57 protein-coding genes, 2 tRNA genes and 1 pseudogene (2 of these 60 only partly in view) are annotated in these 55,335 nt (G+C 62.2%); 22 read left to right on the top strand and 38 right to left on the bottom strand.

Features of this window, described 5'->3' with window-relative positions:
* Window positions 1-462 carry the 5' portion of an FdhF/YdeP family oxidoreductase gene (locus ACMGGN_RS03180; RefSeq protein WP_414156455.1) on the bottom strand. 1,866 nt of this gene lie to the left of the window's left edge, so the window shows 462 of its 2,328 coding nt (coding positions 1-462); the start codon lies at window positions 460-462; the stop codon falls past the left edge of the window.
* A gap of 320 nt (window positions 463-782) precedes the next feature.
* Here ACMGGN_RS03180 and moaA point away from each other — a divergent pair, with 320 nt between their 5' ends.
* Both moaA and ACMGGN_RS03170 read left to right on the top strand, forming a co-directional pair.
* Window positions 783-1,787, top strand: a complete 1,005-nt coding sequence (gene moaA / locus ACMGGN_RS03175; protein ID WP_115274084.1) for a GTP 3',8-cyclase MoaA — start codon at window positions 783-785, stop codon at window positions 1,785-1,787.
* 20 nt (window positions 1,788-1,807) lie between these two features.
* Entirely contained in the window at window positions 1,808-2,707 is a 900-nt protein-coding gene (locus tag ACMGGN_RS03170; protein WP_115274083.1) for a bestrophin family protein, read from the top strand.
* 42 nt (window positions 2,708-2,749) lie between these two features.
* Here ACMGGN_RS03170 and moaB read toward each other — a convergent pair whose 3' ends face one another.
* Window positions 2,750-3,289: a molybdenum cofactor biosynthesis protein B gene (moaB, locus tag ACMGGN_RS03165; protein WP_046788010.1), complete on the bottom strand. Its 540-nt coding sequence runs from the start codon at window positions 3,287-3,289 to the stop codon at window positions 2,750-2,752.
* A gap of 139 nt (window positions 3,290-3,428) precedes the next feature.
* On the opposite strand from moaB, the gene ACMGGN_RS03160 reads away from it, so the two are divergent.
* The gene (locus tag ACMGGN_RS03160; RefSeq protein WP_115274081.1) at window positions 3,429-4,316 is read left to right on the top strand and encodes a LysR family transcriptional regulator; all 888 of its coding nucleotides are present in this window, start codon (window positions 3,429-3,431) and stop codon (window positions 4,314-4,316) included.
* Here ACMGGN_RS03160 and ACMGGN_RS03155 read toward each other — a convergent pair.
* Window positions 4,304-5,086, bottom strand: coding sequence for an AraC family transcriptional regulator (locus tag ACMGGN_RS03155; protein WP_046788008.1), 783 nt, complete (start codon window positions 5,084-5,086; stop codon window positions 4,304-4,306). The two genes, ACMGGN_RS03160 and ACMGGN_RS03155, sit on opposite strands and share 13 nt — an antisense overlap.
* Before the next feature lie 285 nt (window positions 5,087-5,371).
* Between ACMGGN_RS03155 and ACMGGN_RS03150 the strand changes: the two genes are divergently transcribed.
* From ACMGGN_RS03150 to ACMGGN_RS03130, 5 genes are all read left to right on the top strand, one after another.
* Window positions 5,372-6,988, top strand: coding sequence for an APC family permease (locus ACMGGN_RS03150; RefSeq protein WP_125925095.1), 1,617 nt, complete (start codon window positions 5,372-5,374; stop codon window positions 6,986-6,988).
* Between the two features lie 66 nt (window positions 6,989-7,054).
* Complete coding sequence (locus tag ACMGGN_RS03145; protein ID WP_237860625.1) at window positions 7,055-7,981, top strand: 4-hydroxyproline epimerase; 927 nt, start codon at window positions 7,055-7,057, stop codon at window positions 7,979-7,981.
* A gap of 55 nt (window positions 7,982-8,036) precedes the next feature.
* Entirely contained in the window at window positions 8,037-8,984 is a 948-nt protein-coding gene (locus ACMGGN_RS03140) for a dihydrodipicolinate synthase family protein (protein WP_174142322.1), read from the top strand.
* Window positions 8,985-9,038: 54 nt separating this feature from the next.
* On the top strand, window positions 9,039-10,616 hold the full coding sequence (locus ACMGGN_RS03135) for an aldehyde dehydrogenase (NADP(+)) (RefSeq protein WP_174142323.1): 1,578 nt from the start codon (window positions 9,039-9,041) through the stop codon (window positions 10,614-10,616).
* A 3-nt stretch (window positions 10,617-10,619) separates the two neighbouring features.
* Entirely contained in the window at window positions 10,620-11,870 is a 1,251-nt protein-coding gene (locus tag ACMGGN_RS03130; RefSeq protein ID WP_115274076.1) for an NAD(P)/FAD-dependent oxidoreductase, read from the top strand.
* A gap of 30 nt (window positions 11,871-11,900) precedes the next feature.
* Here ACMGGN_RS03130 and xenA read toward each other — a convergent pair whose 3' ends face one another.
* A complete protein-coding gene (xenA, locus tag ACMGGN_RS03125; RefSeq protein ID WP_046788002.1) occupies window positions 11,901-12,992 on the bottom strand; it encodes a xenobiotic reductase XenA in 1,092 nt (363 codons plus the stop codon).
* Between the two features lie 49 nt (window positions 12,993-13,041).
* On the opposite strand from xenA, the gene ACMGGN_RS03120 reads away from it, so the two are divergent.
* A complete protein-coding gene (locus ACMGGN_RS03120) occupies window positions 13,042-13,377 on the top strand; it encodes an ArsR/SmtB family transcription factor (protein WP_012315737.1) in 336 nt (111 codons plus the stop codon).
* A gap of 81 nt (window positions 13,378-13,458) precedes the next feature.
* On the opposite strand, the gene mqo is transcribed toward ACMGGN_RS03120, so the two are convergent.
* From mqo to ACMGGN_RS03100, 4 genes are all read right to left on the bottom strand, one after another.
* Entirely contained in the window at window positions 13,459-15,096 is a 1,638-nt protein-coding gene (mqo, locus tag ACMGGN_RS03115; protein WP_046788001.1) for a malate dehydrogenase (quinone), read from the bottom strand.
* Between the two features lie 328 nt (window positions 15,097-15,424).
* Entirely contained in the window at window positions 15,425-15,616 is a 192-nt protein-coding gene (locus ACMGGN_RS03110) for a DUF4223 family protein (RefSeq protein ID WP_008097338.1), read from the bottom strand.
* A gap of 220 nt (window positions 15,617-15,836) precedes the next feature.
* Window positions 15,837-16,565, bottom strand: coding sequence for an SDR family oxidoreductase (locus tag ACMGGN_RS03105; protein WP_046788000.1), 729 nt, complete (start codon window positions 16,563-16,565; stop codon window positions 15,837-15,839).
* Window positions 16,566-16,735: 170 nt separating this feature from the next.
* Complete coding sequence (locus ACMGGN_RS03100) at window positions 16,736-17,734, bottom strand: LacI family DNA-binding transcriptional regulator (protein ID WP_046787999.1); 999 nt, start codon at window positions 17,732-17,734, stop codon at window positions 16,736-16,738.
* A 236-nt stretch (window positions 17,735-17,970) separates the two neighbouring features.
* On the opposite strand from ACMGGN_RS03100, the gene ACMGGN_RS03095 reads away from it, so the two are divergent.
* The 4 genes from ACMGGN_RS03095 (at window position 17,971) to ACMGGN_RS03080 (ending at window position 22,692) form a co-directional block, all read left to right on the top strand.
* A complete protein-coding gene (locus tag ACMGGN_RS03095) occupies window positions 17,971-19,554 on the top strand; it encodes an FGGY-family carbohydrate kinase (protein WP_251961755.1) in 1,584 nt (527 codons plus the stop codon).
* A 24-nt stretch (window positions 19,555-19,578) separates the two neighbouring features.
* Window positions 19,579-20,538 carry a transaldolase gene (tal, locus tag ACMGGN_RS03090; RefSeq protein ID WP_414156454.1) on the top strand — a complete coding sequence of 320 codons (960 nt, stop codon included), beginning with the start codon at window positions 19,579-19,581 and terminating at the stop codon, window positions 20,536-20,538.
* A gap of 423 nt (window positions 20,539-20,961) precedes the next feature.
* Window positions 20,962-21,225 (top strand): hypothetical protein, encoded by a 264-nt coding sequence (locus ACMGGN_RS03085; RefSeq protein WP_119687632.1) that lies wholly within the window; start codon window positions 20,962-20,964, stop codon window positions 21,223-21,225.
* A 270-nt stretch (window positions 21,226-21,495) separates the two neighbouring features.
* The gene (locus tag ACMGGN_RS03080; protein ID WP_119687633.1) at window positions 21,496-22,692 is read left to right on the top strand and encodes an IS256 family transposase; all 1,197 of its coding nucleotides are present in this window, start codon (window positions 21,496-21,498) and stop codon (window positions 22,690-22,692) included.
* Window positions 22,693-23,159: 467 nt separating this feature from the next.
* Here the strand turns inward: ACMGGN_RS03080 and ACMGGN_RS03075 are convergent, their stop codons facing one another.
* Window positions 23,160-23,366 (bottom strand): hypothetical protein, encoded by a 207-nt coding sequence (locus ACMGGN_RS03075; protein WP_119687634.1) that lies wholly within the window; start codon window positions 23,364-23,366, stop codon window positions 23,160-23,162.
* 554 nt (window positions 23,367-23,920) lie between these two features.
* On the opposite strand from ACMGGN_RS03075, the gene ACMGGN_RS03070 reads away from it, so the two are divergent.
* Window positions 23,921-24,184, top strand: coding sequence for a hypothetical protein (locus ACMGGN_RS03070; RefSeq protein WP_323614609.1), 264 nt, complete (start codon window positions 23,921-23,923; stop codon window positions 24,182-24,184).
* A 189-nt stretch (window positions 24,185-24,373) separates the two neighbouring features.
* On the opposite strand, the gene ACMGGN_RS03065 is transcribed toward ACMGGN_RS03070, so the two are convergent.
* The 5 genes from ACMGGN_RS03065 to dapA all read right to left on the bottom strand — a co-directional run bounded on the left by ACMGGN_RS03065 (window position 24,374) and on the right by dapA (window position 28,069).
* Window positions 24,374-24,463: transfer RNA gene (locus ACMGGN_RS03065), tRNA-Ser, on the bottom strand.
* Between the two features lie 91 nt (window positions 24,464-24,554).
* The gene (purC, locus tag ACMGGN_RS03060) at window positions 24,555-25,265 is read right to left on the bottom strand and encodes a phosphoribosylaminoimidazolesuccinocarboxamide synthase (RefSeq protein WP_012315794.1); all 711 of its coding nucleotides are present in this window, start codon (window positions 25,263-25,265) and stop codon (window positions 24,555-24,557) included.
* 30 nt (window positions 25,266-25,295) lie between these two features.
* The gene (locus ACMGGN_RS03055; RefSeq protein WP_161872647.1) at window positions 25,296-26,054 is read right to left on the bottom strand and encodes an MBL fold metallo-hydrolase; all 759 of its coding nucleotides are present in this window, start codon (window positions 26,052-26,054) and stop codon (window positions 25,296-25,298) included.
* Window positions 26,055-27,173: an outer membrane protein assembly factor BamC gene (gene bamC / locus ACMGGN_RS03050; protein WP_237860638.1), complete on the bottom strand. Its 1,119-nt coding sequence runs from the start codon at window positions 27,171-27,173 to the stop codon at window positions 26,055-26,057.
* Window positions 27,174-27,190: 17 nt separating this feature from the next.
* The gene (gene dapA, locus ACMGGN_RS03045) at window positions 27,191-28,069 is read right to left on the bottom strand and encodes a 4-hydroxy-tetrahydrodipicolinate synthase (RefSeq protein ID WP_012315797.1); all 879 of its coding nucleotides are present in this window, start codon (window positions 28,067-28,069) and stop codon (window positions 27,191-27,193) included.
* Window positions 28,070-28,329: 260 nt separating this feature from the next.
* On the opposite strand from dapA, the gene ACMGGN_RS03040 reads away from it, so the two are divergent.
* Both ACMGGN_RS03040 and ACMGGN_RS03035 read left to right on the top strand, forming a co-directional pair.
* Window positions 28,330-28,890 (top strand): glycine cleavage system protein R, encoded by a 561-nt coding sequence (locus ACMGGN_RS03040; RefSeq protein WP_008097509.1) that lies wholly within the window; start codon window positions 28,330-28,332, stop codon window positions 28,888-28,890.
* An 11-nt stretch (window positions 28,891-28,901) separates the two neighbouring features.
* Complete coding sequence (locus ACMGGN_RS03035; RefSeq protein ID WP_039605383.1) at window positions 28,902-29,375, top strand: peroxiredoxin; 474 nt, start codon at window positions 28,902-28,904, stop codon at window positions 29,373-29,375.
* Window positions 29,376-29,489: 114 nt separating this feature from the next.
* Here ACMGGN_RS03035 and ACMGGN_RS03030 read toward each other — a convergent pair whose 3' ends face one another.
* On the bottom strand, window positions 29,490-30,560 hold the full coding sequence (locus tag ACMGGN_RS03030; protein ID WP_046787985.1) for an AI-2E family transporter: 1,071 nt from the start codon (window positions 30,558-30,560) through the stop codon (window positions 29,490-29,492).
* 20 nt (window positions 30,561-30,580) lie between these two features.
* The gene (locus ACMGGN_RS03025; protein ID WP_012315801.1) at window positions 30,581-30,820 is read right to left on the bottom strand and encodes a sulfurtransferase TusA family protein; all 240 of its coding nucleotides are present in this window, start codon (window positions 30,818-30,820) and stop codon (window positions 30,581-30,583) included.
* Window positions 30,821-30,939: 119 nt separating this feature from the next.
* Here ACMGGN_RS03025 and ACMGGN_RS03020 point away from each other — a divergent pair, with 119 nt between their 5' ends.
* Window positions 30,940-32,376, top strand: a complete 1,437-nt coding sequence (locus ACMGGN_RS03020) for a M48 family metalloprotease (RefSeq protein WP_012315802.1) — start codon at window positions 30,940-30,942, stop codon at window positions 32,374-32,376.
* Window positions 32,377-32,472: 96 nt separating this feature from the next.
* Here ACMGGN_RS03020 and nadA read toward each other — a convergent pair whose 3' ends face one another.
* Window positions 32,473-33,531 (bottom strand): quinolinate synthase NadA, encoded by a 1,059-nt coding sequence (gene nadA, locus ACMGGN_RS03015; protein WP_119687636.1) that lies wholly within the window; start codon window positions 33,529-33,531, stop codon window positions 32,473-32,475.
* 298 nt (window positions 33,532-33,829) lie between these two features.
* Complete coding sequence (locus tag ACMGGN_RS03010; RefSeq protein ID WP_174142327.1) at window positions 33,830-35,338, bottom strand: YdgA family protein; 1,509 nt, start codon at window positions 35,336-35,338, stop codon at window positions 33,830-33,832.
* Window positions 35,339-35,886: 548 nt separating this feature from the next.
* Between ACMGGN_RS03010 and ACMGGN_RS03005 the strand changes: the two genes are divergently transcribed.
* The 4 genes and pseudogenes from ACMGGN_RS03005 (at window position 35,887) to ACMGGN_RS02990 (ending at window position 40,406) form a co-directional block, all read left to right on the top strand.
* A complete protein-coding gene (locus ACMGGN_RS03005; protein ID WP_046787983.1) occupies window positions 35,887-37,239 on the top strand; it encodes an APC family permease in 1,353 nt (450 codons plus the stop codon).
* A 66-nt stretch (window positions 37,240-37,305) separates the two neighbouring features.
* Window positions 37,306-38,514, top strand: a pseudogene (locus ACMGGN_RS03000) (HAMP domain-containing protein); the annotation flags it as partial.
* 102 nt (window positions 38,515-38,616) lie between these two features.
* Window positions 38,617-39,372, top strand: a complete 756-nt coding sequence (locus ACMGGN_RS02995) for a methyl-accepting chemotaxis protein (protein WP_371928101.1) — start codon at window positions 38,617-38,619, stop codon at window positions 39,370-39,372.
* Between the two features lie 74 nt (window positions 39,373-39,446).
* On the top strand, window positions 39,447-40,406 hold the full coding sequence (locus ACMGGN_RS02990; protein WP_414156453.1) for a cation diffusion facilitator family transporter: 960 nt from the start codon (window positions 39,447-39,449) through the stop codon (window positions 40,404-40,406).
* Between the two features lie 62 nt (window positions 40,407-40,468).
* Here ACMGGN_RS02990 and ACMGGN_RS02985 read toward each other — a convergent pair.
* The 18 genes from ACMGGN_RS02985 to ACMGGN_RS02900 all read right to left on the bottom strand — a co-directional run bounded on the left by ACMGGN_RS02985 (window position 40,469) and on the right by ACMGGN_RS02900 (window position 54,121).
* Window positions 40,469-40,544: transfer RNA gene (locus ACMGGN_RS02985), tRNA-Lys, on the bottom strand.
* Between the two features lie 61 nt (window positions 40,545-40,605).
* Entirely contained in the window at window positions 40,606-41,280 is a 675-nt protein-coding gene (gene queC / locus ACMGGN_RS02980; RefSeq protein ID WP_046787980.1) for a 7-cyano-7-deazaguanine synthase QueC, read from the bottom strand.
* A 16-nt stretch (window positions 41,281-41,296) separates the two neighbouring features.
* Complete coding sequence (queE, locus tag ACMGGN_RS02975; protein ID WP_046788079.1) at window positions 41,297-41,944, bottom strand: 7-carboxy-7-deazaguanine synthase QueE; 648 nt, start codon at window positions 41,942-41,944, stop codon at window positions 41,297-41,299.
* 159 nt (window positions 41,945-42,103) lie between these two features.
* Complete coding sequence (gene ybgF, locus ACMGGN_RS02970) at window positions 42,104-42,919, bottom strand: tol-pal system protein YbgF (protein ID WP_046787979.1); 816 nt, start codon at window positions 42,917-42,919, stop codon at window positions 42,104-42,106.
* 6 nt (window positions 42,920-42,925) lie between these two features.
* The gene (pal, locus tag ACMGGN_RS02965; RefSeq protein ID WP_115274062.1) at window positions 42,926-43,423 is read right to left on the bottom strand and encodes a peptidoglycan-associated lipoprotein Pal; all 498 of its coding nucleotides are present in this window, start codon (window positions 43,421-43,423) and stop codon (window positions 42,926-42,928) included.
* 54 nt (window positions 43,424-43,477) lie between these two features.
* Window positions 43,478-44,749 (bottom strand): Tol-Pal system beta propeller repeat protein TolB, encoded by a 1,272-nt coding sequence (gene tolB / locus ACMGGN_RS02960; protein ID WP_046787978.1) that lies wholly within the window; start codon window positions 44,747-44,749, stop codon window positions 43,478-43,480.
* A gap of 26 nt (window positions 44,750-44,775) precedes the next feature.
* Window positions 44,776-45,852 (bottom strand): cell envelope integrity protein TolA, encoded by a 1,077-nt coding sequence (gene tolA / locus ACMGGN_RS02955; protein WP_414156452.1) that lies wholly within the window; start codon window positions 45,850-45,852, stop codon window positions 44,776-44,778.
* On the bottom strand, window positions 45,852-46,304 hold the full coding sequence (gene tolR / locus ACMGGN_RS02950; RefSeq protein WP_039603824.1) for a protein TolR: 453 nt from the start codon (window positions 46,302-46,304) through the stop codon (window positions 45,852-45,854). Before tolR ends, tolA begins: the two co-directional genes overlap by 1 nt.
* A 14-nt stretch (window positions 46,305-46,318) precedes the next feature.
* On the bottom strand, window positions 46,319-47,014 hold the full coding sequence (gene tolQ / locus ACMGGN_RS02945; RefSeq protein ID WP_010952367.1) for a protein TolQ: 696 nt from the start codon (window positions 47,012-47,014) through the stop codon (window positions 46,319-46,321).
* Window positions 47,015-47,016: 2 nt separating this feature from the next.
* A complete protein-coding gene (gene ybgC, locus ACMGGN_RS02940) occupies window positions 47,017-47,469 on the bottom strand; it encodes a tol-pal system-associated acyl-CoA thioesterase (RefSeq protein WP_012315817.1) in 453 nt (150 codons plus the stop codon).
* Between the two features lie 125 nt (window positions 47,470-47,594).
* Window positions 47,595-48,641 carry a Holliday junction branch migration DNA helicase RuvB gene (ruvB, locus tag ACMGGN_RS02935; protein WP_012315818.1) on the bottom strand — a complete coding sequence of 349 codons (1,047 nt, stop codon included), beginning with the start codon at window positions 48,639-48,641 and terminating at the stop codon, window positions 47,595-47,597.
* A complete protein-coding gene (ruvA, locus tag ACMGGN_RS02930; protein WP_161872650.1) occupies window positions 48,638-49,255 on the bottom strand; it encodes a Holliday junction branch migration protein RuvA in 618 nt (205 codons plus the stop codon). The genes ruvB and ruvA overlap by 4 nt, the downstream gene beginning before the upstream one ends.
* A gap of 109 nt (window positions 49,256-49,364) precedes the next feature.
* The gene (ruvC, locus tag ACMGGN_RS02925) at window positions 49,365-49,889 is read right to left on the bottom strand and encodes a crossover junction endodeoxyribonuclease RuvC (RefSeq protein ID WP_012315820.1); all 525 of its coding nucleotides are present in this window, start codon (window positions 49,887-49,889) and stop codon (window positions 49,365-49,367) included.
* A 195-nt stretch (window positions 49,890-50,084) separates the two neighbouring features.
* Window positions 50,085-50,831 carry a YebC/PmpR family DNA-binding transcriptional regulator gene (locus ACMGGN_RS02920; RefSeq protein WP_012315821.1) on the bottom strand — a complete coding sequence of 249 codons (747 nt, stop codon included), beginning with the start codon at window positions 50,829-50,831 and terminating at the stop codon, window positions 50,085-50,087.
* Window positions 50,832-50,942: 111 nt separating this feature from the next.
* Complete coding sequence (gene aspS, locus ACMGGN_RS02915; protein ID WP_012315822.1) at window positions 50,943-52,718, bottom strand: aspartate--tRNA ligase; 1,776 nt, start codon at window positions 52,716-52,718, stop codon at window positions 50,943-50,945.
* A gap of 95 nt (window positions 52,719-52,813) precedes the next feature.
* Window positions 52,814-53,035, bottom strand: coding sequence for an FmdB family zinc ribbon protein (locus tag ACMGGN_RS02910; RefSeq protein WP_046787975.1), 222 nt, complete (start codon window positions 53,033-53,035; stop codon window positions 52,814-52,816).
* 93 nt (window positions 53,036-53,128) lie between these two features.
* A complete protein-coding gene (locus tag ACMGGN_RS02905) occupies window positions 53,129-53,458 on the bottom strand; it encodes a ribbon-helix-helix domain-containing protein (protein WP_046787974.1) in 330 nt (109 codons plus the stop codon).
* 189 nt (window positions 53,459-53,647) lie between these two features.
* Window positions 53,648-54,121 carry a Dps family protein gene (locus ACMGGN_RS02900; RefSeq protein WP_012315825.1) on the bottom strand — a complete coding sequence of 158 codons (474 nt, stop codon included), beginning with the start codon at window positions 54,119-54,121 and terminating at the stop codon, window positions 53,648-53,650.
* Between the two features lie 282 nt (window positions 54,122-54,403).
* Between ACMGGN_RS02900 and ACMGGN_RS02895 the strand changes: the two genes are divergently transcribed.
* Window positions 54,404-54,997, top strand: a complete 594-nt coding sequence (locus ACMGGN_RS02895) for a cold-shock protein (RefSeq protein WP_161872651.1) — start codon at window positions 54,404-54,406, stop codon at window positions 54,995-54,997.
* Between the two features lie 39 nt (window positions 54,998-55,036).
* Here ACMGGN_RS02895 and ACMGGN_RS02890 read toward each other — a convergent pair whose 3' ends face one another.
* Window positions 55,037-55,243, bottom strand: a complete 207-nt coding sequence (locus ACMGGN_RS02890) for a SlyX family protein (protein ID WP_039602955.1) — start codon at window positions 55,241-55,243, stop codon at window positions 55,037-55,039.
* Between the two features lies 1 nt (window position 55,244).
* A protein-coding gene (locus ACMGGN_RS02885) for an HIT family protein (protein WP_237860880.1) crosses the window boundary here: on the bottom strand, window positions 55,245-55,335 show its end. It continues 329 nt past the right edge of the window; only the last 91 of its 420 coding nucleotides appear in the window; its start codon lies beyond the right edge, outside the window — the gene reads right to left on this strand; the stop codon is at window positions 55,245-55,247.

Here is a 55,335-nt window from a genome sequence, read left to right as displayed (position 1 = left end):
GGAGGTGTAGAACTCGGCCTCATCGGGCGAATCCAGCGCCTGCAAGTGCCGGGCGACCAGGGCAAAGGCCTCTTCCCAAGTGGTTTCGACGTAATGGTCGGTAGCCGCATCGTAGCGCATCGGGTGGGTCAAACGGCCCTGGTATTCGAGCCAGTAGTCGGTCTGCTCGGCCAGCGCGCTGACGCTGTACCTGGCAAAAAACGCGGGGTCGACCGAACGGCCGGTGGCCTCCCAGTTGACCGCCTTGGCGCCGTTCTCGCAGAACTTGACCATGTCGCTTTCCGGCGACTCGCCCCAGGCGCAGCCGGGGCAGTCGAAACCGCCGTTCTGGTTGGTCTTGAGCATGGCCCGCAGGTTCTTGAAGGCGTTGTCACTGCCCAGCCAGCTCTTGGTCACGCTCTTGAGCGCGCCCCAGCCGGCGGCCGGCCCCTTGTAGTCCCTGATATGTTCGTCCTGGCTCATGCGGTCAATCCTCACGCGGGCATCGAAAAGTGCAGCGGATCGTGTCGTCCGGTGCTTGTTTTTCAGCCTATGGAGGCCGACAGGGGGCCGTCCAATCGAAATGTCTTACGGGGTGATAGGCCGTTTCGATGATGGGCTGGTGTTGGCAGCGTTCCCTTCGCGGGTAATCACGCAAACGCGACAATCCGATCAAGGCCTTGGAGTACTGGCCCTGCAGCCGTGATAGATGAGATTGATCAAGCAGTCGGGCAAAGCAATTTGACGGCGAACACCGCAGGTTATAGCGTGGAACCAGTACTCCTCCCCTGCCGAGCGCGAACGTGGAACAGAACAGCCGGGCCCTGATCGACGGCTTCAACCGGAAAATCGACTACCTGCGGATGTCGGTCACGGACCGCTGCGACTTCCGTTGCGTCTACTGCATGGCTGAAGACATGCAGTTCCTGCCGCGCCAGCAGATCCTCAGCCTTGAGGAATTGTTCCAGGTGGCTGAACGCTTCGTCGCCTTAGGCACTCGCAAGATTCGCCTCACCGGCGGCGAGCCGCTGGTCCGCCAGGGCATCGTCGACCTGTGCGGGCGCATTGCCGCCCTGCCCGGCCTGCGTGAACTGTGCATGACCAGCAACGGCTCGCAGCTCCCCCGCCTGTCTCAGCCGCTGTTCGACGCCGGCCTGTCACGCCTGAACATCAGCCTCGACAGCCTCGATGCAGAACGTTTCAAGCAACTGACCCGCACCGGCGACCTGGCCCAGGTGATCGCCGGCATCGACGCGGCCCGCCGCGCGGGTTTTCAGCGCATCAAACTCAACTGCGTGGTGCTCAAGGGGCGCAACGACCATGAGCTGGTCGACCTGGTGCGCTTTGCCATCGACCGCGAACTGGACATCACTTTCATTGAAGAAATGCCGCTGGGCGTGATCAACGAGCATGAACGCGGCGAGTCGTTCTGCTCCAGCGACGAAGTGCGCGCGCGCCTGGCCGAGCAATTCACCCTGATCGAGTCGACCGAGTCGTCCCAGGGCCCGGCGCGTTACTGGCGCCTGGCAGAAGCGGCGAGCACCCGTGTCGGGTTCATCTCGCCGCACAGCCACAACTTCTGCGCCACCTGCAACCGTGTGCGCCTGACCGTCGAAGGCCGGCTGCTGCTGTGCCTGGGCAATGAACATTCGATGGACCTCAAACAGGTGCTGCGTGCCCACCCGGGTGATGCCGAGCGGCTGGAAAAAGCCATCCGCGATTCGCTGCACCTCAAGCCCTACCGCCATCATTTCGAGGTCGGTGGCGATGTGCAGATCCTGCGCTTCATGAACATGACCGGCGGCTGACCGGCCGTCTCTGGACTTCCATGATCGTTCACTCTCGCCCCGATGTGTTGCGCGTGCTGTTCACCCTCAAGGGTTCGATCGTCAAGCGCATTGCCTTGCGCTGCCTGATGGTCACCTTGCTCGCCGCCTTGATCGTGCTGGTCGAACGCCACTTCCCGGCGTTTTTCTACCCCGTCAGCGCCACCCCCTTCACATTGCTTGGCCTGTCGCTGTCGATCTTCATGAGCTTTCGCAACAATGCCTGTTACGACCGTTGGTGGGAGGGGCGCAAGGCCTGGGGGAAGATGATCATCGAGACCCGCTCGTTCATACGTGAGAGCGTGGTGATCGCCGATGAAAAGCTGCGCGCCGAGGTGCTGCACAGCCTGTGCGGCTTTGCCCATGCGCTCAATGCCCGGTTGCGCAATGAGGATGATGTGGCCGCCGCCCGGCCGTGGCTGGCCAACCCCGCTGCGATCCGCCCGCACAATGTCTGCGACGGTATCTTGCAGGAAGTTGGCGCCCGCTGCTCACGCCTGGCCGAGCAGCAGCAGATCAGCGACTGGCGCTACAGCCTGTTGGAACAACGCCTGGTCGGGTTGTCAGAGGTACAGGCCACCTGCGAGCGGATCAAGGGCACACCGCTGCCCTTCCCCTATACCCTGCTGCTGCACCGGACCATCTACATCTTCTGCCTGTTGCTGCCGTTCGCGCTGGCCGAGCCCCTGGGCTGGCTGGCACCGCTGTTTACCACCATTGTGGGGTACACCTTCTTTGGGCTGGATGCGATCGGCAATGAACTGGAAGACCCGTTCGGGCGAGACGAGAACGACCTGCCGACCGATGCCATGGTGCGCACGGTCGAGCGGGATGTGCTGGGGGCCTTGGGCGTGGAGCCGCTGCCACCGGCGCTGCAGCCGGTGGAGCATGTGTTGAGCTGACTGGCCCTATCGCCGGCAAGCTGGCGATAGGGCCGGAACTGATCAACCGCGTGTGTCGCAGGGCGCGATGGGCTTAAGGTGCTTCACAAAATTACAAGGCTGGTGCCGCGCATCCAGCTGCTCCACCAGGATGCCTTCCCACGCCGTGCGGCAGGCACCGGTAGAACCTGGCAGGCAGCACACCAGAGTGCCATTGGCCATGCCGGCCAACGCCCGGCTCTGCACGGTCGAGGTACCGACATCAAGAATGGACAACGCCCGGAACAGCTCGCCGAAACCGTCGATACGCCGATCGAACAGGCACTCCACCGCTTCCGGTGTGCTGTCCCGCCCGGTGAAACCGGTGCCGCCGGTGATCAGCACCACCTGCACCTGCTCATCGGCAATCCAGGTGGCCACCTGGGCGCGGATCTTGTACAGGTCGTCCTTGAGCAGCGCACGCGCCACCAGGCGATGGCCGATCTGCACCGGGCGGCTGGCGAGCAGCTCACCCGAAGTGTCGTTGTCGTAGGTGCGGGTGTCGCTGACCGTCAGTACGGCGATATTGAGCGGTACGAAGACCGCGTCGGATTGAACGCGCACAGTGAAGCTCCTTGTATGGCATGGTCGTTACGCTAGAGACATGACCAGAGCGCGTCCAATCGATATGCCGTACCGCCCGATCAATGACATCTATCGCTGACTTGGTTAAGGTCAGCACAACCAGACCCCAGGCACTCCCATGGACATCAAGCAGCTCAAGTTCCTCATCGCCCTCGACCAGACCCGCCACTTCGGCCAGGCTGCGGCGCTGTGCCATATCACCCAGCCGACCCTGTCCATGCGCCTGCGCAACCTGGAAGACGAACTGGAACTGGTGCTGGTCAAACGCGGCCAGCGCTTCGAGGGCTTCACCGAAGCCGGCGAGCGCATCCTGGCCTGGGCCCGCACCCTGCTCGCCGCCCATGATGGCCTGCAGGCCGAGGCAGCCAGCTGCCGCGGCCAAGTGGTTGGTAGCTTGCGCCTGGGCACCGTGCCGCTGGCCAGCTTCAACCCCATGCAGCTGCTGCTGCCGCTGCGCGAAAAATACCCCGAGCTGCAGTTTCAGCTCAGCTCGCACAGCACCGAGCAGATCATGGATGGCCTGAGCCGCAACCAGCTCGACCTGGGGATCTGCTATCTGGACCAGGTCAACGCCAACTTCTTCGAGGTGATCGAACTGGGCACCACCACCATGGGCCTGCTGCACGATACCCGGCACTTCCAGTTCGAAGCCGACACCCTGCGTTGGGAGGAACTGGGCGAAATCCCTCTGGGCTTGCTGAGCAAGGGGATGCACTACCGTCAGTCGCTCGACCTGAGCTTTCGCAGCCGCAGCCTGGAACCCAATGCCGTGCTGGAAAGCGACTCGAGCTTCCAGTTGGTTCAAGCCATCAACACCGGCGTGTGCTGCGCAATCATGCCGCTCGATTGCGGGCTGGAAGACCTGAGCGAGCACATGCGCATCATCCCGATCACCGACGCCAGCATCCACAGCCCCGTCGGCCTGCTGCTGCGCCGCAGCGAGCCGCGCTCGGCGATTGCCGAACAGTGTTTTGACGAAGCCCGCACACTGTTTCAACCCTCCTGAGCGGCAGTCGCCTGACGGTACTGGCGCGGTGTAAAACCCGTAAGTTGCTTGAACTGCCGGCTGAAAGCACTGTGGTCGGTGTAACCGCACTGCAACGCCACTTCGGTGATCGGCAAGTCGCTGTGCAGCAGCCGATGGGCATGTTCCAGCCGCGCCTTGTGAATCATTTGCCGAGGTGTGAGGTGGAATACCCGCTTGCAGTAGCGCTCCAGTTGCGCGACGGAAATGCCGGCAATGCGGGTCAGTTCACCCAGGCTGATCGGTTGATGAAAGTGCCGCCGAATATGCTCGTCCACCGCGGCCAGGCGCTGGTAGGCGGGGTGCGTGTCTGCCGCTGACTGCAGGTCGACCGAAATGCCTACCAGCCCAATGATCTGGCCGGCACTGTCATGCAGCGGGCGCTTGTGCGTCAGGCACCAGCCCGGTTCACGGCTGCCGTACAGGTGCAGCTCGAGCTGGTCTTCCAGCACCAGGCCATCCTTGAGCACACGACGGTCCTGCTCGGTATAACCGGGGCCCAGTTGCGCCGGGAAGACTTCGGCGCTGGTCTTGCCCAACAGTGGTTGCAGGCGCTTGAGGCCGCAGCGCTGAACCAGGGTGTTGTTGGCCAGCACATAGCGGGCATCCGGATCCTTGATGAAGATCGCGGCGTTGGGGATGGCATCGAGGATCGGCAACAGCAGGGATACCCCGGCGAGCAGTGCCTGAAGGCTGGCGGGGCGGTGCTGGTCCAAGTTCTGGTACAGGGCTGCCAGGGTGGCGTCGGCCATCAGTCAATTCTCTAGTGTCTGCACCGGCGCCATCGCCGGCAAAACTCTCAAACCCTTGTACAGCAGGGCCTCCAGCCTATCCAGCCTGGCGACCGGCGCGCCAGTCTTTTCTGCAATTGTGCCGATTTCGTCATCTGCCCTGCAGAAAACCATCAAGAACCGTGGCCCCGTTCGGTCCACTCTAGTTCCCACGCAAGCCGCCCAAGACCTACAAGAGCGCGGCCCCAAAAGCCGCACCTGGTGACATCAGACCTGCCTATCCAAAACCTACAAAAAGGCGACCCCATGTCAGGCAAATTCAAGAAACAGCTGTCATTGCTGGACCTCACCTTCATCGGCCTCGGCGCCATCTTCGGCTCCGGCTGGCTGTTCGCCGCCAGCCACGTCTCGGCCATTGCCGGGCCGGCCGGCATCCTCTCCTGGTTTCTCGGCGGCTTCGCCGTACTGCTACTGGGCATCGTTTACTGCGAGCTCGGCGCCGCGCTGCCACGCGCCGGGGGTGTGGTGCGCTACCCGGTGTACTCGCACGGCCCACTGCTCGGCTACCTGATGGGTTTCATCACCCTGATCGCCTTCTCCAGCCTGATCGCCATCGAAGTGGTCGCATCACGCCAGTACGCCGCAGCCTGGTTCCCCGGCCTGACCAAGGCCGGCTCCAGCGACCCCACCGTGCTCGGCTGGTTGGTGCAGTTTGCGCTGCTGGGGCTGTTCTTCCTGCTCAACTACCGCAGCGTCAAGACCTTCGCCAAGGCCAACAACCTGGTCAGCGTGTTCAAGTTCATCGTGCCGCTGCTGGTGATCGGTGTGCTGTTCACCTTCTTCAAGCCAGAGAACTTCGAGGTCCAGGGCTTCGCCCCCTTCGGCATGTCCGGTGTGGAAATGGCCGTCTCGGCTGGCGGCATCATCTTCGCTTACCTGGGCCTGACACCAATTATCTCGGTGGCAAGCGAGGTCAAGAACCCACAGCGCACCATACCCATCGCGCTGATCCTCTCCGTGCTGCTGTCCACCGCGATCTATGCCCTGCTGCAACTGGCCTTCCTTGGCAGCGTGCCAACCGAAATGCTGACCAACGGCTGGGCTTCGGTGACCAAGGAACTGGCCCTGCCCTACCGTGACATCGCCTTGGCCCTGGGCGTAGGCTGGCTGGCCTACCTGGTGGTGGCCGATGCGGTGATCTCCCCCAGCGGCTGCGGCAACATCTACATGAACGCCACCCCGCGGGTGATCTATGGCTGGGCCCAGACCGGCACCTTCTTCAAGTATTTCACCCGCATCGACGAGCAATCGGGCATCCCACGCCCGGCGCTGTGGCTGACCTTCGGCCTGTCAGTGTTCTGGACCCTGCCCTTTCCGTCCTGGGAAGCGCTGATCAACGTGGTGTCTGCAGCCCTGGTGCTGAGCTATGCCGTAGCGCCGGTCACCGTCGCTGCCCTGCGCCGCAATGCGCCAGATATGCCACGCCCGTTCCGGGTCAAGGGCATGGGCGTGCTGGGCCCGCTGTCGTTCATCATCGCCGCGCTGATCGTCTACTGGTCCGGCTGGAACACCGTGTCGTGGCTACTGGCCCTGCAGATCGTGATGTTCGTGCTGTACCTGCTGTGCGGCCGCTTCGTGCCGACCCAGCACCTGTCGCTGGCCCAGCAGGTGCGCTCCAGCGCCTGGCTGATCGGCTTTTACGCGGTGACCATCCTGCTTTCCTGGCTGGGCAGTTTCGGCGGCCTGGGCGTGATCGGCCACCCGTTCGATACCGTGGTCGTCGCGGCCTGCGCGCTGGGCATCTACTACTGGGGTGCTGCCACCGGCGTGCCAGCCCACCTGGTGCGCCTGGAAGGCGAAGACGAAAGCGAAACAAGCCACGAGGCCCAGGCCGCCACTCGCCCGGCTGCACTGGCCTCCTGAAGGCTACTGGCCCTGTCGCCGGCACAACCAGCACAAAAGCAGGCTCACTAGAGAATGGACATGCCCATGAAACACGTTCACGTCATCGACTCGCACACCGGCGGCGAACCGACCCGCCTGGTAATGAATGGCTTCCCGCAACTCAATGGCCGCAGCATGGCCGAGCAGCGCGATGAGTTGCGCGAGCTGCACGACCACTGGCGCCGCGCCTGCCTGCTGGAGCCACGCGGCAACGATGTGCTGGTCGGTGCGCTGTACTGCGCCCCGGTGTCGGAAGACGCCACTTGTGGGGTGATCTTTTTCAACAATGCCGGGTACCTGAACATGTGTGGCCACGGCACCATCGGGCTGGTCGCCTCGCTACGGCACCTGGGGCTGATCCAGCCGGGCGTGCACAAAATCGACACGCCGGTCGGCCAGGTCAGCGCCACCCTGCACGAGGACGGCGCGGTCACCGTCGGCAACGTGCCGTCCTATCGCTACCGCCGGCAGGTATCGGTGGACGTGCCAGGCCATGGCGTGGTGCACGGCGACATCGCCTGGGGCGGCAACTGGTTCTTCCTGGTTTCAGAGCACGGCCAGCGCATCGAGCTGGACAACCGCGAAGCTCTCACCGCGTTCACCTGGGCGATGCTCAAGGCCCTGGAGGCCCAAGGCATCACCGGCGAGCACGGCGCCCCCATCGACCATATCGAGCTGTTTGCCGCCGACCCTGATGCCGACAGCCGCAACTTCGTCATGTGCCCCGGCAAGGCCTATGACCGCTCGCCCTGCGGCACCGGCACCAGCGCCAAGCTGGCCTGCCTGGCCGCCGACGGCAAGCTCGCCGAAGGCCAGACCTGGGTCCAGGCCAGCATTACCGGCAGCCAGTTCCACGGCCGCTACGAGCGCGAAGGTGAGCGTATTCGGCCGTTCATCACCGGCCGCGCCTACATGACCGCCGACAGTACCCTGCTGATCGACGAACAAGACCCTTTCGCCTGGGGCATCTGACTGCCCAGGCCATTTTCTTCGCAACCCAGACTGAATACTGCAAGGAGTGATACCCATGAGCGACAATATTTTCACCGGCTGCATGCCTGCCCTGATGACACCCTGCACCGCCGAGCGCAAACCAGACTTCGACGCCCTTGTGCGCAAAGGGCGCGAGCTGATCGAGGCCGGCATGAGCGCCGTGGTCTACTGCGGCTCGATGGGCGACTGGCCGCTGCTGACCGAAGCCGAGCGCCAGGAGGGCGTGGCGCGCCTGGTTGCCGCCGGCATCCCGACCATCGTCGGCACCGGCGCGGTGAACACCCGTGAAGCCGTGGCCCATGCAGCCCATGCCGCCAAGGTCGGCGCCGCCGGCCTGATGGTCATCCCCCGCGTGCTGTCGCGTGGCGCCTCCCTGATCGCCCAAAAGCACCACTTCGCCGCGATCCTGCAAGCGGCGCCGAAGCTGCCTGCAGTGATCTACAACAGCCCCTACTACGGCTTTGCCACCCGTGCCGACCTGTTCTTCGAACTGCGCCGCGACTACCCGAACCTGATCGGTTTCAAGGAGTTCGGTGGTGGTGCCGACCTGCGCTACGCCGCCGAGCACATCACCTCCAAAGACGACGATGTGACCCTGATGGTCGGCGTGGATACCCAGGTAGTCCATGGTTTCGTCAACTGCAACGCCACCGGCGCCATTACCGGCATCGGCAATGCCCTGCCGCGTGAAGTGCTGCAACTGGTGAGCCTGAGCAAGCAAGCGGCCAAGGGTGACGCCAGGGCCCGCCGCCTGGCACGCGAGCTGGAGTCGGCATTGGCGGTGCTGTCGTCGTTCGATGAGGGCTGCGACCTGGTGCTGTATTACAAACACCTGATGGTGCTCAACGGCGACCGCGAATACAGCCTGCACTTCAACGAAACCGATGCGCTCACCGACGCCCAGCGCAACTACGCCGAACAGCAGTACGCGCTGTTCCGCACGTGGTACTCCAGCTGGTCGGCCGAGCAGAACCTGGCCTGAACCCTGGGGCTGCTTGGCAGCCCCGACCCAGAACCCGACTATGAAGGAGGCTCCATGCCCCTGACAGGCAAACTGCTGATCGGCCAACGCCCCGTACCCGGCAGCCGCGAAGCGATCCGCGCCATCGACCCGGCTACCAACCAGCCCCTGGAACCCGCCTATGCCGGCGGTACCGGGGAACACGTGGCCCACGCCTGCGAACTGGCCTGGGCTGCGTTCGACGCCTACCGCGAAACCTCACTGGAGCAACGCGCAATCTTTCTCGAAACCATCGCCCAGCAGATAGAAGCGCTGGGCGATGCCTTGATCGGCCGTGCCGTGGCCGAAAGTGGCCTGCCCAAGGCACGTATCCTGGGCGAACGGGGCCGTACCTGTGGCCAACTGCGCACCTTCGCCCGCGTGGTGCGCAGTGGTGAATGGCTGGATGTGCGCGTCGATGCCGCCCAACCACAGCGCCAGCCCCTGCCGCGCGCCGACCTGCGCCAGCGCCAGGTGGCCTTGGGGCCGGTAGCGGTGTTTGGCGCCAGCAACTTCCCCCTGGCCTTCTCGGTGGCCGGTGGCGACACCGCCTCGGCCCTGGCCGCCGGCTGCCCGGTGGTGGTCAAGGCACACGGCGCGCACCCGGGCACCAGTGAGCTGGTCGGCCAGGCCGTCGCTCGCGCCGTCCAACTGTGTGGCCTGCCAGAGGGCGTCTTCTCGCTGTTGTATGGTGCTGGGCGTGAAGTGGGCATCGCCCTGGTCAGCGACCCGCGGATCAAGGCCGTTGGCTTCACCGGTTCGCGCAGCGGCGGTTTGGCCCTGTGCCACGCGGCTCAGGCGCGCCCGGAACCGATCCCGGTGTATGCCGAGATGAGCTCGATCAACCCGGTGTTCCTGTTCGACGCAGCCTTGCAGGCGCGTGGTGAGGTACTGGCCCAAGGTTTCGTTGCCTCGTTGACCCAGGGCGCCGGGCAGTTCTGCACCAACCCCGGCCTGATAGTCGCCCGCCAAGGCCCGGCACTGCAGCGTTTTATCGCCGCCGCCAGCGAGCAAGTACGCCATGCAGCGGCGCAGACCATGCTGACCCCGGGCATTTTCAATGCCTACGCAGCGGGTGTGGGCGCCATGACCGAAAACAGCAATGCCAAGGTCGCGGCCTGCGGCCAACCCCCGCAAGGCCCGAACCAGTGCCAGGCTCAGCTGTTCGTCACCCAGGCCAGCGCGTTTCTCGCCGACCCGGGCTTGCAGGCCGAGGTGTTTGGCGCCGCTTCGTTGGTGGTGGCCTGCGACAGCGATGAACAAGTGCGCCAGGTGGCCGAGCACCTGGAGGGCCAACTGACCGCGACCCTGCACCTGGACGATGCCGACCTCGACAGCGCCCGCAGCCTGCTGCCGACCCTCGAACGCAAGGCCGGGCGCCTGCTGGTCAATGGCTGGCCGACCGGGGTTGAGGTATGCGATGCGATGGTCCACGGCGGGCCGTTCCCGGCAACGTCCGATGCGCGCAGCACCTCGGTGGGCACTGCTGCGATCCTGCGTTTTCTGCGGCCGGTGTGCTATCAGGACTTCCCCGATGCCTTGCTGCCGCAGGCGCTGAAGCACGCAAACCCGCTGCAGGTGCGGCGCTTGCTCGACGGCAAGCGGGAACACTGAATCATGGCCCACGCCCCCTCCCAGACCGATATCGCTGTGGTCGGCGCCGGCATTGTCGGTGTCGCCTGCGCCCTGCAACTGGCCCGCCAGGGCCGTCGCGTGCTGCTGATCGACCGCCAACCGCCGGGCCACGGCGCCTCCTACGGCAATGCCGGACACCTGGCTACCGAGCAGGTGTTCCCGATTGCCGACCTGTCGATCCTCAAGCGCCTGCCGCGCATGCTGCTGGACCCGATGGGGCCCCTGCGGCTGGACTGGAAGTACCTGCCCAAGGCGTTGCCCTGGTTCACCCGGCTGCTGCTCAACCTGCGCCCGGAGCCGTTCCAGCGCAGCGTGGCCGGCATCCGTGCACTGAACGAAGGCAGCCTGGGCGCCTGGCAGCGTTTGCTCGGCTCCATCGGGCGCAGCGAGCTGTTCAAGGAGGACGGCTCGTTGCTGGTGTTCGAGCGCGCCGAGTCGCGCCCGGCACTGGAGGCGTTGCAGGCACGCATGCAACAGCAGGCGGTGCCGGCTGAATTCTGGTCGGCCGACACGGTGCGCGCCGCTGCGCCAGAGTTGACCTCGTCGATCTTGGGCGGCTTGTTTTTCCCCCGTACCGGGCATTTCATCGACCCTTACCGCGTGGTCATCGAGTTGTTCGAAGCAGCCAAGGCCTGTGGCGTGCGCTTCGTCCAGGCGCAGGTCGATGGCGGACAACTGAATGGCAATGGCGTGCAGCTCAACACCGGCCAAGGTACGTTCCATGCGCGCCAGGTGCTAATCAGTTGCGGCGCGCACTCAGCGCAACTGACCACGGCTCTGACCGGCAAACGAGTCCCTCTGGACACCGAGCGTGGCTATCACCTGATGCTGCCTGGCGAGCAGCAGCGCTTGCCATTCGCCGTCACATCGCTGGAGCGCAAGTTCATCATGACGCCGATGGCCGAGGGCTTGCGCCTGGCTGGCACGGTGGAGTTCGCCGGTCTCGATGCACCGCCAAGCATGCAGCGGGCGTGGCAGTTGCACCGGTTGAGCAAGGGTTTGTTCCAGCGTGAACTGAATGCCGAAGGGGCGACGCCGTGGATGGGCTTGCGGCCTTCGCTGCCGGACTCGCTGCCGGTGATCGACCGGGTGTGTGATGGGCGCGTGCTGCTAGCGTTTGGGCATCAGCACCTGGGGTTGACCCAGGCGGCGGTGACAGCGGAATGGGTGGCGGGGTTGGCTGAACGGGAGCTTCGTGCCGAGTTGAAGGGTTACCGGTTGGATCGGTTTTGAGCCGGGGCCGCTGTGCGGCCCCTCCAGGAATCAGCGATAACGCTCAAGCCAGTGCGCGTAAGGCGCAGGCAAAGTCCACGAGGCTTTATCGACGCCCAGTTCCTTGGCCGCAAAATACGCCCAGTGCGGGTCGGCCAGGTGCGCACGCCCCACCGACACCAGGTCGAGCTGATTGGCCTTCAACGCCCCTTCCGCCAACTGCGGGGTACCGAAGCCCCACGCTGAAGTCACTGGCAAACCTGCCTCACGACGCACACGCTCAGCGATCGGCCCCATGAAGGCAGGGCCCCATGGAATGTTGGTGTCCGGGATGGTGAAGCCGACGCTGACACTGAGCAGGTCCAGGCCACCCGCCTTGAACAGGCGGGCCAACTCGATGGACTCTTCCAGCGTCTGCTCATCACGGCCATCGTATTCCAGCACGCCAAAGCGGGCGGTCAGCGGCAGGTTTTCCGGCCACACCTCGCGCACGGCTGCCAGGGTTTCCAGCAGGAAGCGGCTGCGGTTCTCGAAGCTGCCACCGTAGGCATCGGTGCGCTGGTTGGAGTGCTCGGAGAAGAAGCTCTGCCCCAGGTAGCCGTGAGCGAAGTGCAGTTCGATCCATTCAAAGCCCGCATCACGCGCTCGACGTGCGGCATCGACGAAGTCCTGCTTGACCCGGGCAATGTCGTCCAGGGTCATTTCACGCGGCACTTTCGGCAAGTGGGCGCCGAAGGCGATGGCCGACGGGGCGATGGTGTCCCAGCCTCGCGCGTCATCCGCGGCGATATGGTCGTCACCTTCCCACGGGCGGTTGGCACTGGCCTTGCGCCCCGCGTGGGCGATCTGGATGCCCGGCACCGAGCCTGCAGCCTTGATCGCCTGCACCACCGGCACAAAGGCCTGGGCATGGGCGTCGCTCCAGATACCGGCGCAACCGGGGGTGATACGCCCTTGCGGCGCCACCGCAGTGGCTTCGACCACCAGCAGGCCGGCGCCACCACGGGCCAGGCCGGCGTAATGCACCTGGTGCCAATCGTTGATCATGCCGTCCTCGGCCATGTACTGGCACATCGGCGGAATGGCGATGCGGTTGCGCAAGGTGACGTCTTTGAGGGTATAGGGTTCGAACAGTGCGGACATGGAGAACTCCGGGTTCATCTGAATACGATAGTTCGATCATAATCGAACTATGGCAATTAATGAAACCCCCGTTATCATGACGCCCATGCGAGCCTACAAACATCCCACCCCTGAAGACCTGATCCTCGAGCGCCTGCTGTATGCGCTGAGCGACCCTGTACGCATGGAAATCGTGCGCCACCTGGCGGGCGTGGCGGAAGCCAGCTGTGGCGAGCTGGACGGCGGCCGGCCGAAGTCCAGCATGTCCCATCATTTTCGCGTGTTGCGCGATGCGGGGCTGGTGCAAACGCGCAATGTGGGCACTACCCATATGAACTCACTGCGCAGCGAAATGCTCGATGCACGCTTCCCCGGTTTGCTGGAGTGCATTTTGCGTCAGCGGTGAGCCAGGGTTGGCGGTGGGGCCGGAACAGGCAAAAAAAAACCACGAGGTCACCCCCGTGGCTTTCGATCACAACGCTGACGCTTACAGCGCCATGTCGTTCTCTGGCTTGCTTTCAACCGGCTGGCTAGCACCCGTGCTGGTACCGACGCTCTGGTCGATGACCGGCGGCTTCTCCAGCTGCAGGACTTCAGCGGTGTAGTTCCACTCTTTCTGCGTGGCCGCTGCCGAATCGTTGAGCTTGGTGCCGTAGCTCGGCACGATCTCTTTGATCTTGGCTTGCCATTGCGGGGTGGCGACCTTGTCCTTGAACACGGTTTCCAGCACGTTCAGCATGATCGGCGCGGCGGTCGAGGCGCCTGGCGATGCGCCCAGCAGGCCGGCGATGGTGCGGTCTTGCGAGGCCACCACTTCGGTACCCAGCTTCAGCACGCCGCCCTTGTCTGCGTCACGCTTGATGATCTGCACGCGCTGACCGGCCTGCCACAGCTTCCAGTCTTCCTTCTTGGCGTTCGGGAAGTAGGTGCGCAGCGCTTCGAAGCGGTCGTCGTCCGACAGCATCAGCTGGCCAGCGAGGTACTCGACCAGCGGGTACTGCTCGATGCCGACCTTGGTCATTGGCCACACGTTGTGCATGGTGGTGCTGCTGAGCAGGTCCAGGTACGAACCGTTCTTCAGGAACTTGGTCGAGAAGGTGGCGAATGGCCCGAACAGGATCACGCGCTTGCCGTCCAGCACACGGGTGTCCAGGTGCGGTACCGACATGGGTGGCGCGCCGGTCGAGGCGATGCCATAGGCCTTGGCCATGTGCTGCATGGCGATGGTCGGGTTCTCTGTCACCAGGAACGAACCGCCGACCGGGAAGCCTGCGTATTCCTTGGCTTCAGGAATGCCCGACTTCTGCAGCAGCTTCAACGCGCCGCCGCCGGCACCGATGAACAGGAACTTGGCGTCGGTGGCCGACTCGGTACCGTCCTTCAGGTTCTTGTACTCGACGTGCCAGGAGCCGTCCTCGTTGCGGGTGATGTCCTGGACTTCGCTGGACAGCTTCAGGGTGAAGTTGTCCTGGGTCTTCAGGTGGCCGACGAACTGGCGGGTGATCTCGCCGAAGTTCACGTCAGTGCCCAGTGGCGTCCAGGTCACCGCCAGCTTCTGGTTCGGGTCGCGGCCTTCCATCATCAGCGGGACCCACTTGGCGATCTGCGCGTGGTCCTCGGAGTACTGCATCGAGCGGAACAGCGGGCTTGCCTGCAGCGCGTCATAACGCTTCTTGAGGAACTTGATGTTGTCATCGCCCCACACGAAGCTCATGTGCGGGGTGGTGTTGATGAACGAATGCGGGTTCTTCAGCACGCCCTGACGGACCTGCCACGACCAGAACTGGCGGGAGATCTGGAAGGCTTCGTTGATTTCGATGGCCTTGGTGATGTTGACGTTGCCGTCTTTATCTTCCGGGGTGTAGTTCAGCTCAGCCAGCGCGGAGTGGCCGGTGCCGGCGTTGTTCCAGCCGTTGGAGCTTTCTTCGGCGACGCCATCCAGGCGCTCGACCATCTCCATCGACCAGCTTGGCTCCAGCTCGTGCAGCCACACGGCCAGGGTGGAGCTCATGATGCCGCCGCCGACCAGCAGCACATCGACTTTCTTGGTTTCTGCGGCGTGCGCTTGCATGAAGCTCGCAGCGACAGCCAGACCCAGCAAGGTCTTGCCAGCTTTCTTGAACATTGATCAATTCCAGTCTGTAGAACGGAGGACGGGCCTGTGGCTGGCCCAGGTGCTTCGTGTTCTTGTGCGCAGGCTTTTTGTGATCATTGTTCAGCGGCTTAAAGAACCAGAAAACGACCCAGGCTTTTGTCGTATTGACCGACAGGGCTGAATCGTTTCGCTGATTGTATCTGAAATGCCAGCACAAACAAATTGCGGGCGTACAAGCAAGGCGGCAGGTTGTCCCAGCGGCAGGTTGTCACGCCAGACAAACAAAAGCCCCCAGCCATATGCATGACTGGGGGCTTTGGATCAGGTCACAGGTGACGCGATCAGGGTATCGCCAAGCTTACTGCGGCTGAGGCAGTTTATCGATCGGGCCGCAGCCACCGATGACCTTGGAGATGGAAACCGATGGGTGGAACAGGTAGTCGTACGAGCAGTTTTTCTGCTGGTTGTAAACTTGGCCAGTGCAACCGGACAGCAGGGCAACGCCCGAAACGACAGCAACGGCTACGGTGGCCTTGAACAGCTTTTTCATTACTTCAGTCCTTTAAATAATCATCGGCCATCATTCTGATGGCGGCCGGATGATACAGAACCGGAGTATTGGATCCAAGTCGCATTCGAAGATAGGCCGCCATCCAATCCAGCAGCGGGTTTCGGTAGCGCTTTGAAATAAGACACCACCGCAGACCAACTTACGCTGCAGGCTGCCTCGACAAGATCACGCCTGCAGCGGTTGATGTTGAGTGCATCCGTTACATATCAAATGCCGAAGGCAGCACGATCATGTCCCGAATCGTCACGTTACGCGGGCGCGTGAGCATGTACATGACCGCATCGGCTATGTCGGATGGTTCGATCAGGCTACCGCTAGCCTTGGCCTTTTTCAGGTTTTCTTCCGGCCAATCGGCCAGCAGTGCACTGCTGACCGGGCCAGGCGACACGGCGCCGACACGGATACCATGAGCCTTGACCTGGCGGCGCACCGTCTGCACGAAGCAGTTGACCGCCCACTTGGAGGCCGAGTACACCGGCTCCCAGGGAACCGGAAAATGCCCGGCCACCGAGCCTGTGACCAGAATGTCGCCCGTCCCCCTCTCGATCATGTGCGGCAACACATCATGCACATTCTTGATCACGGCATTGACGTTGAGGTTCAGCATGCGGTCGATCGCCGCCACATCCGCATCAACCAGATCACCGCCCACGTAGCACCCGGCGTTGGCATACAGAATGTCGAGCTGGCCGGCCTTCGCCAGCACACCCGGCAGCAGCGTTGCACAGCGCTCAGGCACCAGCAGGTCGATCACCAACGGCATGGCCGCCTCCCCCAGGCGTTCACACGCGCTGGCCAAGGCGGCTTCATCCCGGTCGATCATGACCACCCTGGCACCGGCTGCCACCATCGCCTCGGCCGATGCCAGGCCTATTCCCGACGCAGCGCCTGTGACCGCTGCCACTTTACCTTCGAGTTGCGTTGCCATTCGCCACCTCCCTGGCCCCCTGACGAACAAAGGGCACTTTGATTATTTTTATGTAGACGTTTACATATCGCTTAACTCGTGTGCGGTCCCAATCTGACGCCAGCTCAGCATTGAATGTCAACGTCTACATTTTTAACCAGATATGTACGTACCCGCCAATGGTTGGCAGGTCAGAGCAGTAGCTGCCCTTCAATGACTTGATCGCGCAGGGGTTGCGAAGGATCGTCGATCTGGCCAAGCAACAGGTTGATCGCGCCAACACCCAACTCGACGCTGCTATGGCTGATGCAAGGGATGGGTTGGCCATAGATCTCGGCATAGTGCACCTGGTCAATGCTGAACAGCGCTATGTCATTGCGGCTCAAGCCAACCTCGCGCATGGCCTGCAGCGCACCCAAGGTCATGAGCGCATTGAGGCCAAAGATGACATCGGGCCACTTGCCACTTTGCAGGTAACTACGCACCACATCACGTGCCGGCGCCTGGGTGTAGTCCCCATGCACGACCTCCAGCACGGTAGGCTCTGGCCACTGCTCCAATGCGCGTCGAATGCCTGCCAGCCGCGCCAGGGAAATCTTCGAGCGTTGCGGCCCCGCCACGACCAGCAGCCGGCGCCGCCCCTGTGCCAACAAGGCGCGCGCGCCCTGATAGCCGCTCTGCTCGTTGTCCAGGTAGACGCCGGCAAACGGCGCACCTGTGAGCTGGCGGTCGATCTGGACGACCGGGATGGCGGCCATCTCCAGCTTGGCCAGATAGCTCGGCTGGTATTGGTCGTCGTCGCTGATCACCGAGAGGATCACCCCTGCGACCTGATAGCTGAGCAGCGTATCGATCGCCCGCGCCTCCAGCTCTGGCGAGCCATCGGTATCGAACAGCATCAAGGTGTAGTCGCGTTTCTTCGCCTCGCGCGTTATCGCCTTGATGATCTCGCCGTAGAACGGGTTTTCCAGGCTTGCCGTGACCAGGCCCAGCAGCCGGCTCTCGCGATTCTTGAGGTTGCGGGCAAAGGCATTGGGCACGTAGTTGAGCTCTTTGGCCACCTTGAGGATGAGCTCCAGCGTCTGTTTCTTGACCTTCTCTGGCTGGTTGAGCGCCCGCGACACCGTGACGGTAGTCATGTTCACGCGTTTGGCGATGTCGGTGATGGTGGCTTTGCCTGGTCTGGTCATGAACGCTCGATGGTGGCTGGCTGCGGGCGCCGTGATTTTCAGCGATTGTACGCCAGGCCACAACCGTGCATGCGTATTGTGGTGACAATCGTGTTGTGCTAGCGTCCCGAAATGTTGACGTTAACATTTGCAACCATGGATTGATCAGCCGCGACTTGAAACTGCCGTCGGATAAAATCGCCAAAAAAATGTTCACGTCTACATAAACCACCACGCCAATAATAAAAGGGACAACAATGGACTACGTGATTGGTGTCGACATCGGCACGCAAAGTACCAAGGCTCTCTTGATGTCAACCGAGGGTGGAATGCTGGCCCAGGCCTGCGTCAGCTACCAGGTCGAGCAACCTCGACCGTTGTGGGCGCAGCAATGGCCGCAGGTGTGGCTGGACGCTGTCTACGAAACGGTCGCGACCAGCATCCGCCGCAGCCAAGTACCAGCCGCCCAGATCAAAGCCATCTGCATCAGCAGCCTCTACGGGGGCTCGGGCATCCCGGTGGACGCCGACATCAACCCCCTTCACCCCTGCCTCATCTGGATGGACCGCCGAGCCATCGCCGAGGCCGAATGGGTGCGCGAAAATGTGGATGTGGAACAGTTGCAGCGCATAACGGGCAACGGTGTCGACAGCTACTACGGCTATACCAAGATGCTGTGGATCAAGCGCAACCAGCCAGAGGTCTGGGCCAAGGCACGCTACCTGCTGCCGCCCAACAGCTTTGTGCAGTACCACCTGACCGGCGAGCTGGCCGTAGACCACAGTTCAGCGGGCAATATCGGCGGCATCTACGACCTCGCAACGCGTGGCTGGTCGCCTCTGATGCTCGATGCCCTGGGCATCGACGCCCACCTGATGCCGCAACGCCTGGTTGCGCCCGGGCAGGTCATTGGCAGCCTGCTACCGGCTGCGGCGCAGCGGCTAGGGCTCCAGCCAGGCACCAAGGTAGTTGCAGGCGGAGTCGATGCAGCGATGGCCACACTGGCCGCAGGGGTCATTGCGCCAGGCAACCATGTCGCGATGCTGGGCACCAGCATGTGCTGGGGCTTCATCAAGCAGCACAGCGCTGCCTGCAAAGGGCTGATCAACATGCCTTACGTCTACGATGCTGGCGCCAACACCTACAGTTTCGGCGGCGCCATTACCGCCGGTGCCGCAATCAGCTGGTTCCGTGAGCAGTTCTGTGCACAGGAAAAGCAGGCCGCTGCCCTGTCACCCGGCGCCGAGGTGCACCAACTGATGGAGCAGGACGCTGCCAAAACGCCCGCCGGTGCAGACGGCCTGTTGTTCCTGCCCTACCTGATGGGCGAGCGCAGCCCCATCTGGGATGCCAAGGCATCGGGGGCCTATATAGGGCTGTCGCTGTTCCACCACAAGGCTCATCTGTACCGCGCAGTACTGGAGGGGCTGGCGTTTGCCTTGCGTCACAACATGCAAATGGGCAACCAGGCAGGGCTGCAGCTCGATCCGCACTTGATCGTGGTAGGGGGTGGCACGGCGTCGAACCTGTGGATGCAGATCATCGCCGATATCACCGGCCACGCCGTGTTCACCATCGAGCAGCAGGTCGAAGCGCCGCTGGGTGGCGCCATGCTCGCGGCACTGGCAATCGGCGCCATCGAGGACGTCGAAGCTATCCGCAACTGGCGCACCCTGCGTCGACGGGCCGACCCCAACCCCGCGAACAAAGCCCTGTATGACCAGATGTTCGTTCATTACTGCGCGGCCTACCACGCCCTGAAACCCATCATGCATGGGCTGGCAGACCAGGCCACGCCCCTGCCCGAGCCATCGCACCCCGCACAGCCCATGGCCGTCTGACATCAACCACCAAAGGGTTCCAGCATGCCAACTTTGCTCAGCCAGTTGGAGCAGTACAGCACAGTGGTCGCCGACACCGGCGACCTTCAGGCCGTTCGCCGCTTCGCCCCTCATGATGCAACCACCAACCCCTCCCTGGTGCTCAAGGCCGTGGTGTCGGGCCACTACGACACATTGCTCGATGACCTCTGCGCCCTGGCGAAAGCTGCCGGCCTGCCGCATGCGCAGGCAATCGATCAACTGTCCGACCAACTGATCGTTGCTTTGGGCTGCGACCTGTTGCAGCACGTGCCCGGCAGGGTATCGAGCGAGGTCGATGCGCGGCTGTCCTTCGATAAACAGGCAAGCCTGGCCAAGGCCAGGCGCCTGGTCGCACTGTACGAGGCGGCGGGCGTTCCACGTGAGCGCTTCCTCATCAAGCTCGCCGCCACCTGGGAGGGGATTCGCGCGGCCAGCGAACTGGAGCGTGAGGGCATCCAGTGCAACTTGACGTTGATCTTCAACCTCGCCCAGGCACTCGCCTGCGCCGAAGCCGGCGCATTCCTGATCTCGCCTTTTGTTGGCCGGGTGCTGGACTGGCATCGCCGCGCTTATCCGGACAAGGAGTACGCGCCGGCGTCGGAGCCTGGGGTTCAATTGGTGGCGGCCAGTTACCGCTTCATGCGACGCCACGGTTACGCGACTTCGGTGATGGGGGCTAGCTTTCGCAACGTCGGTGAAATCGTTGCTTTGGCAGGTTGCGATCGGCTGACGATCAGCCCCGCACTGCTGGAAGAGCTGGCAGTGACCGAGGGCAGCCTGCAGGCCGCGCTCGCCGCCCCCGCCGACCATCAGGCGCCGCCACCGCCACTGAGCGAGGCCGATTTTCGCTGGCAGATGAACGAGGACGCAATGGCAACCGCGCAGCTGGCCGAAGGGATTCGAGGGTTTGCCGCGGACCAGAGCAAACTGGAGGCGCTTATCGCACAACGCTTGTGGGCTTGAGCACGCCCCATCGGGAGGGGAAACGCATAACGATAAGGCCTCTGACAGCTCATCGCTTTCAGGGGCTTTATTGCATCCGTGCCTGGGAAGAATATTCACGCCTGGTGCGTCTAAGGTCCTACAGATTTAACTCCGATTTTTCCCATTCCCTGTAGTCCATTTCCGAATTATATTGCCGGCGCTGCCAACCCATTGCGAGTGCTCGGATTGCGGCCTAGTCTCGGTTCGTCGTTGACACCTCAGCGACCGGCTTTGACAGGCTGACCGATTCAAGGGTCCTTTGCAGCGCTTCATGGCAGCTGTACATGGGGCACCTTCGTGTGCGCCGGGTTCCTTGGGTCACCGGTCTGTCAACCCGTGTATAGCTGCCTCCATTCGTTTGACAGCGTTTAAAGGTAGCTCCACCTGACTCAAGGAGCATTCATGCGCAAGATAGTCCCCGATCCACCGTCCCCCCTCGATCCCTCGTACATGCTGCAGGACACCCTGGTCCAGACCTCGGAATACGTGATCTGCGCCTTGTCCGTAGCCCGCCAGTCCGTGCGACTGACACCGACCTCGCACAACTCGATCGTGATGAGGGCGGTCATCCATGAAATGGAAGTTGCGCATGCGCTGCTGGAATCGGCGCTGATGCAGCTGCACAGGCAAGCGGATTCGCCCACAGAGCCACAGACAATGCACTAGGGCCAGGCGAGACGATGCTTGGGCGGACCTCTTCGCGGACAAACCTGCAAGGGGCCCGGCCAAGCACAGATAAATCTGATAGACGATCCACGTACCGCAGCAAGGATTGGGCCAGGGTTCTCCAAGATCGAGTAGGGTGAGGGGATCGTGTCCCGGGAAGTGGTGTAACTGAACCAGCCGAAGGCGCCCTGCGGGCGAAAGAGGATGGTCATCGTGGTTCTTGGCTAACGTTGAGTTTGCGAAGACCAAACACTCACCAGAGAAACCACGATGACCAAGCCCACTATCGCATTGACCGAGTTGGTTGAGAAAGGGGCAGACGCTGATCTGCTCAAGCAAATGATCCAGTTCGTTGCCCAGCGCATGATGGAGTTCGATGTCGAAGGCCTGTGCGGCGCGGGCTTCGATGTCAAAAGCCCAGACCGGACAAGTAGCCGTAATGGCTACCGTGATCGCCTTTGGCAAACCCGCGCCGGCGACGTTGACCTGAAGATCCCGAAGCTGCGCCAAGGCAGCTACTTTCCTGGCTTCCTCGAACCCCGACGTACCGCCGAGAAGGCCATGGCGGCGGTGATCCAGGAAGCCTACATCCAAGGCGTTTCAACGCGTTCGGTGGACGAGCTGGTCAAGGCCATGGGCATGACCGGTATCTCCAAAAGCCAGGTTTCACGGCTAGCTGGTGAGATCGATGAGCGCGTTCACGCTTTCCTTGATCGCCCGCTTGAAGGCGACTGGCCCTATCTCTGGATCGATGCCACCTACGTCAAGGTGCGGGAGGCCGGGCGCATCGTCTCGGTCGCCGTAATAATCGCCGTGGCCGTGAACACCGACGGTGGCCGCGAAGTCCTGGGCATGCGGGTTGGGCCGTCAGAGGCTGAGCCGTTCTGGACAGACTTCCTGCGCAGCCTCATGCGACGTGGCTTGCGGGGCGTGAAGCTTGTCATCTCCGACGCCCACGAAGGGCTCAAGGCGGCTGTTTCCAAGGTATTCAACGCGACCTGGCAGCGCTGCCGTGTGCATTTCATGCGCAATGCCATGGCCCACGTCGGCAAAGGTCAGCGCACCATGGTAGCGGCGCTGCTGCGCACGGTCTTCGCCCAGGACAGCCGTGCCGAATGCCATCAGCAATGGCGGTTGGTCGCCGATCAACTGCGCGAAAAGTACCCGAAGATCGCGACGCTCATGGACGGCTGTGAGAATGAAGTGCTGGCTCACATGGCGTTTCCCAAGGCACACCGGCAGCAGTTACACAGCACCAACCCGCTTGAACGGCTCAACGCTGAAATCAAACGCCGCACCGATGTCGTGGGGATTTTCCCCAACGATCCGGCCATCACACGGCTGGTAGGCGCGATGCTGCTGGAGCAGAACGACGAGTGGTGCCTGCAAAGACGTTACATGCAGTTGGAGGCCTTCGAAGCGGTCAGCGATAATCCACAAGCCAAGCTGTCAGCTGTGATCAACTAAACGGCGAACTCAATGGCAAGAGCCATGATGAGTTACACCACTTCCTGGGACACGATCTTCAGTCTCGCGACCTACTATGCCCTCTGCTGACTTCTGCACAGTCATTCCAGCACCTCGCGGTGCCGGTAGCCCTGACGGGCAACCGTGCAGATCTCCCCGGGTATTGCGCACCCACTTTCACGCTTATGCCTGTCGGATCTACGTCATGGCGTTCTGTGCAAGTATTGGGCTTCGCAGATTTCGGACTGCTTACCCCGCCATGCCGCCTCGTATCCGCTTCCTGTTCGTCAGGCCAGCGATTTGCCTCGGGCTTCCTTCAGACTCGCAGTCGCCCGCGAAACCCTTGCCTCTAGCTAGCACTTCCCCTTGCCGGGTGTGCGGGGGACTTTCACCCCTGAGTGAGCGCGCCCTGCCGGGCGCACTGAAAAAAAAAAGCCCGCTCGAAGCGGGCATGTTCAATGCGCTAGTCAGTTTGGCTGTACCCCTTTGATCAGCTGAAGACGCATCGGGTAACCCTGACCGGGCTGTACGACAGTTTCGGACTCAACTGTCTGAAGCACTTTGCCGTCAGCGTCCTTGGTGACTGCAATAGTCTTGCTGTACGAGCTCTGAACAACGCAGCCACTCAAAGCAGCGCTGGCAGCAATGACTGACATAAAAATCAGGTGTTTCATGCGGGCTTCTATCCTTAGGAAAATTGCGGCGCACAATATAGCAATGAGCCACCATCCAGAAAAGGGATTCCCGTACCTTTGAAGAAGGGCTCTGATCCGTTCCGGCAGCCCTCCCGCTAGCGGCGGCATGCACCGGCCTTGGTATCGGGATTAAATCGGGCACAACGAAAAAGCCCCTGAAAACTTATCGTTTTCAGGGGCTTTTTCTACCACGGAAGAATATTCACGCCCGGCACGCCTACGGTCCTACACATTCAACTCCGATTTTTCCCATTCCCTGTAGTCCATTTCCGAATTATATTGCCGGCGCTGCTAACCCATTGCGAGCGCTCGGATTGCGGCCTAGTCTCGGTTCGTCGTTGACACCTCAGCGACCGGCTTTGACAGGCTGATAACTTATCCCGCGCGCATTTACAGCCTATGGCGGCTGTACATGGGGCACATTCGTGTGCGCCGAGTTGCTCCGGGATCCTCGGTCTGTCAACCCATGTACAGCTGCCACCCTCTTGTTTGACAGCAAGCTTGCGGTAGCCCCACTGATCCTGGAGATGTGTATGCGCAAGATAGTCCCCGATCCACCCTCCCCCCTCGATCCCTCGTACATGCTGCAGGACACCCTGGTCCAGACCTCGGAATACGTGATCTGCGCCTTGTCCGTAGCCCGCCAGTCCGTGCGACTGACACCGACCTCGCACAACTCGATCGTGATGAGGGCGGTCATCCATGAAATGGAAGTTGCGCATGCGCTGCTGGAATCAGCGCTGATGCAGTTACACAGGCAAGCGGAGTCGCCCACGGAGCCACAGACAGTGCACTAGGGCCGAGCTACGAAAAATCCGGGAGTGCCGCAAAGGTCGGCCTGGCGCTCTGATCCGATCCGGCAGGCCCCGTCGCTAGCGGCGACAGGGCCCGGCCATGCGCCCGGCGATGCTTTGAGGTTTAACTCGGGCACAACGAAAAAGCCCCTGAAAACTTATCGTTTTCAGGGGCTTTATCTACCACATGTATGGCGGAGAGATAGGGATTTGAACCCTAGGTACTGTTGCCAGTACAACGGATTTCGAATCCGTCCCGTTCGACCACTCCGGCATCTCTCCAATGCCGCGCATCATACCAGCGAATTCTGAAAACGCAAACCTTTATTTTCAAAAAAGCGCGTGGTATCAGGCGCTTGCGTGAATGCGCCGCTTACAGCGGCACGCCCAGGCGCTTGGCAACTTCTTCGTAGGCTTCGATCACATCGCCCAGGCCCTGGCGGAAGCGGTCCTTGTCCATCTTCTTGCGGGTTTCTTTGTCCCACAGGCGGCAGCCGTCCGGGCTGAACTCGTCACCCAGGACGATCTGGCCGTGGAATACACCGAACTCCAGCTTGAAGTCGACCAGCAGCAGGCCGGCGTCATCGAACAGCTTGTTCAGCACTTCGTTGACCTTCAGCGACAGCTTCTTCATCTCTGCCAGTTGCTCGGCGGTGCCCCAGCCGAAAGCGACAACGTGGGATTCGTTGATGAACGGGTCGCCCTTCTCGTCGTTCTTCAGGAACAGTTCGAAGGTGGACGGTTCGAGCTTGATGCCCTCCTCCACGCCCAGGCGCTTGACCAGGCTGCCGGCGGCATAGTTACGCACTACGCACTCGACCGGGATCATGTCCAGCTTCTTGACCAGGCACTCGTTGTCGCCCAGCAGCTTGTCGAACTGGGTCGGCACGCCGGCTTCTTCGAGCTTCTGCATGATGAAGGCATTGAACTTGTTGTTCACCATGCCTTTGCGGTCCAGTTGTTCGATGCGCTTGCCGTCGAACGCCGAGGTGTCGTTGCGGAACAGCAGGATCAAGCGGTCGGCGTCGTCGGTCTTGTAAACCGATTTGGCCTTGCCGCGGTAGAGTTCTTCGCGTTTTTCCATGATTGGGCTCCGCTTGCTTGAGTGGTTGGGCTAGGCGATTTCGCGCCAGTCGAGCCCGTGTTCCTGATTCGCCACCTGGAGCCAGTCCGGGTCGCACCCAAGGGTGTCGACGAAGCACTGGCGGGCCAGATGTGGCAGGTTGTTCTTGCTGCTGAGGTGGGCCAGCACCAGGTGCTGCAGGTTGCTCCACCCCAACTCGTCCACCAGGCGCGCGGCCTGGTGGTTGTTCAAATGTCCTTGCATGCCGCCAACCCGCTGCTTGAGGAAGTACGGGTAGTGCCCGCGGGCCAGCATGTCGCGGCAATGATTGGCCTCGATCAGCAGTGCATCCAGGCCCTGATAGCGCTCAAGCAACAGCGCGTCGTACGAACCCAGGTCAGTGAGCATGCCAAAGCGTCGGCGACCGTCGCTGATGACGTACTGCAGCGGCTCGTAGGCGTCGTGCTCGACCCGCGCCGCACTCACTTGCAGGCAGCCGATACTCAGGCTGTCGCCACAGGCAAGAAAACCGGCCGCCTCCACCGGCTTGCGCATGCCGCGCAATGTGCCCTGGCTGAGGTAGACCGGTACATTGTAGCGCCGCGACAGCAATCCCACCCCATGCACATGGTCGGCATGTTCGTGGGTCACCAGCACGGCGCTCAGTTGTGCAGCCTGCACCCCGAGCAGCGCCAGGCGCCGCTCGGTTTCACGCAGGGAAAACCCGCAATCGACCAGGATGAACGTGTCACCACTGGCGATCAGCGTGCCATTTCCCTGGCTGCCGCTTCCCAGTACCGCGAAGCGCACTTAACCCAGGTGGTCCTGAATGGCACTCAGCACGCGGCGAGCGACATCGGCCGGGGCCACGGTGTTGATGTTCTTCTCGACGGTAACCTGCACGCTTTCGCCAACCTTGCTCAGGCGCACCTGGTAACGCTCGGCGCGGGCTTCAAGCTCTTCCTTGGTTGGCTCGCTGCCAAACATGCGGCTGAAGAAGCCAGGCTGGTTCTGCTTGTCGTCGGGCTTTTCCGACAGGTTGATGTAGTACAGGCCCAGGCTGCGGTTGATGTCTTCCACACGCCATTCGCCACCCTGCTCCAGGGCACGGCCCACGCCGGACCAGGCACGGTCCAGGTCGGCGCCGAGGAACAGCACGGGGTTACCGCTGCCGTCTTCGCTCAGGCTGACGCGGCTCGGCGCATCGAAGTCGCGCGCAGCCAGCAAGGACACCGAACCGCCCTTCTCGGCGCTGCGGTTCATGCTGGCGAGCATTTCGTCGACCAGCAGCGCATCGGCGGCCGTGTTGCTGGACGCGGACGGGAACGCAGGCTCGGCGGTGCTGCCAGCCGGGCGCTCGACACTGACCACATACACCTCGGAGGTGTTGCGTTGTACGCCAGGCTCCATGCGCACACGCACGCGCACTTCGCTGTCACCATTGCTGGCGGTGCTCGCCAGGCGCTGGCCGAGCGATGCCGACAGCTCGTCAAAACGCTGCCAGGTGGTGGTGAACTCGCCCGTCTGCGGGCGCTCTTCGGCAATACGGAAGCCGTTGTCTTCGAAGAACTGATGCGCTACCGGCCAGACTTCGGCCGGCGAACGCTGGGCCAGCACCCAACGGCTGCTGCCGCTGCGCTGCAGGCTGAAATCGCTGACGTCGGCGCCAGCCGACAGCGGTTGCGGACGCGGCACTTCGAACTCGCCCTTGGCGGTATCGTCGGCGACGTTGCGCGGGATCGGCAGCAGCGGGTCAAGGCGCTTGACGTTGCTGGTGTCCTGCGGGAGCTGCATCGGTGCAGTCGGGTGCGCCTGCAGGTAATCGCTGCCGCGGTCGCGGAAATAGCCATCCTCGCCCCACAGCCAGCCACACCCACTGGTGCTGGAAATGATCAGGGCGAGCGCGGAAAGACCAGCCAGTCGCTTCATGCGGTGTACTTCCTCGATTAAACCAGTACGCCGGACTGGCGCAAGGCAGTACGGACTTTTTCGTGACAGCCTTCGCTCAGCCAGGTCAGTGGCAGGCGAATGCCTTTTTGCATCAGGCCCATTTCGACGAGCGCGTATTTCACCGGAATCGGGTTGGCTTCGCAGAACAGGTCTTTGTGCAGCGGCATGAGTTTTTCGTTGATTGCGCGGGCCTTCTCGGCGTTGCCCTCGAGGGCGGCCTCGCACAGGTCGGCCATTTCGCGCGGGGCGACGTTGGCGGTGACCGAAATGTTGCCTTTGCCACCCAGCAGGATCAGCTCGACGGCAGTCGGGTCGTCGCCGGACATGACGATGAAGTCCTTGCTGACGCCATCGAGGATGGCCTTGGCACGGGCCAGGTCGCCGGTGGCTTCCTTGATGCCGATGATGTTGGGCACGGTCGACAGGCGGATCACGGTCTCGGCCTGCATGTCGCAGGAGGTGCGGCCGGGTACGTTGTAGAGGATCTGCGGGATGTCGACGGCTTCGGCGATGTGCTTGAAGTGCAGGTACAGGCCTTCCTGGGTCGGCTTGTTGTAGTACGGCACCACCAGCAGGCAGGCGTCGGCGCCGGCGTCCTTGGCGTTCTGGGTCAGGTGCACGGCCTCGGACGTGGAGTTGGCACCGGTGCCGGCGATGACCGGAATGCGGCCAGCGACCCGCTTGACCACGAACTCGATGACCTCGATGTGTTCTTCGACGCTCAGGGTGGCCGACTCGCCGGTGGTGCCGACGGCGACGATCGCGTGGGTGCCGTTTTCCAGGTGGAAGTCTACAAGTTTGCCGAGGCTGCCCCAATCAAGACGCCCTTGTGCATCCATGGGTGTGACCAATGCCACCATACTGCCCGCAATCATGTAACTGCTCCTGCCGGAAAAAGAGAGCGGTAATGGTACTGGGGGCATCGGCCTTGCACAAGCGAAGCAGGCGGGTGGAGCATTCCCCTCGGCGCCTTATTTCGCTACCCTTGATCCTTTGATCGGTGCAGCGCGGCCCGCCGGGCCGTCGACCTTGCTCCCCGGCCAGCGTCCACGTCCTCGCATGCGAGCCCCGGGCCCTGCCGACAGGAGGCTTTCGCCCGTCCTGTGCCGACCGCTCATCGCTTTAGGAATGCTGCATGTCCACCCCCACCGTCCGCGAACAATTCCTTGTCATCAGTGCCCTGGGCCCCAATCCCATGGAGCTGGCCAACGTCCTCAGCCGCGCTGCCTTCGAGAACCGCTGCGCGGTCGTCACCTCGCGCCTGAGCCGCCATGGCGAGACCAGCGCCCTGGTATTGCAGGTCGGTGGCAGCTGGGACGCCCTGGCGCGCCTGGAGTCCACCCTCCCCGGCCTGGGCAAGAAGCACGGCCTGACCCTCGACGTGGTACGCAGCGCCGACCAGGAGGTGCGCCCGCAGGCCCTGCCTTATGTGGCCTATGTCAGTGCGGCCTACCGCCCGGACATCATCAACGAGCTGTGCCAGTTCTTCCTCGACCACCGTGTCGAGCTCGAAGCCATGACCTGCGACACCTACCTCGCACCGCAGACCGGCAGCAGCATGCTCAACGCCCAGTTCACCGTGATCCTGCCGGCCGGCACCCAGATCAGCTGGTTGCGCGACCAGTTCCTCGACTTTGCCGACGCCCTCAACCTGGACGCGCTGATCGAGCCTTGGCGCCCACAGAACCCCGTTTAAGGAATGCATCCATGGCAGTAGCACTCGACCAACCCGTCGCCGATTTCCAGGCCCAGGCCACCGGCGGCCAGACCGTCAGCCTGGCCGAGCTCAAGGGCCGTCAGGTAGTGGTGTACTTCTACCCCAAGGACAGCACCCCAGGCTGCACCACCGAAGGCCAGGGCTTCCGCGACCAGCATGCAGCGTTCGAAGCGGCCAACACCGTGGTGTTCGGTGTGTCGCGCGACGGCATCAAGTCGCATGAGAACTTCAAGGCCAAGCAGGGCTTTCCGTTCGAGCTGATCAGCGACAAGGACGAGGCCCTGTGCCAGCTGTTCGATGTGATCAAGCTGAAGAAGCTGTATGGCAAGGAGTACATGGGCGTAGACCGCAGCACCTTCCTGATCGACAAGGACGGTGTGCTGCGCCAGGAATGGCGTGGCGTGAAGGTGCCGGGCCATGTGGATGCCGTACTCGCGGCGGCCCAGGCGCTGAACAAGGCTTGAGATTGACTGGGGCTGCTGCGCAGCCCTTTCGCGGCACAAGCCCGCTACAGGGGGTTGCGTTCGTCTGTAGGAGCGGCCTTGTGCCGGGAAAGGGCCGCAAAGCGGCCCCATGCATCACAACATCGGCGCCACAGCAGGTTCCTGCCGCGGCCAGGCATCGAGCACTGCCTTGATCAGCGTCGCCAGCGGGATCGCGAAGAAGATCCCCCAAAAGCCCCACAACCCGCCAAACAGCAACACCGCGCAGATGATCGCCACCGGGTGCAGGCTCACCGCCTCTGAGAACAGCAGCGGCACCAGCACGTTGCCATCGAGCGCCTGAATGATGGCGTACACCGTCATCAGGTAGATGAACTGATCACCCCAGCCCCATTGGAACAGCGCGATCAGCGTCACCGGCACAGTCACCACCACCGCCCCTACATACGGCACCACCACCGACAGGCCTACCAGCAGCGCCAGCAGCGCGGCGTAATTGAGCCCCAGGCTGATGAACGCGATGTAAGTGGCAATACCGCAGATCAGGATCTCGATGCCCTTGCCGCGGATGTAGTTGGCGATCTGCCGGTTCATTTCAGTGCCTACCCGGTTCAGCAAGGTCCGCTGGCGCGGCAGGTAGCCACTGACCCAGCGGCCGATCTGCTCACGGTCCTTGAGAAAGAAGAACACCAGAATCGGCACCAGCACCAGATAGATCATGGCACTGACCAGCAGCGGCAGGCTCGACAGCGAGAAGGTCAGTGCCCATTGGCCGAACTTGCCGATCTCGCCGCGCACCGACTCGATGGCATGCAGCACCTGCTCATCAGACACCAGATGCGGGTAGCGCTCGGGCAGCAGCAACAGCAGCGACTGCCATTTGCCGAGCATGCCCGGCAACTCGTTGAACAAGGTGATCAACTGGTGCCACAGCAACGGCACCAGCACCAGCAGGAACACCGCCAGCGCGCCCATGAACAGGGCGAACACCACCATCACCGCCAGCCGCGTCGGCACCCGAAGGCGCTCCAGGGCATTGACCAGCCCCTGCATCAGAAAAGCCAGCACCATGCCCGCCAGCACCGGCGCGAGCATGCCGCCCAAGGTAAGGACCGCGGTAAAGGCCAGAAACAGCAGGACCGCCAGCACCACCGCTTCCTCATCGGAGAAGTAGCGCTCTATCCAGTCGCGAAGCACTTTGAACATTGACGATCCTTGATTGGGGCTCAGGCCTTGCGCAGCCAGTAGGTATAGGTGCCGGCCTCGGCCATTTCATGCAGCAGCGTATGACCGGCCAGCTGGGCAAAAGTGCGGAAGTCGCGCTGTGAGCCTGCGTCGGTCGCAATCACCTTCAGCACCGCGCCACTGGCCAGACGGTTGAGCTCCATCTTCGCCTTGAGCAGAGGCAGGGGGCAGTTCAGCCCGCTGGCGTCGAGTTCGGCGTCGCAGGTCGGGGTGCTAGTCATCAGGGGTCTCCAAACGTGGGGCAGACGTCTTTGGTAACAGGCTGGCTAGCATACCGCCACTGGTCGCCAACGTGTGAGCGGGCTACAGTAGGGGCTTTGACCCGACGCGAGCTTCGTGCATGAATCTACTGCGCCCTACCCTGTTGACGCTGGCCTGCCTGATGGCCCTACCCGGCCATGCTAGCGACCTGCCTTCACTGGGCGACGCCAGTTCCGCGATCGTCTCGCCGCAGCAGGAGCACCAGCTCGGGCGCGCCTGGCTCAGCCTGCTGCGCGGCCAGGTCAACCAGCTGAACGACCCGCAGCTCAAGGACTACGTCGAAACCACCGTGTACCGCCTGGCCGAAACCAGCCAGCTGCAGGACCGGCGCCTGGAATTCATCCTCATCGACAGCCGTGAGCTGAACGCCTTCGCCGCCCCCGGTGGCATCGTCGGCGTCAACGGCGGCCTGTTCCTCAACGCCCAGACCGAAGGCGAATACGCCTCGGTACTGGCCCACGAACTGGCGCACTTGTCGCAACGCCACTTCGCCCGTGGCGTCGAGGCCCAGCAACGCATGCAACTGCCAATGATGGCGGCGCTGCTGGCTGGTATCGTACTAGCGGCAGGGGGTGCCGGCGATGCTGGCATCGGCATGATTGCCGGCACCCAGGCGGCGGCGATCCAGGAGCAGCGGCGCTTCTCGCGGCAGAACGAGCAGGAAGCCGACCGCGTCGGTATCCAGAACCTGGAAAAGGCCGGTTACGACCCGCGCAACATGCCGACCATGTTCGAGCGCCTGGCGCGCCAGTACCGCTACGACGCCAAACCACCAGAATTCCTGCTGACCCACCCGGTGACCGAATCGCGTATCGCCGACACCCGCAACCGGGCCGAACAGGCCCCCCCGGGCGGCGTCGAGGACAGCCAGCGTTATCAATTGATCCGCGCCCGCGTGGCCCTCATCTACGAAGGCACGCCGGGCCTTGCGGCCAAACGCTTCCGTGCGCAGCTGGACGAAGACCCCAAGCTGGACGCCGCCCGCTATGGTCTTGCCCTGGCACAGATCAAAGGCGGCCAGCTCAACGAAGCGCGTGAGAACCTGAAGCCGTTGCTGGCCAAGGCGCCCAACGACATCACCTACAACCTGGCGCAGATCGACCTGGACATCACCAACAACCGCTTGGCCGATGCGCAGCAGCGGGCGGAGCGCATGCAAGGTTTGTATCCGGGCAACTACCCGCTCAAGCAGGTGCGTGCCGACCTGCTGATCAAGCAGAACAAGCCCGCCGAGGCCGAAAAGGTACTGAACGACCTGCTCAAGAACCGCCCGGATGATCCGGATGTGTGGTACGACATGGCCGAAGTGCGTGGTTTGTCGGGCAACACCATAGGCCTGCACCGGGCTCGGGCAGAGTACTTTACCCTGGTGGGTGACTTCGACCAGGCGATCCAGCAGCTGGATTACGCCAAGCGTCGTGCCGGTAGCAACTTCCCGCTGGCGTCACAGATCGACCAGCGCCAGCGCGAGATCATGGAGCAACGGCGCATGGTGCAGGAGATGATGGGGCGTTAAGGGGGCTGCTTTGCGGCCCAATCGCCGGCAAGCCGGCTCTCACAGGTTCTGCAGCGCTGCAGATATTGTGGGAGCCGGCTTGCCGGCGATTGGCCCTCAGGCGTTACCCGACAGCTTGAGCCGAGCAGCCTGGGTGAAGTCCAGCATGCGGTTCAAAGGCTTGATCGCCTTCGGCACCAGCGCCGGGTCAACGAAAATCTCGTTGCTGCCTTTGCGCAAGCAATCCAGCACCCGCTCCAGGGTATTCATGGCCATCCACGGGCAGTGCGCGCAGCTGCGGCAGGCCGCGCCGTTACCGGCGGTGGGGGCTTCGACGAATTCCTTGTCCGGGCACAGCTGCTGCATCTTGTAGAAGATGCCGCGGTCTGTGGCGACGATGAAGGTTTTGTTGGGCAGTGTCTGCGCGGCCTTGATCAGTTGGCTGGTGGAACCCACCGCATCGGCCAGGTCGATCACTGCCTCTGGCGACTCCGGGTGCACCAGGATCGCCGCATCCGGATACAGCGCCTTCATGTCCGCCAGCTGGCGCGATTTGAACTCTTCGTGGACGATGCAGGCACCGTCCCACAGCAGCATGTCGGCACCGGTCTGCTTCTGGATGTAACGGCCCAGGTGCTGGTCCGGGCCCCAGATGATGGTCTCGCCGTTGTCCATCAGGCTTTCGACGATCTCCAGCGCGCAGCTCGAGGTCACGACCCAGTCGGCCCGCGCTTTGACGGCGGCAGAGGTATTGGCATACACCACCACGGTACGCTCGGGGTGCTGATCGCAGAAGGCCGAGAACTCTTCGACCGGGCAACCGAGGTCGAGCGAGCAGGTAGCCTCCAGGGTCGGCATCAGCACGCGCTTTTCCGGGGTGAGGATCTTCGCGGTCTCGCCCATGAAGCGCACACCGGCGACGATTACCGTCTGGGCAGGGTGGTTCTTGCCGAAACGGGCCATTTCCAGCGAGTCGGACACGCAACCGCCGGTCTCTTCGGCAAGCGCCTGGATAACCGGGTCACAGTAGTAATGGGCAACCAGCACGGCATTCTGCGCCTGGAGCTCGGCAGCAATGGCCGCACGGTATTCGGCCTCCTGCTCGGCTGTCAGCGGGTTGGGCTGCTTGGCGTCGAGGTGGGCCTGAACCAACAGGCGTTCGGATATCTGGGTCATGATCGCTGGACCTGCAGGCGCGCATGCGCGTCAAATCGAGTGTATCACCCGGCCCTGACAGATCGGCTAAGGGCGCCGGACGGCAGGCAAGCCGCCACGGCCCTCTGCGGGCGCGGATTATTATCGGACGCCGAAGGCTACAGACAATCAAGGGATTTCTAAAGCGGTTTTTGTGTGGCCAGTACTGGCCTCATCGCCGGCAAGACAGTTGCCCCCACAGGTGTACACAGGCCATGAGGCTGTAGCCATCCTGCAGAAGCCGGCTTGCCGGCGATGAGGCCGGTACAGGCTCAATCAATCAGCCCTGCGGCTGCATCGCCGCAAAGTGCGCCGCGAGGATCATGGCGAACTCTTCAACGGTCATCTTCTTGCCATTGAAGTCGACCATGCCATCGACGTAGTGCAGGCTAGCCACCACGTCATTGCCCTGCACGGTGGCCATGCCACTCTGCAGCGCCATCATCCCGACCATCTCACCCGCCTGACTGGATTGCATGGCAATCGCCTGGGCATCGGTCTGCCCTTCCAGCAACGCCTGCAAGGTCGCCAGGTCACCCATCATCGGTTTGGACAGCGACAGCTTGCTCTTCACCTGAGTGATCAGCTGCTTGCTCAACTGGTCAGGCGGCAGGTCGAAGGAGGTGGGGCTGGCGAAGTCCATCGACAGGTTGAACCGGCTCTCGCCGTTGGCCGTCTTGAACGAAAGGTTCTCCACCGCCACCTGCGGCTTGGATGCCAACAGTTGCTTCAGGTCGCCCTGAAACTTGGCCTTCTCCTGTTCACCCATCTGGATTTGCGGCATCGGCTGGCCTGCCGCGGCGGCCTGCTCGAACTCCGGCAGATGGGCCTGGTACCACTGCGAGAGCGACTGCAAGGCCGGGGCGTTGAGCGACTTGATGCTGACCGCCATCTGCCCGCTGCCGACTGCGCGGCCATCCCAGCTGATGTCCGCGACCTTGTAATCCACGCGGCCACCGACGGTATCGGGGCCATCGAGGGTTTGCAGGACGTGCTGCTCCAGGCCTTTGAGCAACAGTACCTGCTGCTTGGGCCCCAGCGTCGCCTTGGCTTCGGCCAGCAGCACATCGACGTTACCGACATAGATCGCGTCATGCTGGGTAGCGGCCAGGTTACCGCCGATTTTCAGGCCCTTGAGCTCGAACGTGGCCGGCGGGTGATCATCCCCGACCAGCTTCATTTCGAAGCGATCGGCAGCACCATGGAATTTCGACGCCTTGCCTTCACTGTCGCCACTGATCTGCAGCTGCATACCCGAAAAATCGAGGGTCGTGCCGTTGTCTTCGGCCAGCTTGACCGGCGCCAGGAAGATGCTGCCATCGACACTGCCGTCAAAGCCCAGGCTGGTTTGCGAGCTGACCGGGACCTTGTCGCCGGCGGCGGCGAACCAGGGCGCGGTGAAGTCGTCCTTGTCCAGCGCACTGTTGCTGGCTGCCAGCACCGGCATCAGCCTGAAGGCCTTGACCCGCGACCAAGGGAACGGGCCGTGCTCGATCTGATCGGTTACACCCACATCGAAACTGATCGGCTCACCGTCAGACAGGCGAATGTCACGGACCTTGAGGCGATAGCGTGCGGTACTGGTGAAGAAGTGCTGCTCCAGCGAGGCCACTTCGATGGTCATGCTGCCGCCAACCCCGACAAGGGCCTTCTTCAACTGGGCATTGCCCTGATTGACGGCTTGCTCCAGCTGCGCAGGCAACTGCTTGCCGGTGTACCAGGCGCCAGCGGTGGTTACGACGGCAATGGCGATGGCCAGGCCGGAAAGGATGCCTACTGATTTCTTCATGAATAGAACCGATTGATGTCCATATTGGCGTGTTCGCAGCCATGAGCTGCGGGGGGAGCAGAATAGTATCACTCCCACCCCTTGGACGACGGTCGACACGCGGACGAAATGGGCAATCGAGACCTACCTGACGCTAGCGTGGGAAACTTCCCACTCGTTAAATTTTACGAACATCCGCATCGATCAAAACCGCAAAAAAGCGCGCAAAAACCGAACATTTCGGCTAATAAATCGATAAATATTTCAATTTAGTAACATCTTGTCATGTTTAACTTGACAGCCACCTACCCATCGTTTTTTATTTTCACCGCCTTGCCCAGCGCCACCCACGAAGAAGAACAGACGCGCCGTCATGATGCCTCACCGCCCCTGCCCGCACGCCCCACCTTCCTAGCCCAGGCTCTGCCAGCTCGCCCCCGGCGCATCGCCTGCGCCTACCTCTGCTCCGACAATAAAGGTGAACAACATGGAGCCCACCCGCTCGCCATTGCCGCATGCGCAATACAACCCGCCAGCCGTTCACGCCCAGCCGCAGGAGCCACGCCAGCATGCAGCCTGACCACAGCGCCACCGGCAACGGTCAACTCCGCAAAACCCTGCGCCTCTGGCACGTGATCATCATCGGCCTGGCTTACCTGACGCCGATGACCGTGTTCGACACTTTCGGCATTGTCTCGGGGATTACCGCAGGGCATGTGCCCAGCGCCTACATCCTGGCGCTGACCGGCATCCTGTTCACTGCCGTGAGCTACGGCACCCTGGTGCGCCGCTTCCCTCAATCGGGTTCGGCCTACACCTACACACAACGCGCCATCAACCCGCATGTGGGCTTTCTGGTCGGCTGGTCGTCGCTGCTCGATTACCTGCTGCTGCCGATGGTCAATGCCTTGTTGGCCAAGCTCTACCTGTCGGCCATGTTCCCCGAGGTGCCGGAGTGGATCTGGGTAGCGGGCTTCGTCACCCTGATCAGCCTGATCAACATGCGCAGCGTCAACCTGGTGGCACACTTCAACCTGCTGTTCGTGGCCGTGCAGGTGGCGATCATCGCTGTGTTCATCTACCTGTGCGTGCGTGGCCTGGACCAGGGTGAAGGCCTGGGTACCGCGTGGAGCCTGCTGCCGTTCGCCGACAGCCAGACCCAGTTCAGCGCCCTGGCGGCCGGTGCGACCATCCTGTGCTTCTCGTTCCTGGGCTTCGACGCCGTGACGTGCCTGTCCGAGGAAACCCGCGACCCGGCCAAGACCATCCCACGGGCGATCTTCCTGACCGCACTGATCGGCGGCCTGGTGTTCATAACCGTGTCGTACTTCATCCAGGCCTACTTCCCGACCATGGCACGCTTCCATGACCAGGAAGCGGCCCTGCCGGAAATTGCCCTGTACGTGGGTGGCAAGCTGTTCCAGTCGATCTTCATCGCCTGCACGGTGATCAACACCATCGCTTCGGGCCTGGCCTCGCAGACCAGCGTCTCGCGCCTGTTGTATGTGATGGGGCGTGACAAGGTGATCCCGGCCGGCATCTTTGCTCGCCTGCACCCACGCTACAAAACACCGGTGCTGAACATCGCAGTGGTCGGGCTGATTTCCCTGTCGGCGATCTTCTTCGATCTGGTTACCGCCACCTCAATCATCAACTTCGGAGCACTGGTGGCGTTCAGCTTCGTCAACCTGTCGGTGATCAACCACTGCTATGTGCGTGAAGGCAATCGCCAAGGGCTGGCGAACAAGCTCATGTACCTGGTACTGCCGACCATCGGTTTCTGCATCATCGTGTCGCTGTGGCTAGACCTTAACGAACACTCGCTGATGTTCGGCGGGGTATGGGCGCTACTTGGCCTGGTGTACCTGGCCTGGCTGACCAAGGCCTTCACTGCCGCCCCCCCGAACTACGTTGCCGAATGACACTTGCCCTCTACACCGCCCGCGCCTGAACGCGGGCGTTGTCCTTGCACGAAAAGGAAAGCTCTCATGCCGCTGCGTCGCCTTTCTATCCAGTGGAAGATCACCTTGCTCGCCGGCCTGTGCCTGCTGGCCATCGTCGCGCTACTGGTGGCCACCTCGCTGACCCAGGCACAGCGCAGTGCAGCCTTGGTCAGCCAGGCCAACAGTGAAATGCTCGACCACAGCGCGCGCCTGCGCCTGCAGGCCCTCGCCGAAACCCAGACCCTGCGCATTCAGCGCTACTTCATGGACGCCTACCAGTACGCGAACGGTTTTACACGCCTGGTTCAGGTACTCAAAGCCCACGGTGGCAGCGACCTGCGCGCCGAACTGACCCACCAGGCACGCGCCAGCCTGGCGGGCAACCCGGACCTGATCGGGCTTTATGTGGTGTTCCAGCCCAACGCCCTGGACCACCAGGACAGCCAGTTCGTCGCCCAGGAGGCAGTCGGCAGCAACGACAGCGGGCGCTTTTCGCTGTACTGGTCGCAGCCCAGCCCGGGCAACCTTGAGCGGGAGGCCATGCCTGAAGCGATGCTGGCCGACAGCACGGTTGGCGCCAACGGGGCGGCACAGAACCGCTGGTTGACCTGCCCTCAGGAAACGGCCAAGGCCTGTGTGGTCGAGCCCTACCTCGACGAGGTCAATGGCCGCCAGGTACTGATGACGAGCATCGCCCTGCCCCTGCTGGAGGGCGGCAAGGTAGTAGGTGTAGTGGGCCTGGATATCGGCCTGGACAACCTGCAGCAGTTGAGCCTGGACGGCCGCCAGGAGCTGTTCGATGGCCAGGGCCAGGTGAGCATCGTCAGCACTACCGGCTTGCTGGCCGGGCACAGCCGCGACGCCAGCAAGCTGGGCACTGTCCTGGACAACGACGTGGCGCAGGGCCTGTTGCGCGTCGGCCGCCCGTTCGCCCCGATCCCCGGCGCCGCTCCCTGGCAGGTACTGCTGGAGCTGCCCGAAGCTGTGCTTCAAGCACCCGCCGCCGCTCTCAATCAGAGGCTGAGCGAACACAACCAAAGCGCCAATCTGACCAGCCTGCTGATCGGCCTGGGTGCCGCGATCGTCGGCCTGCTGCTGGTTTGGCTGACCGCACGTGGCGTGACCCGGCCGATTCTGGCCGTAGCCGCACGCCTCGAGGATATCGCCAGCGGTGAGGGCGACCTGACCCGGCGCCTGGACTACGCGCGCCAGGACGAGCTGGGCCAGTTGAGCGGCTGGTTCAACCGCTTCCTCGACAAGCTGCAACCGGTGATTGCCCAGGTCAAAGGCTCGCTGCTCGAAGCCCGCGGCACCGCCGATCAGTCCGCTGCCATCGCCAGCCAGACCAGCAGCGGCATGCAGCAGCAACAGCGCGAGATCGAGCAGGTGGCCACCGCCGCCAACGAGATGAGCGCAACTGCCCAGGATGTCGCCCACAACGCGGCGCAAGCCGCCCAGGCAGCACGTGGCGCCGACCAGGCGAGCCGCGAAGGCCTGCAACTGATCGCCAGCACCCGCCAGGCGATTGACAACCTGGCAGTCGGGATGGATGCCGCCATGGACGAGGCCCGCGCACTCGAGCAGCGCAGCGAGCAGATCGGCTCGGTACTGGAGGTGATCCGCGCCATTGCCGAGCAGACCAACCTCCTGGCCCTCAACGCCGCCATCGAAGCGGCCCGCGCTGGCGAGGCCGGGCGGGGTTTTGCCGTGGTGGCCGACGAGGTACGCAGCCTGGCGCAGCGCACCCAGGTGTCGGTGGAAGAAATCCGCCAGGTCATCGAAGGGCTGCAGCAAGGCACCCAGGATGTGGTCGGCGCCATGCATGATGGCCAGAAACAGGCGCAGGCCAGCGCCTTGCAGATGGAACAGGCACTGCCTACGCTGCAGCGGATCGGTGAAGCGGTGGCGGTGATCAGCGACATGAACCTGCAGATCGCTTCGGCGGCTGAAGAACAGAGCGCGGTGGCCGAGGAAGTGAACCGTAACGTGGCCGGTATCCGCGATGTGACTGAATCGCTATCGGGCCAAGCTGATGAGTCGGCGCGCATCAGCCAAGCGCTGAACCGCCTGGCCAATCAGCAGCAGGCTTTGATGGAGCAGTTTCGCGTTTAGCCCGTACGGGCCCAATTACCGGCTACCGGCGATTGGGCCCGTACAGGCACCCACCTTTTGAAAGAGTTTTACCCATGGAAACACCCAACAAATCCCCCTTCTTCGACCTTGCCAGCGAACAGGGCCTGCTACGCACTTCGATCGCCGTCACCCTGTTCATCGCCACCATCGGCATTGCCTTCGGCCTGGCGTCCGGCTCGTTCTCGATCATTTTCGACGGTGTCTACTCGCTGGCCGACGCAGGCATGAGCGGCCTGTCGCTGGTGGTGGTCAAGCTGATCACTACGCACGCCACCAGCCGGCACGTGTCACGCAAGCTGCGCGAGCGCTTCACCATGGGCTTCTGGCACCTGGAGCCGATGGTGCTGGCGCTCAATGGCATCCTGCTCAGCGGTGTGGCGCTCTACGCCCTGATCAACGCCGTCAGCAGCCTGCTCGAAGGCGGACGCCACCTGGAGTTCGGCATCGCCATGGTTTATGCGGCGCTGACCGTGATCGCCTGCGCGACCATCGCTGCAGTCGAAGCGCGGGCCAACCGCGAGCTGAACTCGGATTTCGTGGGCATGGACGTCAAGGGTTGGGTGATGTCGGCCAGCATCACCGCAGCGTTGCTCATCGCCTTCTGCTTTGGCTTTGCCGTGCAGGGCACGCAGTGGGAGTGGGTATCGCCGTACATCGACCCGGCGGTGCTGGCGCTGGTGTGCCTGGTCATCATCCCCTTGCCGCTGTCGGTGGTGCGCCAGGCCATGGCGGATATCTTTTTGGTGACACCTGGCGACCTGATGCTGCACGTGGATGAGGTGGCCGGTGCGTTCGTGGCACGCCACGGACTGGAATCCTATCGGGCTTACGTGGCCAAGGTCGGCCGCTCTCGGGAAATCGAGCTGTATTTCATCGTGCCCAAGCACCTTCCAGCCAAAAGCATTGAAGAGTGGGATGCGCTGCGCTGTGAAGTCGGTGATGCGATTGGCGGTGAGGGACCGGATCGCTGGTTGACGGTAGTGTTTACCGCAGACCCTGAGTGGGCTGAATAAGGAGGGGCAAGAACGACAAAGCCCGCCACCGTTTCCGGTAGCGGGCTTTGACTTACAGCGTATGGTGGGTCGTGTAGGATTCGAACCTACGACCAATTGGTTAAAAGCCAACTGCTCTACCAACTGAGCTAACGACCCGTTGGATGGCGCGTATAATACTGATTTCTAACGGGAAATCAACACCCCATCAAAACTTTCTTCAAAAATAACGGGTTGGGTCGTCTACCCCGGCGGCCTTGAAGCCGTCGGCGCGCAGGCGGCAGCTGTCGCACTTGCCACAGGCGCGGCCCTCATCGTCGGCCTGGTAGCAGGAGACCGTCAGGCTGTAGTCCACGCCACGGGCCATACCGGCCTGTACGATCTGCGCCTTGCTCATGTTCTGCAGTGGCGCCTGGATCCGGAAGCCCTGCCCCTCGACACCGGCCTTGGTCGCGAGGTTGGCCATGCGTTCGAACGCTTCGACGAACTCAGGGCGGCAATCGGGGTAGCCCGAGTAGTCCACGGCATTGACGCCGATGAAGATGTCGCGCGCCTGCAGCACTTCTGCCCAGCCCAGAGCCAACGACAGGAATACGGTATTGCGTGCCGGCACATAGGTCACCGGAATACCTTCGCCCGGGGTTTCCGGCACATCGATGCTGCTGTCGGTCAGTGCCGACCCCCCGATGCCATCAAGGTTCAAGCCAATGACCTTGTGCTCCACGACGCCCAGGTCACGAGCGACTCGCGCAGCAGCGTTCAATTCAGCACGATGGCGCTGGCCATAGTCGAAGCTCATGGTGTAGCAACTGTAGCCTTCGGCCTTGGCCATGGCGACGACAGTGGCCGAGTCGAGGCCGCCGGACAGCAGGATTACTGCTCGTTTCTCAGTCATGTACTTTTGCTCCTAATCAACGTCCGGGCTCGTCGTTCCACAGCAGCTTGTGCAGCTGCAGCTGGAAACGCACAGGCAAGTTGTCGGCAACGATCCAGTCGGCCAGGTCACTGGCCTTCACCTGGTGATGGCTTGGCGAAAACAGCACTTCACCGGCGCGCTCGGCAAGGTTGTACTGAATCAGCTTGGAAACCGCCCAGTCATAGTCCTCGCGTGAACAGATGACGAACTTGACCTGATCATTGCCGGTCAAGTGCTCAATGTTCTCGTAGAGGTTGCGGTGGGACTCTTCAGAGCCCGGGGTCTTGAGGTCGACCACGCGGCTGACGCGAATATCGGTAGCCGAGATATCCAGGGCACCACTGGTTTCGAGCGAAACCTCATAGCCGGCATCGCACAGGCGCTGCAACAGTGGCAAGGCATTCGGCTGGGCCAGTGGCTCGCCGCCAGTCACGCACACATAGCGTGGCTTGAAGCCGGCCACCTGTTCCATGATCGAATCCAGGCTACGCACAGTACCGCCACTGAAGGCGTAGGCACTGTCGCAGTATTGGCAGCGCAGGGGGCAACCGGTCAGGCGCACGAATACCGTAGGCAGCCCAGCCGTGCGTGTTTCACCCTGCAAAGAGTAAAAGACCTCGGTGATACGTAATGTGTCTTGCATGATCGCCACGGGCGTGACAGCTAAACAGGCTGTCCGCCTCCGTCAGGCACTGTCGCGGACTCGACATGGCGTTATCCGCAGCAGCGTGTTTAAGAAAAAGGGCAATGATTCTAACGAAAAAACCCGCGCCTGGCGCGGGTTTCTTTTGAACGGTGCTACTTAGAGCTTCTGCAGGTCACGCTGCGCCAGCTGAGCGGCGGATGTGCCGGGGTACTGGGTGATGACTTGCTGCAGGATGCCCTTGACCTTGTCGGTATGGCCCATGCGGCGCTCGACGTCGGCCAGCTTGTACAGGGAGTCCGGTACCTTGCTGTGCTTGGGGTACTTCTGGCTGACCTGGGCAAAAGCCTGGCTGGCACTTTGCAGGTCACCCTTGGCCAGGTTCACCTCACCCAGCCAGTACTGGGCGTTGCCTGCGTACTGGCTGTTCGGGTACTTGCGCAGGAAGGCGCCGAACGCCTGGCTGGCCTTGTCGAAGTCCTTCTGCTTGATCAGGTCGAAAGCCGCATCGTAATAGAGCTTCTCTTTCGCAGGATCAGCCGGCTCGCTGTTGGCGGCCGGTTGCTGTGCAGCAGCGCCAGCGGCGCCTGCTGCTGCACCGGCGGCGGCATCGGGTGCACCACCGGTGGAGGAATTATCGGGGGTCGCGGCAGGCGCGCCACCACTGTTGATGCGGCGATCCAGATCCTGGTAACGCTCCAGGCTTTCCTGCTTCATGCGGGCGACATCGTTTTGCAGCTCTTCGATGATGCCTTGCTGGCGGGATATCTGGTCCTGCATCTGTTGCAGCTGCATGAACAGCTGGCCCTGTGCTGAGGCAGGGGTAGAAGCCCCTGCCCCGGCATAGGCGCCGCTCGTGCCATAACCCGAAGGTGGGTAAGCACCTGCGTTGTCATCTACTACAGGAACCGCAGCCCACGCCGAAAGCGGAAGGCTGAGTGCGAGGACGGTTACAGCACGACGGCACATACGCATAAGAACTTACTTACGCAGTTCTACGCGGCGGTTCTGAGCCCAGGACTGCTCGTCGTTGCCGGTGGCAACTGGACGCTCTTCGCCGTAGGAGACCAGTTCCAGCTGAGCAGGGGAAACACCCTGCAGAACCAGGTAGCGCTGAACGGCTTTGGCACGACGCTCGCCCAGAGCCATGTTGTACTCGCGAGTACCGCGCTCGTCGGTGTTGCCTTCCAGAACAACACGGCTGCCGTTGGACTTCAGGTCCTTGGCGTGAACGTCCAGAGCGCGCATGGCTTCTGGCTTCAGGTCCGAGCTGTCGTATTCGAAGTAGAAGGTGGTGATTGCGCGCAGGGCGGCTTCTTCGCTCAGGGAACCGTCAACAGCGCCAGTGTTGGCACCGTAGCCAGCGTTAGGGTCAACAGCGCCTTCGCCAGCGTTGTCACCGCCCTTCGAGGAGCAACCTACAGCTACAGCCATGGCCAGAGCCAGCGCAGCAAATTTACCAAACTTCAGCATTTCCATCGTGAAACTCCTAATGAAACCCCAGTGTGTTAAGCAAAACGTATTACGCCGCAATCAGTTCAGGTAAGGGGACCAGGACGGTTCTCTGACTTCGCCTTGAGCGGTAGGAAGTGGGAGCCTCACGCGGCCATTAAGCGACACGAGCATCAAGACTCCCCGGCCCTGCTGGCGGGTGGCGTAGATTAGCATGGTGCCGTTTGGCGCAACAGTGGGAGACTCATCAAGACTTGTTTCCGAGAGAATCTTTACACTTCCTCTTTGCAAGTCCTGTGCCGCCACTTTGAAGTTGGTGAAACCCTGCTGACGATGGATCATTACCAGCGTCTTTTCGTCCGCCGAAAGTTTCGGGTTGGCGTTGTAGTTACCTACGAACGTCACACGCTCGGCGCTACCACCACTGACCGACTGTTTGTAGATCTGCGGCTTGCCGCCACGGTCGGAGGTGAAGTACAGGGTGTTGCCATCCTTGCCCCAGAACGGCTCGGTATTGATACCCGGGCCGGCAGTGACACGGCTGATCTGGCGCGAAGCCACATTCATCACGTAGATGTCCGGGTTACCGTCCTTGGACAGCACGAATGCCAGGCGCGAACCATCCGGCGACCAGGCCGGAGCACCATTGAGGCCTTCGAAGTTGGTGACCTGTTCGCGGCGGCCGGTGTCGATGTGCTGGATGAAAATGCGCGGCCGCTTCTGCTCGAACGAGACATAGGCGATACGCTTGCCATCCGGCGCGAAACGCGGCGACAGGATAGGCTCACGCGACTGCAGCAAGGTCACTGCACGCGCACCATCGTAGTCCGAACGCTGCAGGGTGTAGCGGGTATTGTTGGTCGAGAAGCGCTCGGCGGTCACGTACAGCATGCGGGTGGAAAACGCACCCTTGATGCCGGTGAGCTTCTCGAACGACTGGTCGGCGATGTAGTGCGACATGTCGCGCAACTGGTCGACGCTGCCGGCAACGCTGCCGGTCAGCACTTGCTGCTCGGTGGCGACGTTGAACAGTGCGTACTGCACCTGCAGGCGAGCGCCCGACGGCACGATGCTGCCGACCATCACGTACTGGGCGCCCAGGGCTTTCCAGTCACGGAAGATCACTTCGCTGGCCTGGGTAGGCTGGCTGATCATGTTCTGCCGTGGGATGGGCGCGTAGTAGCCAGAGTTGCGCAGGTCATTGCCGATGATATCGGCCATGTCTTCCGGCAGCACACTGCCACCCTGCAGACCGAACGGCACTACCGCGATGGGCGTTGCCCGATCGCTGCCGCTGGTGACCAGGATGTTCTTTTCCTCTGCCATGGCCATGCCTGCCACGCAGCACAGCATGACCAGCAGTCCTCGAAGGAGTTTAATCACAACGCTAGATCCTCAGGTGTAAATGTCATCTTGAACGAACGGTACGGATTGAACTCGTTCGGCTTCAAGCCCTGCATTTCGGTCAGACGACCGATGTTCTTCACTGCTGCCACCGCAGAACTGTCGAACGGACCGTCGCCACTGGAGCGCGACACGCTGACACTGGTGATGGTGCCATCGGGCAACATGTTGATCTGCAGGACTACCGTCATGCCCTTGCGCGCAGAAGGTGGACGCGCCCAGCCTTCGGCCGCGCGCATGCGGATCAGGTCGTCGAAGTCGCCGGCCACCTGGTCACCCTGCTCGTCGGCCAGCGCCTGCTGCCGCTCGGTGGTATCGGACAACAGCTCGGCCAGGGCCTGGGCTTTCTTGTCTTCTGCCGCCTTGCGGGCCGCCTCCTGTGCCTTTTTCTTCTGGGCATCTGCAGCGGCCTTTTTCTTGGCCTCTTCAGCTGCCTTCTTCTTCGCGTCCTCGGCCGCCGCTTTCTTCTTGGCGTCCTCGGCCGCTTTCTTCTTGGCCTCCTCGGCTGCCTTCTTCTTGGCATCCTCGACGGCTTGTTTCTTGGCCTCTTCGGCCGCCTGCTTCTTGGCCTCTTCCTCAGCCTTTTTCTTGGCGATGTCGGCCTGCTGCTTTTCAGCGGCTTTCTTCGCTTCGTCGGCCTTCTTGGCTTCAGCGGCTTTCTTGGCCTCGGCGGCCTTGGCAGCGTCTTCTGCCTTCTTCGCCTCGGCGGCTTCGCGAGCCTCCTCGGCCTTTTGAGCGGCATCGGCTTTCTTTTGTTCCGCAGCCTTTACGGCCTCCTGCTCGACCTTCTTCTGTTCCAGCTGCTCGACTTCGGTCTGACGCGACGCGGTTTTTTTCGCTTCCCCGGCAATCTTCTGATTGGTCTGGGTGGTCGCCTGACTCTTGGACTTGAGCTGATACAGCGTAGCCTGAACGATCGGCTTGGAAGGCGGCAATTCTGGCGTCATGGCAAAACTGACGAACAGCAATGCGAACACAAGCACATGCAGGCCGATGGCCCAGACACTGGGCCAGAAGTAGCTTTCCGAGGCGGATGGCTCTCGCTGTTGCATCAGGGCGCCTCGGTAATCAGGCCAACGTTACCGACACCGGCCTTCTGCAACCCGCCCATGGCACCCATGACCGCGCCGTAGTCGACAGCCTTGTCGCCACGAATGAAGACCTGGGTCTGCTTGCCCTGGTCGCGACCGGCGGCAATGATCTTGGTCACTGCACCGGTCATTTCGGGCAAGGTCATGGCCTTGTCCATCTGCTTGTCGGTGTCGACTTCGCTGCCCAGGTTCCAGTAATAGGTCTTGTCGGCCTTGATGGAGATGGTGAGGATCTGGACATTGTTGTCCTGCGGCAAGGCTTCGCTGGAAACCTTGGGCAGGTCGACCTTCACGCCCTGATTGAGCATGGGAGCGGTCACCATGAAGATGACCAGCAGCACCAGCATCACGTCGATGTAGGGCACCACGTTCATCTCGGCGACCGGCTTGCGTTTGTGGCGAACTCGGGCCATGGGTTTGTACCTGATTACTCTTCGCTGGTGTGCACTTTGCGGTGCAGGATCGCCTGGAACTCGTCGGCGAAGGTGTAGTAACGACCGATCAGCACTTCGCTGCGCGCGGCGAAACGGTTGTAGGCGATAACCGCCGGGATTGCCGCGAACAGGCCGATGGCGGTGGCGATCAGCGCTTCGGCGATACCCGGGGCCACGGTGGCCAGGGTCGCCTGCTGGGCGCTGGCCAGGCCGCGGAAGGAGTTCATGATGCCCCACACGGTACCGAACAGGCCGATGTACGGGCTGGTCGAACCGACGGTGGCGAGGAACGGCAGGCTCTGCTCGAGTTTTTCTTCCTCACGCGAGATGGCTACGCGCATGGCCCGGCCAACGCCTTCCATGACCGCGTCGGGGTCCACACCCGGCTGCTGGCGCAGACGCGAGAACTCCTTGAAACCGGCCCGGAAGACCTGCTCCACGCCCGAATCAGGGTCCGGGTTGCTGCCTGCCTGACGGTACAGCTTGGACAGGTCGATACCCGACCAGAAGCGTTCCTCGAAGGCATCCAGCGCACGACGACCGGCGCGCAGCATGGTGCTGCGCTGGAAGATCATGATCCATGAGGTGACCGAGGCGGCCACCAGGGTCAGCATTACCAGCTGTACCACCACGCTGGCATTGCTGACCAGACTCCACATGGAGGTATGGTCGACGACGTTAGCTTCCACGCTTATTCTCCTGCATTCGATTGAGTACCCGAGCCGTCCGCCACAAAGGCGTCGCGCAGCTTGGGGGGTATGGCTCGGGGTTTGAAAGTGTCGGCGCGTACGGCGGCCACCAGGAACTGCCCTTCGCAGAGCAGCGTTTCATCCTTTTCCCGCCAGACCTGCTGCACGAAACGCAGGCTGGCGCGATTGAGTTCAAGTACTTGCGCGGTCACCCGAAGTTCGTCGTCCAGGCGCGCCGGCGCGTGATAGCGCGCTTCGCTCGAGTGGACCACGAACAACAGGTTCTCCCCGGCCAGTTGCTGCTGGGAAAACCCCAGGTGCCGCAGGCGCTCGGTCCGCGCGCGCTCCATGAATTTCAGGTAGTTGACGTAATACACCACGCCACCGGCATCGGTATCTTCGTAATAGACGCGACAACGGTGTGCGAAAGGTTCCAGGCCATTTTGCGCGCGCATACTCTAGTGCTTACTCCTCAGCTTGCCAATCCGCTGCGGCAACTGTTTTTTCTTCATTAATGTCGTATTGCCAGCGCACCTGAGGCATGCCAGCGGTAGGACCACGAAAAGCGGGTTTCGATCTGTCATTCATCGCCTGCTTCGGAAAAATCTGCCCCCTCACCCAGGCGCCCGGGAACATTCAGGCCAAAGTGCAGGTAGGCGTGCCGAGTGACCACACGACCACGGGGCGTACGCATGATATAGCCCTGCTGAATCAGGTAGGGTTCGAGCACATCCTCGATGGTATGACGCTCCTCGCTGATCGCTGCCGCCAGGTTATCCACCCCCACCGGGCCACCATCGAACTTCTCGATCATGGTCAGCAGCAGGCGGCGGTCGGAATGGTCGAAACCACGCTCATCGACGTCCAGCAGGTTGAGCGCCAAATCAGCCACTGCCTTGGTGATCTGCCCTTTGCCGCGCACCTCGGCGTAGTCACGCACGCGGCGCAGCAAGCGGTTGGCGATACGCGGCGTACCGCGGGCACGGCGGGCGATTTCGTAAGCCCCCTGGTCCTCGATGACCAGCCCCAGAATGTTGGCCGACCGGCTGACGATGGTCGCCAGGTCCTTGTCGCTGTAGAACTCAAGGCGCTGGACGATACCGAAGCGGTCGCGCAGCGGGTTGGTGAGCATACCGGCGCGGGTTGTGGCCCCCACCAGGGTGAAGGGCGGCAGGTCGAGCTTGATCGAGCGGGCAGCCGGGCCTTCGCCGATCATGATGTCGAGCTGGAAGTCCTCCATGGCCGGGTACAGCACCTCCTCGACAACCGGAGACAACCGGTGAATCTCGTCGATGAACAGCACGTCATGCGGTTCGAGGTTGGTCAGCATGGCTGCCAGGTCGCCCGGGCGCTCGAGAATCGGCCCCGAGGTACTCTTGACCGATACGCCCATTTCCTGGGCGATGATATTGGCCAGGGTGGTTTTGCCCAACCCTGGCGGGCCGAAGATCAGGGTGTGGTCGAGCGATTCATTGCGCCCCCGCGCAGCCTGGATGAACAGCGCCATCTGCTCGCGCACCACCGGCTGGCCGATGTATTCGTCCAGGCGCAGCGGGCGGATGGCACGGTCCTGGACTTCTTCGCGGTCGCGGCCACTGGCGGCAATCAGGCGGTCGGCTTCGATCACTTGGTAATCATCCCTTTGAGGCTGCGACGGATCAGCTCCTCACTGCCAAGGCCCGCCTTGTCCTTGATCGCGGATACTGCCTTGCTGGCTTCCTGCGGCTTGTAGCCCAGGGAAATCAAGGCACTGACGGCATCGGCCTCGGCGGTGGAGGCGCTGCTGACCGGTACCGGACCATCCGATACAAGCGTGAACATGGCGGGCGAGGTTTCCCAGGCCTTGAAGCGGTCCTTGAGCTCGACCAGCAGGCGCTCGGCAGTCTTCTTGCCGACGCCAGGCACACGCACCAGCGCCGATGTGTCCTGCGCCTGTACGCAACGCACCAATTCGTCGGCCTCAAGGCTCGACATCAAGGCCAGCGCCAGCTTCGGGCCCACGCCATTGAGGCGGATAAGCTCGCGGAACAGCTCGCGCTCGCGCTTCTCATGGAAGCCATACAGCAGGTGGGCATCTTCGCGAACCACCAGATGGGTATGCACGGTTACCGTTTCGCCAACTTTCGGCAGGCGGTACAGGGTGGTCATGGGCACTTCAAGCTCATAGCCCACGCCGTTGACGTCGATAATCAGGTGCGGCGGTTGCTTTTCCGCCAGGGTGCCGCGCAAACGTCCAATCACGTTTCGATCCTTCCTCTCGGGGAGCCGATCAAAGACCGCTCAACCCTATCAGCAAATACGTCGGGTGAACGTGCCACCCGGACAAAATGTGTATCAGCTCATGAAGCAGCTACAGACGCAAGCGCCCACCGCGCCGCCGCGCCGTGGCCAGGCCGTGCGGCACCAGGCTGGAACGGGTATGGGCATGGCACAAGGCAATCGCCAGGGCATCAGAGGCATCGATCTGTGGCTTCTGGGTCAGCTTGAGCAGGTGCATGACCATCAGCATCACCTGCTCCTTGTTAGCCCCACCGGTGCCGGCCACGGCCTGCTTGACCTGAGTCGCACTGTATTCGGCGATTTCCAGGCCGGCCTCGGCGGCGGCGACGATGGCCGCGCCGCGAGCCTGGCCGAGCTTGAGCGCCGAGTCGGGGTTGCGCGCCATGAACACGCGCTCGATGCCCATGGTCACAGGGCCATGCTGGGCAATGATTTCACTGACACCGCGAAAAACGATCTGCAAGCGCTCGTGCAGCTCGCCGCTGCCGGTACGGATACAACCCGACGCCACGTACTCGCAACCACGGGCAGTCTGGCGCACAACGCCATAACCGGTGATGCGCGAGCCGGGGTCGATACCAAGAATCAGAGTCATAACGCCTGTCGTGTAGGGGGATGCTTGAAAGCCTGAGCTCAATTCAAGGCTATTGGGGCCGCTGCGCAACCCATCGCCGGCAAGCCGGCTCCCGCAGGCACAGCGCAACTCTCGGCGGGTGCGCTTACCTGTGGGAGCCGGCTTGCCGGCGATGGGCCGCGCAGCGGCCCCAATTACAACCTTGCTGGCGACACCTTAGCCGAGTTTTTCCATGATCTCGTCGGAAATCTGCGCATTGGAATAGACGTTCTGCACGTCATCCAGGTCTTCGAGCATGTCGATCAGCTTGAGCACTTTCTCCGCCCCCTCCTGATCCAGCTCGGCACTGGTGGTCGGCTGCATGACGATTTCCGCATCCGCGGCCTTGAAGCCGGCCTCCTCCAGGGCATTACGCACGGCATAGAAGCTGTTGAACGAGGTGAACACCTCGAACGAACCGTCTTCGTTGGCCACGACATCGTCGGCGTCGGCTTCCATGGCGGCTTCCATCAGGGCATCTTCGTCCACACCCGGCGCGAAGCTGATCTGCCCCTTGCGCTCGAACAGGTAGGCCACCGACCCATCGGTACCGAGGTTGCCGCCACACTTGGTGAAGGCATGCCGCACGGCGGCTGCGGTACGGTTGCGGTTGTCGGTCATGGCCTCGACCATGATCGCCACCCCGCCCGGGCCGTAGCCCTCGTAGCTCAGCTCTTCAACGTTATCGCTTTCGTTGGTGCCGGCACCACGGGCCACGGCGCGATCGATGATATCGCGGCTCATGTTGGCACCCAGGGCCTTGTCCAGCGCCAGGCGCAAGCGCGGATTGGAGGCCGGATCGCCACCACCCTGCTTGGCAGCGACGGTCAGCTCACGGATCCACTTGGTGAAGATCTTGCCTCTCTTGGCATCCTGGCGCTCTTTGCGGTGCTTGATGTTCGCCCACTTGGAATGACCAGCCATAACGACTCCAAACTCTTGAAACACAAACAATTGCGCCCCGAGAGGGGCGCAACGACAAATTCCTGCGCCGAAACGCAAAGGCGCATCCATCTGGATGCGCCCGGGGCCCACTTACTCGACCTTGGTCTGTTCGCGCAGGCGGATATGCAACTCGCGCAGGGCCTTGGCATCAACCAAGCCCGGAGCCTGAGTCATGACGCACGCGGCGCTCTGGGTTTTCGGGAAGGCAATCACTTCACGGATCGACTGGGCACCAGTCATCAGCATGACCAGGCGGTCCAGACCGAAGGCCAGGCCACCGTGAGGCGGTGCGCCGAACTTCAGGGCGTCGAGCAGGAAGCCGAACTTCTCTTCCTGTTCTGCCGCTTCGATACCCAGCAGGCGGAATACCGCCTGTTGCATCTCTTTGCGGTGGATACGGATCGAACCGCCACCCAGCTCGGTGCCGTTCAGGACCATGTCGTAGGCACGCGACAGCGCGGTGGCCGGGTTGGCCTCGAGCTCTTCGGGGGTGCACTTGGGCGCGGTGAACGGGTGGTGCAGGGCAGTGAAGCTGCCGTCTTCGTTCTCTTCGAACATCGGGAAGTCGACGACCCACATCGGCGCCCACTCGCAGGTCAGCAGCTCGAAGTCGTGGCCCAGACGGATACGCAGCGCGCCCAGGGCCTCGCTGACGACTTTGAACTTGTCAGCGCCGAAGAACACGATGTCGCCGTCTACCGCACCTACGCGATCGAGAATCACGTTGAGGTTGGCTTCAGGGATGTTCTTGACGATCGGCGACTGCAGGCCTTCAACGCCCTTGGCGCGCTCGTTGACCTTGATGTACGCCAGGCCGCGGGCGCCATAGATGCCGACGAACTTGGTGTACTCGTCGATCTTGCTGCGCGGCATGCTGGCGCCACCTGGCAGGCGCAGCGCGGTAACGCGGCACTTCGGATCGTTGGCCGGGCCTGCGAAGACCTTGAAGTCGACATCTTTGAGCTGGTCGGCAACGTCTACCAGTTCCAGCGGGTTACGCAGGTCTGGCTTGTCGGAACCGTAGCGGCGCATGGCTTCTTCGAAGGTCATGTGCGGGAATTCGCCGAATTCCAGGTCCAGGACTTCCTTGAACAGCTTGCGGATCATGCTTTCGGTCAGGCCCATGATCTCGGACTCATCGAGGAAACTGGTCTCGATGTCGATCTGGGTGAACTCCGGCTGACGGTCAGCACGCAGGTCTTCGTCACGGAAGCATTTGGCGATCTGGTAGTAGCGGTCGAAGCCGGCGACCATCAGCAGCTGCTTGAACAGCTGAGGCGACTGCGGCAGGGCGAAGAAGCTACCGGCGTGGGTACGGCTGGGCACCAGGTAGTCGCGCGCGCCTTCTGGCGTGGCACGGGTAAGGATCGGCGTTTCGACGTCGAGGAAGCCGTTCTCGTCCAGGAAGCGACGGATGCTGCTGGTGATGCGCGAACGCAGGCGCAGCTTGTCGGCCATTTCCGGGCGACGCAGGTCGATGAAGCGGTAGCGCAGGCGGGTTTCCTCGCCGACGTCAGAGTACTCGTTCAGCGGGAACGGCGGGGTTTCCGCTTCGTTGAGCACGTTCAGCTGGTAACCGAGAATTTCGATGGCACCGGAAGCCATGTTGGCGTTCACCGCACCGTCAGGGCGCTTGCGCACCTTGCCGGTGATCTGCACCACGTACTCGCTGCGCACGCGGTCGGCCGCTGCGAAGGTTTCGGCGCGATCGGGATCGAAGACGACCTGGGCCATGCCCTCGCGGTCACGGATGTCGAGGAAGATCACCCCGCCGTGGTCGCGGCGACGATGGACCCAGCCGCAAAGGGTGACTTCCTGGCCGTCCAGGCTCTCGTTCAGTTGGCCGCAATAATGGCTGCGCATCATGATGGTGGTTTCGCTTCTCGTGATTCGTGTATTCGATGGAGGCCTTGGCCGCCCCAGGGGGCTAATACTGCAAGACCCGGCTACTGCAATTCAACTCAGTCGGCCTTGTCGCCGCCTGCCAGATTCTTTTTCGCCCCGGTCTTGAAGTCGGTTTCGTACCAGCCGCTACCGCTCAGGCGAAAGCCAGGGACCGACAACAGCTTCTTCAATGCCGGCGCCTGGCAGGCCGGACAGTCGGTCAGCGGCGCTGCGCTGATCTTCTGCAACGCTTCCATCCGGTGATCGCAGGATGCACATTGATAGTCATAAAGGGGCATGGGTGTCTCTCGTCAACCATTACGCAGGCTGCCCGGGGCAGCAAAAAGCGGGATTATATATGGTTAACAGGCACTGCGCAGCCCGCCTGGCGATCAGCGCACACTGGGCGGCTCCTGCAGCCAGGCAACACAGATCACCCGGATCAGGCCGCTGAAGTTGCGCACCCCACCCTGGCGCAGGTGCACCTCGCGATCCACATAGGAAAGCACGGCACTGACGGAGCACTCATTGGCCTCGGCGATGCGCTCGAGGATGCGCCAATAGACCGCTTCCAGGCGCAAACAGGTGGAAAACCCGTTGAGCCGGACCGAGCGCGATACCGGCTGAATCTGCATCATGTCGAAATCCGCCTTGAACGGATCAATGCACTGCTTGCCCAGGCAGCGCCCTTTGCCTACTACACGCTTGCTCGCTTGCATCATGCGCCCACATCCTCGCCACAGGTATTTTTCCCTGCACCGCAAGACAGGCACGGGCGCAGGAACCAGAGGCTCAATGAAGCGCGTACAGCCGGACGCAAAGCAGCGGCAAAGCCTTCCCGCACAAACGGAAAAGCCCGGTGAGCGTCACTCGACCGGGCTTGGCAGGCCGCTATTTATACAAGCGACCGATCATTTACCGTCAAGCAGCACTCGCAGCATCCAGGCAGTTTTCTCGTGTACCTGCATACGCTGGGTCAGCAGGTCTGCAGTCGGCTCGTCACTGACTTTGTCCACTACCGGAAAAATACTGCGGGCGGTACGCACGACCGCCTCCTGCCCCTGGACAAGCTGATGGATCATCTCGTCCGCTGCGGGCACCCCTTCCTCTTCCTTGATGGACGAATGCCGCGCATAAAAAGCATAGGAACCCGGCGCGGGGAAGCCCAGGGCGCGAATCCGCTCGGCGATGGAATCGACCGCCAGCGCCAGTTCGTTGTATTGCTCTTCGAACATCAGGTGCAGGGTACGGAACGAAGGACCGGTGACGTTCCAGTGAAAGTTGTGGGTTTTCAGATACAGCACATAGGTATCCGACAACAGGCGGGACAGCCCTTCGACGATGGACTTGCGATCTTCTTCACTGATACCGATATCGATTGCCATGAAGTTCCCCTTTTTCATATGGCTTGATGATGATCAAGCGGGCCCCACACACTGTATCAATACTTGGCGCCACGCGCCCATGACGCAGGGCAACTCATCGCCGACAGCCACCTGCGGTTTGAGAAGGCCCCGCGTTTGCTGTTAAATAGGCACCGTGCCACCCGTGCGTGCTGTCATTGCCGGGTGCATAGGCTGGCCCAACATGTGTTCGCGCCCTACACCTCATGCGCACCGTGTCGCCAGCTCTTCCTGTGATCGGCCTTATCAATTGCGAGCCAACCCATGTTCAAGATCGTCCATCTGTTGACGGGCGCTGCAGCTTTGCTGCTATCGCTCATACCCAGCCTGAAATACGACGCAACACCCTTCCTGCAGCAACCGGACGCGGTCTACCTGGCCCTGCTCGGCCTGCTCAACCTGCTGCTGGCACCTGTCGTGCCGCTGTACTACCGCGGCGCCCGCCAGCAATTGCAGCACCTGGCCTGCGCCCTGCTGGTGGTGGCCGTGGTCCTGCAAACCCTGACCTTGCTGGCCCGCCCCGAAATGGGCAACCTGGCGGCATTGGTCTGCGCAGGCCTCGCCGTCATTCTGCACCTGGCCGCAGGCTTGGCCCGCAGCCCCAGAAAAAACCGGCCAAGCCAGGGCGCGCCGCTGGAGACCGGCATGCGCGATACCGGCACTGTGAAGTGGTTCAACACCTCTAAAGGCTTTGGATTCATTTCCCGCGATTCGGGTGACGATATCTTCGTCCACTTTCGCGCCATTCGCGGCGAAGGCCATCGCATCCTGGTCGAAGGCCAGCGCGTGGAGTTTTCGGTAATGCACCGCGACAAGGGCCTGCAGGCCGAAGATGTGGTCGCGGTAACCCGCCGCTGACCCTTTGCAGCCCTGGGGCAAGCCCAGGGCTGGCACCAATCAGTAATGAGGTGGCGGCGCTTCCTCACCCTCACTGCCATACTGGCCGACCATTTCCTCGTAACGCTTGATCAACTCGGCCATCTGCAACTGCAGACGCTGAATCACCCGCCCCTGCTCGACCACCACGTCGTTCAACTCCTGAATGGTATCGTCCTGAAACGCCTGACGGGTTTCCAGTTCGACAATGCGCGATTCCGGCGACATGTCAGGCCTCCTCATATGCATCATTGAGCAGGGCGCGCAGGCGCTGGCGAATGGCATCGACCTGCCCCGCCCCGTATTCGACAGGGGGCACC

The organism is Pseudomonas sp. BNK-30 (assembly GCF_047456185.1).
GTDB lineage: Bacteria > Pseudomonadota > Gammaproteobacteria > Pseudomonadales > Pseudomonadaceae > Aquipseudomonas > Aquipseudomonas putida_E.
Note: the sequence above shows the minus strand (reverse complement) of the source record. Positions and strands in the feature narration are given on the sequence as shown.

Bases quoted from the DNA above. Each gene is read 5' to 3' on its own strand.
- ACMGGN_RS03170 (WP_115274083.1), top strand. From the start codon at position 1,808: ATGATCGTTCACTCTCGCCCCGATGTGTTGCGCGTGCTGTTCACCCTC.
- ruvC (WP_012315820.1), bottom strand. From the start codon at position 49,889: ATGACTCTGATTCTTGGTATCGACCCCGGCTCGCGCATCACCGGTTAT.
- ACMGGN_RS03005 (WP_046787983.1), top strand. From the start codon at position 35,887: ATGCAGCCTGACCACAGCGCCACCGGCAACGGTCAACTCCGCAAAACC.
- ACMGGN_RS02905 (WP_046787974.1), bottom strand. From the start codon at position 53,458: ATGATGCAAGCGAGCAAGCGTGTAGTAGGCAAAGGGCGCTGCCTGGGC.
- bamC (WP_237860638.1), bottom strand. From the start codon at position 27,173: ATGAAGCGACTGGCTGGTCTTTCCGCGCTCGCCCTGATCATTTCCAGC.
- ybgC (WP_012315817.1), bottom strand. From the start codon at position 47,469: ATGCGCGCGCAAAATGGCCTGGAACCTTTCGCACACCGTTGTCGCGTC.
- ACMGGN_RS03020 (WP_012315802.1), top strand. From the start codon at position 30,940: ATGAATCTACTGCGCCCTACCCTGTTGACGCTGGCCTGCCTGATGGCC.
- tolB (WP_046787978.1), bottom strand. From the start codon at position 44,749: ATGCTGTGCTGCGTGGCAGGCATGGCCATGGCAGAGGAAAAGAACATC.
- ACMGGN_RS02910 (WP_046787975.1), bottom strand. From the start codon at position 53,035: ATGCCCCTTTATGACTATCAATGTGCATCCTGCGATCACCGGATGGAA.
- ACMGGN_RS03155 (WP_046788008.1), bottom strand. From the start codon at position 5,086: ATGGCCGACGCCACCCTGGCAGCCCTGTACCAGAACTTGGACCAGCAC.
- tal (WP_414156454.1), top strand. From the start codon at position 19,579: ATGCCAACTTTGCTCAGCCAGTTGGAGCAGTACAGCACAGTGGTCGCC.
- ACMGGN_RS03025 (WP_012315801.1), bottom strand. From the start codon at position 30,820: ATGACTAGCACCCCGACCTGCGACGCCGAACTCGACGCCAGCGGGCTG.
- ACMGGN_RS03135 (WP_174142323.1), top strand. From the start codon at position 9,039: ATGCCCCTGACAGGCAAACTGCTGATCGGCCAACGCCCCGTACCCGGC.
- ACMGGN_RS03080 (WP_119687633.1), top strand. From the start codon at position 21,496: ATGACCAAGCCCACTATCGCATTGACCGAGTTGGTTGAGAAAGGGGCA.
- tolA (WP_414156452.1), bottom strand. From the start codon at position 45,852: ATGCAACAGCGAGAGCCATCCGCCTCGGAAAGCTACTTCTGGCCCAGT.
- nadA (WP_119687636.1), bottom strand. From the start codon at position 33,531: ATGACCCAGATATCCGAACGCCTGTTGGTTCAGGCCCACCTCGACGCC.
- ACMGGN_RS03085 (WP_119687632.1), top strand. From the start codon at position 20,962: ATGCGCAAGATAGTCCCCGATCCACCGTCCCCCCTCGATCCCTCGTAC.
- ACMGGN_RS02990 (WP_414156453.1), top strand. From the start codon at position 39,447: ATGGAAACACCCAACAAATCCCCCTTCTTCGACCTTGCCAGCGAACAG.
- ACMGGN_RS03035 (WP_039605383.1), top strand. From the start codon at position 28,902: ATGGCAGTAGCACTCGACCAACCCGTCGCCGATTTCCAGGCCCAGGCC.
- mqo (WP_046788001.1), bottom strand. From the start codon at position 15,096: ATGTTCAAGAAAGCTGGCAAGACCTTGCTGGGTCTGGCTGTCGCTGCG.
- ACMGGN_RS03140 (WP_174142322.1), top strand. From the start codon at position 8,037: ATGAGCGACAATATTTTCACCGGCTGCATGCCTGCCCTGATGACACCC.
- aspS (WP_012315822.1), bottom strand. From the start codon at position 52,718: ATGATGCGCAGCCATTATTGCGGCCAACTGAACGAGAGCCTGGACGGC.
- ACMGGN_RS03120 (WP_012315737.1), top strand. From the start codon at position 13,042: ATGGCAATTAATGAAACCCCCGTTATCATGACGCCCATGCGAGCCTAC.
- queC (WP_046787980.1), bottom strand. From the start codon at position 41,280: ATGACTGAGAAACGAGCAGTAATCCTGCTGTCCGGCGGCCTCGACTCG.
- ACMGGN_RS03040 (WP_008097509.1), top strand. From the start codon at position 28,330: ATGTCCACCCCCACCGTCCGCGAACAATTCCTTGTCATCAGTGCCCTG.
- ACMGGN_RS03075 (WP_119687634.1), bottom strand. From the start codon at position 23,366: ATGAAACACCTGATTTTTATGTCAGTCATTGCTGCCAGCGCTGCTTTG.
- ACMGGN_RS02900 (WP_012315825.1), bottom strand. From the start codon at position 54,121: ATGGCAATCGATATCGGTATCAGTGAAGAAGATCGCAAGTCCATCGTC.
- ACMGGN_RS03130 (WP_115274076.1), top strand. From the start codon at position 10,620: ATGGCCCACGCCCCCTCCCAGACCGATATCGCTGTGGTCGGCGCCGGC.
- ACMGGN_RS02995 (WP_371928101.1), top strand. From the start codon at position 38,617: ATGCAGCAGCAACAGCGCGAGATCGAGCAGGTGGCCACCGCCGCCAAC.
- ACMGGN_RS03070 (WP_323614609.1), top strand. From the start codon at position 23,921: ATGCGCAAGATAGTCCCCGATCCACCCTCCCCCCTCGATCCCTCGTAC.
- ACMGGN_RS02895 (WP_161872651.1), top strand. From the start codon at position 54,404: ATGTTCAAGATCGTCCATCTGTTGACGGGCGCTGCAGCTTTGCTGCTA.
- ACMGGN_RS03105 (WP_046788000.1), bottom strand. From the start codon at position 16,565: ATGGCAACGCAACTCGAAGGTAAAGTGGCAGCGGTCACAGGCGCTGCG.
- ACMGGN_RS02920 (WP_012315821.1), bottom strand. From the start codon at position 50,831: ATGGCTGGTCATTCCAAGTGGGCGAACATCAAGCACCGCAAAGAGCGC.
- dapA (WP_012315797.1), bottom strand. From the start codon at position 28,069: ATGATTGCGGGCAGTATGGTGGCATTGGTCACACCCATGGATGCACAA.
- ACMGGN_RS03030 (WP_046787985.1), bottom strand. From the start codon at position 30,560: ATGTTCAAAGTGCTTCGCGACTGGATAGAGCGCTACTTCTCCGATGAG.
- xenA (WP_046788002.1), bottom strand. From the start codon at position 12,992: ATGTCCGCACTGTTCGAACCCTATACCCTCAAAGACGTCACCTTGCGC.
- ACMGGN_RS03110 (WP_008097338.1), bottom strand. From the start codon at position 15,616: ATGAAAAAGCTGTTCAAGGCCACCGTAGCCGTTGCTGTCGTTTCGGGC.
- ACMGGN_RS03010 (WP_174142327.1), bottom strand. From the start codon at position 35,338: ATGAAGAAATCAGTAGGCATCCTTTCCGGCCTGGCCATCGCCATTGCC.
- tolR (WP_039603824.1), bottom strand. From the start codon at position 46,304: ATGGCCCGAGTTCGCCACAAACGCAAGCCGGTCGCCGAGATGAACGTG.
- queE (WP_046788079.1), bottom strand. From the start codon at position 41,944: ATGCAAGACACATTACGTATCACCGAGGTCTTTTACTCTTTGCAGGGT.
- purC (WP_012315794.1), bottom strand. From the start codon at position 25,265: ATGGAAAAACGCGAAGAACTCTACCGCGGCAAGGCCAAATCGGTTTAC.
- pal (WP_115274062.1), bottom strand. From the start codon at position 43,423: ATGGAAATGCTGAAGTTTGGTAAATTTGCTGCGCTGGCTCTGGCCATG.
- ybgF (WP_046787979.1), bottom strand. From the start codon at position 42,919: ATGCGTATGTGCCGTCGTGCTGTAACCGTCCTCGCACTCAGCCTTCCG.
- ACMGGN_RS03150 (WP_125925095.1), top strand. From the start codon at position 5,372: ATGTCAGGCAAATTCAAGAAACAGCTGTCATTGCTGGACCTCACCTTC.
- ACMGGN_RS03100 (WP_046787999.1), bottom strand. From the start codon at position 17,734: ATGACCAGACCAGGCAAAGCCACCATCACCGACATCGCCAAACGCGTG.
- ACMGGN_RS03160 (WP_115274081.1), top strand. From the start codon at position 3,429: ATGGACATCAAGCAGCTCAAGTTCCTCATCGCCCTCGACCAGACCCGC.
- ACMGGN_RS02890 (WP_039602955.1), bottom strand. From the start codon at position 55,243: ATGTCGCCGGAATCGCGCATTGTCGAACTGGAAACCCGTCAGGCGTTT.
- ACMGGN_RS03095 (WP_251961755.1), top strand. From the start codon at position 17,971: ATGGACTACGTGATTGGTGTCGACATCGGCACGCAAAGTACCAAGGCT.
- ACMGGN_RS03145 (WP_237860625.1), top strand. From the start codon at position 7,055: ATGAAACACGTTCACGTCATCGACTCGCACACCGGCGGCGAACCGACC.